Annotated in this window: 46 protein-coding genes (1 of these 46 running past the window's edge); 22 read left to right on the top strand and 24 right to left on the bottom strand. The window is 71.0% G+C overall.

What is annotated here, in order from left to right; all coding sequences use genetic code 11:
- Nucleotides 1-890, top strand: partial view of a hypothetical protein gene (locus tag ACH34T_RS15500; RefSeq protein WP_395992801.1) — the 3' portion only. Its footprint begins 514 nt before the window's first position; only the last 890 of its 1404 coding nucleotides appear in the window; the start codon falls outside the window, past its left edge; the stop codon is at nucleotides 888-890.
- Nucleotides 891-1127: 237 nt separating this feature from the next.
- Nucleotides 1128-1628 (top strand): DUF4870 domain-containing protein, encoded by a 501-nt coding sequence (locus tag ACH34T_RS15495; protein WP_395992800.1) that lies wholly within the window; start codon nucleotides 1128-1130, stop codon nucleotides 1626-1628.
- A 20-nt stretch (nucleotides 1629-1648) separates the two neighbouring features.
- Here ACH34T_RS15495 and lepA read toward each other — a convergent pair whose 3' ends face one another.
- Nucleotides 1649-3493 (bottom strand): translation elongation factor 4, encoded by a 1845-nt coding sequence (gene lepA / locus ACH34T_RS15490; RefSeq protein ID WP_395992799.1) that lies wholly within the window; start codon nucleotides 3491-3493, stop codon nucleotides 1649-1651.
- 236 nt (nucleotides 3494-3729) lie between these two features.
- Here lepA and rpsT point away from each other — a divergent pair, with 236 nt between their 5' ends.
- Both rpsT and ACH34T_RS15480 read left to right on the top strand, forming a co-directional pair.
- The gene (gene rpsT / locus ACH34T_RS15485) at nucleotides 3730-3999 is read left to right on the top strand and encodes a 30S ribosomal protein S20 (RefSeq protein ID WP_395992798.1); all 270 of its coding nucleotides are present in this window, start codon (nucleotides 3730-3732) and stop codon (nucleotides 3997-3999) included.
- Nucleotides 4000-4240: 241 nt separating this feature from the next.
- Nucleotides 4241-4777 (top strand): RNA 2'-phosphotransferase, encoded by a 537-nt coding sequence (locus ACH34T_RS15480; RefSeq protein ID WP_395992797.1) that lies wholly within the window; start codon nucleotides 4241-4243, stop codon nucleotides 4775-4777.
- Here ACH34T_RS15480 and ACH34T_RS15475 read toward each other — a convergent pair.
- A complete protein-coding gene (locus ACH34T_RS15475; RefSeq protein WP_395992796.1) occupies nucleotides 4719-5249 on the bottom strand; it encodes a hypothetical protein in 531 nt (176 codons plus the stop codon). The two genes, ACH34T_RS15480 and ACH34T_RS15475, sit on opposite strands and share 59 nt — an antisense overlap.
- 70 nt (nucleotides 5250-5319) lie before the next feature.
- Here ACH34T_RS15475 and ACH34T_RS15470 point away from each other — a divergent pair, with 70 nt between their 5' ends.
- Both ACH34T_RS15470 and ACH34T_RS15465 read left to right on the top strand, forming a co-directional pair.
- The gene (locus tag ACH34T_RS15470) at nucleotides 5320-6240 is read left to right on the top strand and encodes a LysR substrate-binding domain-containing protein (protein ID WP_395992795.1); all 921 of its coding nucleotides are present in this window, start codon (nucleotides 5320-5322) and stop codon (nucleotides 6238-6240) included.
- Complete coding sequence (locus ACH34T_RS15465; RefSeq protein ID WP_395992794.1) at nucleotides 6180-6599, top strand: SRPBCC family protein; 420 nt, start codon at nucleotides 6180-6182, stop codon at nucleotides 6597-6599. The genes ACH34T_RS15470 and ACH34T_RS15465 overlap by 61 nt, the downstream gene beginning before the upstream one ends.
- Nucleotides 6600-7757: 1158 nt before the next feature.
- On the opposite strand, the gene holA is transcribed toward ACH34T_RS15465, so the two are convergent.
- From holA to ACH34T_RS15445, 4 genes are all read right to left on the bottom strand, one after another.
- Nucleotides 7758-8726, bottom strand: a complete 969-nt coding sequence (gene holA / locus ACH34T_RS15460; protein WP_395992793.1) for a DNA polymerase III subunit delta — start codon at nucleotides 8724-8726, stop codon at nucleotides 7758-7760.
- Nucleotides 8727-8869: 143 nt separating this feature from the next.
- Entirely contained in the window at nucleotides 8870-10801 is a 1932-nt protein-coding gene (locus ACH34T_RS15455) for a ComEC/Rec2 family competence protein (protein WP_395992792.1), read from the bottom strand.
- An 875-nt stretch (nucleotides 10802-11676) separates the two neighbouring features.
- Nucleotides 11677-12360 carry a helix-hairpin-helix domain-containing protein gene (locus ACH34T_RS15450; RefSeq protein ID WP_395992791.1) on the bottom strand — a complete coding sequence of 228 codons (684 nt, stop codon included), beginning with the start codon at nucleotides 12358-12360 and terminating at the stop codon, nucleotides 11677-11679.
- Between the two features lie 67 nt (nucleotides 12361-12427).
- Nucleotides 12428-13732: an MFS transporter gene (locus ACH34T_RS15445; RefSeq protein WP_395992790.1), complete on the bottom strand. Its 1305-nt coding sequence runs from the start codon at nucleotides 13730-13732 to the stop codon at nucleotides 12428-12430.
- 67 nt (nucleotides 13733-13799) lie between these two features.
- On the opposite strand from ACH34T_RS15445, the gene ACH34T_RS15440 reads away from it, so the two are divergent.
- Nucleotides 13800-14588 carry a helix-turn-helix domain-containing protein gene (locus ACH34T_RS15440; protein WP_395992789.1) on the top strand — a complete coding sequence of 263 codons (789 nt, stop codon included), beginning with the start codon at nucleotides 13800-13802 and terminating at the stop codon, nucleotides 14586-14588.
- A gap of 6 nt (nucleotides 14589-14594) precedes the next feature.
- Here the strand turns inward: ACH34T_RS15440 and ACH34T_RS15435 are convergent, their stop codons facing one another.
- The 3 genes from ACH34T_RS15435 to hflX all read right to left on the bottom strand — a co-directional run bounded on the left by ACH34T_RS15435 (nucleotide 14595) and on the right by hflX (nucleotide 18699).
- Nucleotides 14595-15437, bottom strand: a complete 843-nt coding sequence (locus ACH34T_RS15435; protein ID WP_395992788.1) for a DegV family protein — start codon at nucleotides 15435-15437, stop codon at nucleotides 14595-14597.
- Between the two features lie 26 nt (nucleotides 15438-15463).
- Nucleotides 15464-16678, bottom strand: a complete 1215-nt coding sequence (gene hutI / locus ACH34T_RS15430) for an imidazolonepropionase (RefSeq protein WP_395992787.1) — start codon at nucleotides 16676-16678, stop codon at nucleotides 15464-15466.
- A gap of 578 nt (nucleotides 16679-17256) precedes the next feature.
- Complete coding sequence (gene hflX / locus ACH34T_RS15425; RefSeq protein WP_395992786.1) at nucleotides 17257-18699, bottom strand: GTPase HflX; 1443 nt, start codon at nucleotides 18697-18699, stop codon at nucleotides 17257-17259.
- A gap of 184 nt (nucleotides 18700-18883) precedes the next feature.
- Here hflX and aceB point away from each other — a divergent pair, with 184 nt between their 5' ends.
- The 5 genes from aceB to ACH34T_RS15400 all read left to right on the top strand — a co-directional run bounded on the left by aceB (nucleotide 18884) and on the right by ACH34T_RS15400 (nucleotide 25346).
- Nucleotides 18884-20491 (top strand): malate synthase A, encoded by a 1608-nt coding sequence (aceB, locus tag ACH34T_RS15420; RefSeq protein ID WP_395992785.1) that lies wholly within the window; start codon nucleotides 18884-18886, stop codon nucleotides 20489-20491.
- A 94-nt stretch (nucleotides 20492-20585) separates the two neighbouring features.
- Nucleotides 20586-22034: an FAD-linked oxidase C-terminal domain-containing protein gene (locus tag ACH34T_RS15415; RefSeq protein WP_395992784.1), complete on the top strand. Its 1449-nt coding sequence runs from the start codon at nucleotides 20586-20588 to the stop codon at nucleotides 22032-22034.
- Entirely contained in the window at nucleotides 22034-23230 is a 1197-nt protein-coding gene (locus ACH34T_RS15410) for an FAD-binding oxidoreductase (protein WP_395992783.1), read from the top strand. The genes ACH34T_RS15415 and ACH34T_RS15410 overlap by 1 nt, the downstream gene beginning before the upstream one ends.
- Nucleotides 23231-24517, top strand: a complete 1287-nt coding sequence (locus ACH34T_RS15405; RefSeq protein WP_395992782.1) for a (Fe-S)-binding protein — start codon at nucleotides 23231-23233, stop codon at nucleotides 24515-24517. It begins immediately after the preceding gene.
- A gap of 109 nt (nucleotides 24518-24626) precedes the next feature.
- Entirely contained in the window at nucleotides 24627-25346 is a 720-nt protein-coding gene (locus ACH34T_RS15400) for a hypothetical protein (protein WP_395992781.1), read from the top strand.
- 10 nt (nucleotides 25347-25356) lie between these two features.
- Here ACH34T_RS15400 and ACH34T_RS15395 read toward each other — a convergent pair whose 3' ends face one another.
- From ACH34T_RS15395 to ACH34T_RS15375, 5 genes are all read right to left on the bottom strand, one after another.
- Complete coding sequence (locus ACH34T_RS15395; protein ID WP_395992780.1) at nucleotides 25357-26712, bottom strand: ABC transporter family substrate-binding protein; 1356 nt, start codon at nucleotides 26710-26712, stop codon at nucleotides 25357-25359.
- A 311-nt stretch (nucleotides 26713-27023) separates the two neighbouring features.
- Nucleotides 27024-28856, bottom strand: a complete 1833-nt coding sequence (locus ACH34T_RS15390) for a dipeptide ABC transporter ATP-binding protein (RefSeq protein WP_395992779.1) — start codon at nucleotides 28854-28856, stop codon at nucleotides 27024-27026.
- The gene (locus ACH34T_RS15385) at nucleotides 28853-29674 is read right to left on the bottom strand and encodes an ABC transporter permease (RefSeq protein ID WP_395992778.1); all 822 of its coding nucleotides are present in this window, start codon (nucleotides 29672-29674) and stop codon (nucleotides 28853-28855) included. Before ACH34T_RS15385 ends, ACH34T_RS15390 begins: the two co-directional genes overlap by 4 nt.
- Nucleotides 29671-30657: an ABC transporter permease gene (locus tag ACH34T_RS15380; RefSeq protein WP_395992777.1), complete on the bottom strand. Its 987-nt coding sequence runs from the start codon at nucleotides 30655-30657 to the stop codon at nucleotides 29671-29673. Before ACH34T_RS15380 ends, ACH34T_RS15385 begins: the two co-directional genes overlap by 4 nt.
- A gap of 77 nt (nucleotides 30658-30734) precedes the next feature.
- Nucleotides 30735-31739 carry a hypothetical protein gene (locus ACH34T_RS15375; RefSeq protein ID WP_395992776.1) on the bottom strand — a complete coding sequence of 335 codons (1005 nt, stop codon included), beginning with the start codon at nucleotides 31737-31739 and terminating at the stop codon, nucleotides 30735-30737.
- 103 nt (nucleotides 31740-31842) lie between these two features.
- Here ACH34T_RS15375 and ACH34T_RS15370 point away from each other — a divergent pair, with 103 nt between their 5' ends.
- Nucleotides 31843-32454 (top strand): TetR/AcrR family transcriptional regulator, encoded by a 612-nt coding sequence (locus ACH34T_RS15370; RefSeq protein WP_395992775.1) that lies wholly within the window; start codon nucleotides 31843-31845, stop codon nucleotides 32452-32454.
- A 402-nt stretch (nucleotides 32455-32856) separates the two neighbouring features.
- Entirely contained in the window at nucleotides 32857-34821 is a 1965-nt protein-coding gene (locus ACH34T_RS15365; protein WP_395992774.1) for a sensor histidine kinase, read from the top strand.
- Nucleotides 34822-35130: 309 nt separating this feature from the next.
- Here ACH34T_RS15365 and dapF read toward each other — a convergent pair whose 3' ends face one another.
- Both dapF and miaA read right to left on the bottom strand, forming a co-directional pair.
- Entirely contained in the window at nucleotides 35131-36006 is an 876-nt protein-coding gene (dapF, locus tag ACH34T_RS15360; RefSeq protein WP_395992773.1) for a diaminopimelate epimerase, read from the bottom strand.
- A 30-nt stretch (nucleotides 36007-36036) separates the two neighbouring features.
- Nucleotides 36037-36927 (bottom strand): tRNA (adenosine(37)-N6)-dimethylallyltransferase MiaA, encoded by an 891-nt coding sequence (miaA, locus tag ACH34T_RS15355; protein ID WP_395993034.1) that lies wholly within the window; start codon nucleotides 36925-36927, stop codon nucleotides 36037-36039.
- Nucleotides 36928-37045: 118 nt separating this feature from the next.
- Here miaA and ACH34T_RS15350 point away from each other — a divergent pair, with 118 nt between their 5' ends.
- Entirely contained in the window at nucleotides 37046-37294 is a 249-nt protein-coding gene (locus ACH34T_RS15350) for an antitoxin (protein WP_395992772.1), read from the top strand.
- Here ACH34T_RS15350 and ACH34T_RS15345 read toward each other — a convergent pair.
- Both ACH34T_RS15345 and miaB read right to left on the bottom strand, forming a co-directional pair.
- Nucleotides 37282-38016 (bottom strand): hypothetical protein, encoded by a 735-nt coding sequence (locus ACH34T_RS15345; protein WP_395992771.1) that lies wholly within the window; start codon nucleotides 38014-38016, stop codon nucleotides 37282-37284. The genes ACH34T_RS15350 and ACH34T_RS15345 overlap by 13 nt on opposite strands.
- Nucleotides 38017-38075: 59 nt before the next feature.
- Entirely contained in the window at nucleotides 38076-39629 is a 1554-nt protein-coding gene (miaB, locus tag ACH34T_RS15340; protein ID WP_395992770.1) for a tRNA (N6-isopentenyl adenosine(37)-C2)-methylthiotransferase MiaB, read from the bottom strand.
- 283 nt (nucleotides 39630-39912) lie between these two features.
- Between miaB and ACH34T_RS15335 the strand changes: the two genes are divergently transcribed.
- The 5 genes from ACH34T_RS15335 (at nucleotide 39913) to ACH34T_RS15315 (ending at nucleotide 45847) form a co-directional block, all read left to right on the top strand.
- Entirely contained in the window at nucleotides 39913-40635 is a 723-nt protein-coding gene (locus tag ACH34T_RS15335) for an amino acid ABC transporter ATP-binding protein (RefSeq protein WP_395993033.1), read from the top strand.
- Nucleotides 40636-40744: 109 nt separating this feature from the next.
- Entirely contained in the window at nucleotides 40745-41614 is an 870-nt protein-coding gene (locus ACH34T_RS15330) for a glutamate ABC transporter substrate-binding protein (protein ID WP_395992769.1), read from the top strand.
- A 200-nt stretch (nucleotides 41615-41814) separates the two neighbouring features.
- Nucleotides 41815-42498 carry an amino acid ABC transporter permease gene (locus ACH34T_RS15325; protein ID WP_395992768.1) on the top strand — a complete coding sequence of 228 codons (684 nt, stop codon included), beginning with the start codon at nucleotides 41815-41817 and terminating at the stop codon, nucleotides 42496-42498.
- A complete protein-coding gene (locus ACH34T_RS15320; protein WP_395992767.1) occupies nucleotides 42495-43478 on the top strand; it encodes an amino acid ABC transporter permease in 984 nt (327 codons plus the stop codon). Before ACH34T_RS15325 ends, ACH34T_RS15320 begins: the two co-directional genes overlap by 4 nt.
- Nucleotides 43479-43726: 248 nt before the next feature.
- A complete protein-coding gene (locus tag ACH34T_RS15315) occupies nucleotides 43727-45847 on the top strand; it encodes a prolyl oligopeptidase family serine peptidase (protein WP_395992766.1) in 2121 nt (706 codons plus the stop codon).
- Nucleotides 45848-45890: 43 nt separating this feature from the next.
- Here the strand turns inward: ACH34T_RS15315 and ACH34T_RS15310 are convergent, their stop codons facing one another.
- The 4 genes from ACH34T_RS15310 to recA all read right to left on the bottom strand — a co-directional run bounded on the left by ACH34T_RS15310 (nucleotide 45891) and on the right by recA (nucleotide 50155).
- On the bottom strand, nucleotides 45891-46112 hold the full coding sequence (locus ACH34T_RS15310; RefSeq protein ID WP_395992765.1) for a hypothetical protein: 222 nt from the start codon (nucleotides 46110-46112) through the stop codon (nucleotides 45891-45893).
- Between the two features lie 58 nt (nucleotides 46113-46170).
- Nucleotides 46171-47742 (bottom strand): ribonuclease Y, encoded by a 1572-nt coding sequence (rny, locus tag ACH34T_RS15305; RefSeq protein WP_395992764.1) that lies wholly within the window; start codon nucleotides 47740-47742, stop codon nucleotides 46171-46173.
- Between the two features lie 380 nt (nucleotides 47743-48122).
- Nucleotides 48123-48590: a regulatory protein RecX gene (locus tag ACH34T_RS15300; protein ID WP_395992763.1), complete on the bottom strand. Its 468-nt coding sequence runs from the start codon at nucleotides 48588-48590 to the stop codon at nucleotides 48123-48125.
- A 428-nt stretch (nucleotides 48591-49018) separates the two neighbouring features.
- On the bottom strand, nucleotides 49019-50155 hold the full coding sequence (gene recA / locus ACH34T_RS15295; protein ID WP_395992762.1) for a recombinase RecA: 1137 nt from the start codon (nucleotides 50153-50155) through the stop codon (nucleotides 49019-49021).
- A 243-nt stretch (nucleotides 50156-50398) separates the two neighbouring features.
- Here recA and ACH34T_RS15290 point away from each other — a divergent pair, with 243 nt between their 5' ends.
- Nucleotides 50399-51268 (top strand): ATP-grasp domain-containing protein, encoded by an 870-nt coding sequence (locus tag ACH34T_RS15290; RefSeq protein WP_395992761.1) that lies wholly within the window; start codon nucleotides 50399-50401, stop codon nucleotides 51266-51268.
- Between the two features lie 43 nt (nucleotides 51269-51311).
- Here ACH34T_RS15290 and ACH34T_RS15285 read toward each other — a convergent pair whose 3' ends face one another.
- Together ACH34T_RS15285 and ACH34T_RS15280 are read right to left on the bottom strand one after the other, a co-directional pair.
- Nucleotides 51312-51506, bottom strand: a complete 195-nt coding sequence (locus ACH34T_RS15285) for a DUF3046 domain-containing protein (RefSeq protein WP_395992760.1) — start codon at nucleotides 51504-51506, stop codon at nucleotides 51312-51314.
- Nucleotides 51507-51515: 9 nt separating this feature from the next.
- The gene (locus tag ACH34T_RS15280) at nucleotides 51516-52790 is read right to left on the bottom strand and encodes an alpha/beta hydrolase fold domain-containing protein (protein WP_395992759.1); all 1275 of its coding nucleotides are present in this window, start codon (nucleotides 52788-52790) and stop codon (nucleotides 51516-51518) included.
- Between the two features lie 141 nt (nucleotides 52791-52931).
- Between ACH34T_RS15280 and ACH34T_RS15275 the strand changes: the two genes are divergently transcribed.
- Nucleotides 52932-57644, top strand: coding sequence for a DEAD/DEAH box helicase (locus ACH34T_RS15275; RefSeq protein ID WP_395992758.1), 4713 nt, complete (start codon nucleotides 52932-52934; stop codon nucleotides 57642-57644).
- Nucleotides 57645-57671: the final 27 nt, after the last annotated feature.

The raw sequence follows: 57671 nt of genomic DNA, 5'->3' as shown, positions 1-57671 counted from the left end.
CCGACACCCCGCTCGTCGCCTGGCACGAGACGCGGCCCGCCGCCGCGCCCGGCCACCGGATCATCGAGTACTCGGTGATCTGGAGCAACGAGGACGGCGGCACCGACTCGCCCGCGCTGATGGCCCGCTGGGGCCGGACGACCGACATCGAATGGATCTACCGCGTCGAGGTGGACGAGTCCGGGAAGCGCGTCGACGACACCGCCGTCTACCAGGCTCCGGCGCACATGACGCTCAAGTTCCGGGGACGCCACGAAGGCGACCATCCGGTGCTGCAGACCTGCACGTCCAACAACAACATGTGCGACGTGATCTCACCGGGCGCGCCGCTGCGCTTCCTCCTCGACGCCTCCAGGACGCGCCCGGACGGACGCGCCCGCGAGGTCGTCATGGACCGCGAGCCGTGGACGTACCGGATCGCGGCACAGGAGATGGCCCGCGAAGGGAAGATCGAGAAGCCGTCCGACCCGGCGACACGCGAGGTCGGCGACCAGCGCACCTACCTCTTCGTCGAGTTCGCCAAGAAGACGGGCGCCCCGACAGGGTCCGGTTCGGTTCCGGGCGTGGCGCTCGGCGTCCGGCTCAAGCGCGACCCGTCGACGCTCTACCGCTCCGACCACGACCAGCCGACCTGGTCGATCGACCGGGACGGCGCCGTCGCCACCACCGTCGAACTGCCGGAAGGGACGACGGTCTCCGATATCGCGTCGATCGAGGCTCTTCGCCGTCCGACCGGGGCCGGGGACAATGGCGCACCGGCCACGGTCACGTCCATCAACCGAGGGTTCTTCCTGGACGACGCATATCTGCCGCAGCCTTCGTCCGTCGAATGGAAGGGTTCGGTGACGGTCACGCGGGACGAGCCGTCCGCCGTGGTGTGGCGTCCCTGACCCTTCCCTCGGCATCCGGCCCGTGGCGTGAAACGGCTATGGGCCGGGTGTAGGCGGGAACCCTTGCGAACTCCGGGCGCGTCCAAGGAGTCATACACTTCTGCCAATAGGTCGCACAGCGAACGCGTAGCGAACTAGGAGAGGACGTCCGCCATGGCCTACGGGCCTCCCCCGTCGCCCGGCCACGGGCAGCAGCCCGAACGGCAACAGCAGGCCCCCTGGCAACAGCCCGGAAACATGTGGCAGCAACCTCAGCAGCCACAACATCAGCCCCCGCCGCAGCAGCCCCCGTACCAGCAGCCCGGAGGGGGCCAGCCCGGTGGCCCGGGCCCCTGGCAGCAGCAGCCCCAGCAACCTCAGCAGCCGCTGGGCGGTCACACCGCCCAGCTGCCCGGCCACTTCGGTCCCGTCACCGACGACGAGCGAACGTGGTCGCTCATGGCGTACGTGGGCCAGTTCCTCGTCAGCGCCATCGCACCGGCGGTCGTCTACGTCGGCAAGGCACGCTCGCCCTTCGCGCGCAAGCACGCGGTACAGGGCCTCAACATGAGCCTGGCCGCCATCGCCGTCTGGTTCGTCTTCGGACTGCTGTCGCTGGCCGTCGAGCTGCTCATCTGGGTGCCGCTGCTCTTCACGGCCGTCGTGATGTTCTTCCTCGTCTACGCCGGACGGGCCGCCAACCGCGGCGAGTTCCGCCGCGTCCCGTCCGCCGTGGCCTGGCCCCTGCTGAAGAAATAGACCCGACGCGGGGCGGGAGGCTACTTCCTGCCCTTGTCGGTGGGCTCGCCGCCACCGGTGGACAGCGCCGCGACGAAAGCCTCCTGCGGGACGTCCACCCGCCCGATGGTCTTCATCCGCTTCTTGCCCTCCTTCTGCTTCTCCAGCAGCTTGCGCTTGCGGGAGATGTCGCCGCCGTAGCACTTCGCGAGGACATCCTTGCGGATCGCGCGGATGTTCTCCCGGGCGATGATGCGCGCGCCGATCGCGGCCTGGATGGGCACCTCGTACTGCTGGCGCGGGATCAGCTCCTTGAGCTTGGACGTCATCATCAGCCCGTACTCACGCGCCTTGTCCCGGTGGACGATCTGGCTGAACGCGTCCACCGACTCGCCCTGCAACAGGATGTCGACCTTCACCAGCTCGGACTCCTGCTCCCCGCTCGGCTCGTAGTCCAGCGACGCGTACCCGCGGGTCTTCGACTTCAGCTGGTCGAAGAAGTCGAAGATGATCTCGGCGAGGGGCAGCGTGTAGCGGATCTCGACGCGGTCCTCCGACAGGTAGTCCATGCCGAGCAGCACCCCGCGCCGGCCCTGGCACAGCTCCATGATCGCGCCGATGTGCTCGGACGGGGACAGCAGCGTCGCCTTCACCACCGGCTCGTACACCGCGGCGATCTTGCCCTCGGGGAACTCGCTGGGGTTGGTGACGGTGTGCTCCGTCCCGTCCTCCATCGCCACGCGGTACACCACGTTCGGCGCGGTCGAGATCAGCGACAGGCCGGACTCGCGCTCCAGCCGCTCCCGGACGATCTCCATGTGCAGCAGCCCGAGGAACCCGCAGCGGAACCCGAACCCGAGCGCCGCCGACGTCTCCGGCTCGTACACGAGCGCGGCGTCGTTCAGCTGCAGCTTGTCGAGCGCGTCCCGCAGCTCGGGGTACTGGTCGCCGTCCACCGGGTACAGGCCGGAGAACACCATCGGCTTCGGGTCGCGGTAGCCGCCGAGCGCCTCGGGCGCCCGCCGGGACGCGCCGGTCACGGTGTCGCCGACCCTGGCCTGCCGGACGTCCTTCACCCCGGTGATCAGGTAGCCGACCTCGCCCACGCCGAGCCCCTGCACGGACACCGGCTCCGGGGAGATCACGCCGACCTCCAGGGTCTCGTGCGCCGTCCCGGTCGACATCATCAGGCTCTTCTCGCGCCGCGACAGATGCCCGTCGATGATCCGGACGTAGGTGACGACGCCGCGGTACGTGTCGTACACCGAGTCGAAGATGAGCGCACGGGCCGGGCCGTCGGGGTCGCCGACCGGCGCCGGCACCTCCTCGACGATCTTGTCGAGCAGCTCGCGGACGCCCTCGCCCGTCTTGCCCGACACGCGCAGCACGTCCGACGGGTCGCAGCCGATGATCCCGGCGAGCTCCTCGGCGTACTTGTCCGGCTGCGCCGCCGGCAGGTCGATCTTGTTGAGGACGGGGATCAGGTGCAGATCCGCCTCAAGGGCCAGGTACAGGTTCGCCAGCGTCTGCGCCTCGATGCCCTGCGCCGCGTCCACCAGCAGGACGGCGCCCTCGCACGCCGCGAGCGACCGCGACACCTCGTAGGAGAAGTCGACGTGCCCCGGCGTGTCGATCAGGTTGAGGACGTGGTCGACGCCGCCGGACGTCCACGGCAGCCGGACGGCCTGGCTCTTGATCGTGATGCCGCGCTCGCGCTCGATGTCCATCCGGTCGAGGTACTGGGCGCGCATCTGGCGCTCCTCGACCACGCCGGTCAGCTGCAGCATCCGGTCCGCCAGGGTCGACTTGCCATGGTCGATGTGCGCGATGATGCAGAAGTTGCGGATGATCGCGGGATCGGTCTTGTCAGGCTCAGGCGCTCGCACCGGGGTCCGTTCGCAAACTCAACTGGTGGACATGGATGTGTACCCCCATGGTCCCACGCCGGGCTTGATGCTCCGTGCACGGTCTGGTTTGGGCCGGGCCCCGGTGATTGGTAGGCTGTGCGACTGCGTGTGGCGTAGCGTCGTGCCTCGGGGCACCGTCCCGCCCCCGTTCAGACATTCGTCAGGGCCTGCGGACGAGCAGGCGACTTATCGCGACCAAGCTGAGGCACTACGACGTGGCAAACATCAAGTCCCAGATCAAGCGCAACAAGCAGAACGAGAAGGCGCGCCTGCGCAACAAGGCCGTCAAGTCGGAGCTGAAGACGGCGATCCGCAAGTTCCGCGAGGCCGCCGACGCCGGCAAGGTCGACGACGCCGTCGCCGCCCAGCGCCACGCCGCGCGCAAGCTGGACAAGGCCGTCAGCAAGGGCGTCATCCACAAGAACCAGGCCGCCAACCGCAAGTCGGCGATCGCCAAGCGCGCCGCCGCCCTCCAGGCCAAGTAGAGCCGGGCAGACGCCCGCGCCCGGCGCCGCCCAGGCCCGCACTCGGGCGACGGGCCGGCGCCCGCGACGCCGGGCCACGCTCGCGACGCCGGGTCGGCGCCACAGCGCCGGATCCGCGTTACAGCACCCACAGCGCACGCACGGGGCCGGCCACGGTTGCCGGCCCCGACGCATATCTCCGGCCGCGGGAGGCGGGCCCGACGCATCCCCGGTCACGGGAGCCGGCCCGGACACATATCCAATGGACGAACGCCGCGCGACGAGAATTTCCAAATACCTCGCCCTGCATCTGCGGCACCGCCCCGAGCGGATCGGCCTCACCCTCGACGCCGAAGGCTGGGCCGACGTCGCCGAACTGCTCGCGGCCGCCGCCCGCCACTCATTCCCGTTCACGCGCGCCGAACTCGAACACGTCGTCGCCGCCAACGACAAGAAACGCTACGAGCTGGACGGGAACCGGGTCAGGGCCGTCCAGGGGCATTCCATTCCGGTCGAACTGAACCTTCCGCCGACGCCCCCGCCGGAATTCCTCTACCACGGCACCGTGCGCCATTCGCTGGAAACGATCCTGCGCGAAGGGCTGCGGCCGATGCGTCGGCACGCCGTCCACCTGTCCCCCGACCGCGAAACGGCGCGGCGCGTCGGCGCCCGCCGCGGCAAGCCCGTCATCCTGACCGTCGACGCCGGGCGGATGGCCGCCGACGGGCACGAATTCCGCGTCAGCGCGAACGGCGTGTGGCTGATCGACTCCGTCCCGCCGGAATATCTCCGAGAATGACCTCGTCGGCCGCCTTCCAGTCCGGGAGGCAGCGCACCCATTCGGGCCCTTCCGCCGTCCCGAACAAATACCGGTGCGGGACGAGGTCCCGAATGGCCCGATGGACGTCCAGCCGGTCGTCGATCATGTGGGTGATCCCGAGTTCCTCGCAGTGCCGCGCCTTTTCCGGCCGCTTCCTGCAGAACCGGACGTTCTCCCTGGGCAGGCCCGTCCGTCCGTAGAAGTCGTGGTGGTCGAGCCAGGCCAGCGTCCGTTTCCGCACCCGGTCCCCGCATTTCGAGATGATCCAGGCCCGTCCTCCGAACGCCTCGATCAGCCCGGGCAGCACCTCGTACACGCCCGCGGTCGCGGGTGAGGCGAGCGCCTCCTCGAAACTCCCGCCGAGGAACGCGGTGTCGTCGTCGCCCGGGGCCAGCAGCCCGCCGTGAATGACCCGGCCGAAATCGACGCCGAGCCTCGGTTCGCCATCCATGCCCCAACTCTCCGGCACCACACCCCTAAAGCAGAACTATTAACGCCAACACCACCTATAGTTCTCAACTATGGACCTCGGTCGCCTCTCGACGGACGCGCTCGCCTCGTTCGCCGTCTTCGCCGACCACCTCAACTTCACCCGCGCCGCCGAGGAACTGCACATCTCCCAGCCCGCCCTCCACGTCAAGGTGCGCAAACTCGCCGACGCCCTCGGCCGCCCCCTCTACACCCGGCACGGACGCCGCCTCGCCCTGACCCCCGCCGGCGAACAGGTCGCCCGCTTCGCCCGCGACCTCGACGCCCGCATGACCGCCTTCCTCGCGGACGTCCACGGCACCGCCCCCACCCGCGTCCCGACCCTCGCCGCCGGCGAAGGCGCCTACCTCTACCTGCTCGGCGACGTCGTCCACCCCGGCCTCCGCCTCATCAACGGCGACCGCGCCCGGACCCTCGCCGCCGTCCGCACCGGCCGCGCCGACCTCGGCGTCGCCGTCCTGGACGTCCTGCCCGCCGACGTCGAGACGGTCCTCCTCGCCTCCTATCCGCAGGTCCTGGTCATGCCGGACGATCACCCGCTCGCCGGAAAGACCCCCCTCACCCTCTCCGACCTCGCGGGCGCGGCCCTCGTCGTCCCACCGCCCGCCGGCCCGCACCGCGTCACCCTCGAACGGGCCCTCCGCGCCGCCGACGTCCCCTGGTCACTCGCGGTCGAGGCCGAAGGCTGGCCGCTCATCCTGCACTTCGTGTCCCTGCGCGTCGGCCTCGCGGTCGTCAACGGCTGCGTCACCGCCCTTCCCGGCCTGGTCAAACGCGAGATCATCGACCTGCCCGCCGTCCCCTACCACGCTCTCCACCTCCCCGACCGCGCCGACGACCCCCTCGTCACCGGCCTGCTGTCCGCCATCCGAACCGCACTGAGGAGGACACCGTGCATTTCGAATTCTCCGTCGACATCGACGCGACCCCCGAAACCGTCTGGAACCTCTTGAAGGACGTCGAACGCTGGCCCGACATGACGGCCTCCATAAACCGCGTCGAACCCCTCGACAAGCCCATCGCCCTCTCCAGCCGAGCCCGCGTCCACCAACCCAAACTCCGCGCCGCCATCTGGACGGTCACCGAATTCGAAGAGAACAAGACGTTCACCTGGGAATCCCGCTCCGCCGGCGTCACCACCACGGCCGCCCACGAAATCGTCCCCAAACCCGACGGCACCGTCTCCGTCCACCTGACCCTCGACCAAAAGGGCCCCATGGCCCCCATCCTGTCCCTCTTCACAGGCCACCTAGCCCGCCGCTACGTCACCATGGAAGCCAACGGCCTGAAATCAAAAGCCGAACACCCCTAACCCACCACCACACGCCGCCCAGCCCCAATCAAGGGCCACCCCACGCACACCCCTCACAACCCACACGCCCCAACCCACATCTCACAAACCCCACATCACGACACACCCACGTCACACACAACCCCAACGTCAAACCCGCACGCCACAAACCCCACGCCACGAACCACCCGCGTCACACACGACCGCCCAAATCACAAACCACCCGCCACAAACCTCCCGTCACGCACGCACCGCCCGCCACAAATCACCCGCCACAAACCTCGCGTCACGCAACGCCCGCCACAAACCGGCCTGCCACAAACCGGCCTGCCCGCGCCGATGGCCACAAACCGCACGCCACGATCCATGCGTCACACACGATCCCACGTCGCGATCCCCACGTCGCGATCCCCACATCACGAACTCCCGCATAACGATCCGCAAGGCACGAATCCCGTCGTGATCCGCGCGTCACGTATGAACACACCCCCCGTCACGATCTTCCACGCCACGAGTCGCACGTCACGAAACCCACACATTACGATCCGCACGTCACGAACCACCCCGTCACGCACGAACCGCTCCCCGTCACGATCCCCATGTCCCCATCCACGCATCACAAACTCCGCGTCACAAACCCGCGTCGCAAACCCGCGTCACGAACCGCACATCACATACACGACCCGCCGCCGACACGGCCTTCACATCTCCACCCACGAACCCCCGCGTCTCCATCCGCACATCACGAACCCCGCGTCACGAACCGCACGCCACGCACGACCCGCCGCCGACACGATCCCCACGTTCCCATCCACACATCACAAACTCCGCCTCACGATCCGCACGTCACGGACGGACCACACGTCACGCACGAACTCCCGCCGTCACGATTCCGCGTTCGACCTACACACCACAAACACCCCGCGTCTCGAACCCCGCGTCATGATCCGCGCATCACGCACGAACCGCCGCCGTCACGATTGCGCGTCACGAACCGCACATCCCAAACTCTGCGCACGAGCCCCGCGTCACGTCACGAGCCGCAAGTTACACACGTACCGCCCGGCACGAGCCGCGCGTCATGTCGGCCTGGCTTGGGGGCGCCGCGGCCGCCACGGCCGCATCGGCCGCATCGGTGGCATCGGCCGCATCGGTGGCATCGGTGGTCGTTGGATCTCGTTAGGAAGCGCGCCGCTGGGAGCGGGCGGTGACGATGTCGGCGATGGTCTTCTCCAGCGCGTAGGCGGGGTCGGCGGCGCCGCCCTTGACCTGCTCGTCGGCCTCGGCGATCGCCGTGAGGGCCCGTGCGACGCCGTCTCCCGACCAGCCCCGCAGCTGCCTCTGCAGCTTGTCGATCTTCCAGGGCGGCATCCCCAGCTCCTTCGCCAGGGCCGCGCCTCGCGCGCCGCGCGGCGCACCGCCGACCTTCGCCAGCCCCCGGACGCCCTGGGCGAGCGCGCCGACGATCACCACCGGCGCCACGCCTGTCGCGAGGGCCCAGCGGAGCTGTTCCAGGGCATCGGCGAGCTGCCCCTCGATGGCCTTGTCCGCCACCGCGAACCCGGTGACCTCGGCGCGTCCCCGGTAGTACCGGGCCACCGCGGCGTCGTCGACCTTTCCGCCGGTGTCGGCGACCAGCTGGCTGCACGCCGCCGCCAGCTCCCGCAGGTCGTTCCCAACCGCCTCGACCAGGCCCCTCGCCGCGTCTGGCGAGATCTTCCCGCCCGCCCTGCGGATCTCGGCCCGGACGAAGTCGATCCGCTCACCCACCTTGGTGACCTTCGGGCAGGAGATCTTGCGCGCCTTGAGCTTCACCAGCCCGTCCAGCAGCGCCTTCCCCTTGGCCCCGCCTAGGTGGACGACCACGAGCACCACATCGTCCGCGGGCGTCTTGGCGTACTTCAGCAGCTCGGCGGTCAGGTCCTTCCCCAGGTCCTGTGCCGACCGCACCACGAGCACCTTCCCGCTGCCGAACAGCGACGGCGAGGTCAGCTCCGCGATCCGTCCCGGCTCCAGCCCACCTGGAGCAAGGTCGATCACCTCGGCCTCCGGGTCGTCCGCTCGCACCGACGCGGCGACATCGCCGATCGCCCGATCCACGAGCAGTTCTTCCTCACCGACGACCAGGACGACAGGCTCAAACGACACCCCTGCAGCATGCCATGCCCAGCCCCCGCCCCGCGCCGCCGATCCACTCGACCGTGCAGGCCGGAAGATCTGGCACCGGCCACTTGCGAGGCGGACCGGGCTGGTCCGGGTGGCGGTGCTCGCGGTCAGGTCACCCTTCTGGGTCAGCGGTTGGGGACGGTCGCTATGCCGGTTCTGGTGCGTACCACGGCGATGTCTCCTTCCTGATCGGTGCGATGGACCTGGGTGCGGAGATGGCGCAGGAGTCTGAGGGTTGTCGTGGACGGGTGGCCGTAGTCGTTGTGTTCGCCGACCGAGATCAGGGAGACGGACGCGTGGGCGGCGGCCAGGAAGCGCGGGTCCTGGCTGCGGGAGCCGTGGTGAGGGACCTTCAGGACGTGGACGGGAGGGACGACCGGCTCCAGGGCTCGTTGGCCGTCGGCTTCGATGTCACCCGCGAGGAGGGCGCTGAAGCCCGGCCTGCGGGCGACGAGGACCACGCTCGCGTTGTTGATCGTGGCGCCGTCGTCCTTGGGTGAGAGGGCCGGGCCGATGGCGGACGGAGCGAGGATCGAAAGTGTCAGGTCGCCGATGCGCCATACCTGGCCCGCCTGCGCGGGCCGGATGGGCAGGCCGCGGGCGAGGCGTGCTTCGCGGCCGGACGTGCGGGACGTCGTCAGGATCGCGTGGACGTCGCGGCCGTGCCGGACACCGGACGTCCCGTTGATGTGGTCGGCGTGCGGGTGGGTCAGGACGAGGAGCGGCACGTCCGAAATGTGGAGGCGGCGCAGGCATCGGTCGACCAGCGCGGGGTCGGGGCCGGTGTCCACGACGACGGCCTGGCCGGGGCCCGTGGAAAGGGCGAGGGCGTCGCCTTGGCCGACGTCGCAGGCGACCAGTTGCCAGCCTGGCGGTGGCCAGCCGGGGGCCGTCACGCGCATGGCGATGACGGCGATGAGAATGCCGGACATGGCGGCGGCCGCGATCAGGCGCAGCCGCCGACTGCGCAGGATCAGGACGGCGATCGCGGCGGTGACGAGCAGGGTGGCGGCGCCGAGCCCGCCGCCGGCCCAGGGGATCGTGGCGTAGGGCAGGTCGGCGGCGACGCGGGCGACGCGGATGATCCAGCCGACGGCCAGGCCGGCGGGCCACACGATCAGCCGCGCGAGAGGTAGCGAGAGAGGCGCGGTGGCGGCGGCGAGTGCGCCGAGGAGGGTGGCGGGGGCGACGGCGGGAGCGGCCAGCAGGTTCGCGAACACCGAGAGGACGCCCACCTCGCCGGACAGCATCACCAGGACCGGGGCCACCGCGACCTGGGCCGCGGCCGCGACGGCGAGGGCGTCGGCGAGAGGGCCGGGCAGCCGGCGCGCCAGCCGTTCGCGCCACGGCGGAGCCAGGACGAGCAGGCCCGCGGTCGCCAGGACCGACAGCGCGAACCCGTACGAGCGGGCGAGCCCTGGGTCGATCAGGACGAGGAGGAGAACGGCGGCGGCCAGCGCGGGCACACCGTGGCGCCGCCGCCCGGTGAACAGCGCCAGCATGCCGATGAGGCCCATGACGGCCGCTCTGAGGACGCTCGGCTCCGGGCGGGCGACGACGACGAACGCGAGCACCGCGAAGACGGCGATGGGAGGGGCGCGCCGCCGCCCCGCGCCGGCGAGGCGGCACAGTCCGAGGACGGCGCCGATGACGATCGCCAGGTTCGCGCCCGAGACGACCAGGAGGTGGGTGAGCCCGGCTGCTCGGAAGTCTTCGGCCAGGTCCGGGTCAAGGAGGGACGTGTCGCCGACGACCATGCCGGGCAGCACGCCGCGCTGGTCGGGCGGGAGCTGCGCCGAAGCGTCCCGCAGCCGCGCCCGCACATGCTCGGCGGCACGCTGGATCGTGGACGGCGGCCCGAGAACTGCGGGCGGCCCCCGGACGATCACCACCGCGGCGAGCAGGTCGGCGCCCCTGGGCGAGACGAACCGTCCGTGGAGGCGCACTCGCTGGCTGGGGACGAGGCGAAGCCACCGGTCATCGCCCGCGATCAGCAGCACTGGCACGCGCACCTTGGCCTTCGGGACCGCCTCCACCCGCGCTCGAATGATGATCATCCGTCGGCGGTCGCCGGGTTTCGCCTGTGGGTCGCCCGTCACCACGGCCTCCGCGGTGGCGGTCCGGCCATGACGGGCGAGCTCTCGCACCGGCCCCGTGTCGACGGCGGTGGCACGCAAGGCCACCCCCGCTGCCGATGCCGCGACGCACACAAGGATGACCCCGACCGACCCCCGCCGCGATGGCCTTCTCCGTAACCGCCCGCCCGCTGCCACCAAGGGCCGAGGGACATTAGCCTCAGGTGGCTCGTCCTCGGCGTCTGGATTGGGCTCCGTGACTGACCTGCGGCCGGCGTGGGAGGCAGACCCGCTGGAGAAAGGCTGAGCAGCGTTGGCCCCAGACCCAGTCGACTTCGGACGTGCGCCCGGGGCGGAGCTCGCGCCTGGGCTGGAGCTTGGGCCGGGCCGGGATCGAGCGCTGAACGGCCGAGCAGCGCCGGGAGCCGCAGCCCCCGGGCGAGCGCGTGAGGCAGAACCCGCGACGGAACTGCGGCTTGAACCAGACCGAGATCCCCAGGCGAACGACCGAGCAACGCCGCGGGCCGCAGATCGCGGGCGGGTGCGTGGGGCGGGACTCGCGGCTGAGCTGGGGCTTGAGCCGGGGCGGCGGCCGAGGGTGGCGGGGCGGGTGGCGTGGGGGTTCCGGGACTGCGAACTGGTGTGGGGGTTCGGGTTTGTGGGTGGTCTGGGGCTCTTGTTGGGTGAGGTGCAGACGGCGGGGGGTTGGGGCGGGCGGCGGTGGGTTGTCAGGAGGTAGAGGGCTGCAAGGGCTGTTGCGGCGGCGAGGGTGTAGGTGAGGGACGCGGGGAGGCCGATGGTCGCGGCGGCCGTGAGCCAGGTGGCGAGTGCGGGGGCGAGCAGGCGGAGGTCGTGGTTCATACGCGGACCATCGGCTTCAGGTCGGCGAAACGGCGGGCTCCTATGCCGCTGACGTCCTGGAGTTGCTCGACCGAGCGGAAGCCGCCGTGCTGGGTGCGGTAGTCGACGATCCGCTGGGCGAGGACTGGGCCGACGCCGGGGAGAGCGTCCAGCTGGTCGGCGGTGGCGGCGTTGAGGTCGAGAGGGGTGCCGGGCGCGGAGGAGGCGCCAGGCGGGGCCGGGGCCCCGGCGGCGGGTGCGGAGCCGCGGACGCCCACCGGGATCTGTTCGCCGTCCACCAGCTTCCGGGCGAGGTTGAGGGCGCCGGTCTTCGCGCCGGGGCGCACCCCGCCGGCCGCTTCGATCGCCTCGGCGACCCGCGAGCCGGACGGCAAGGTGATCACTCCGGGGTGCTTGACCTTGCCCAGGACGTGCACGACCACCGGGGCGGCCGCCGGGCTCGCGGAAACGGCGGGGCGGGTGTCGGCGAGGGTGGCGCTCGGGAGCGGGGCGGCGGGGGGCCGCGGCCGGGCCAGCCACAGGTACCCGGCGGCCACGACGGCGGCGACCACGCCGATGAGGACGAGGATGCGGACGTTCGACCGGTCGGGACCCGCTCGTAAGCGGCCCGACGGCGGTGTCTCGGGTGGACGCAGCCGGCCCATCAGGGAGTGCAGCCGGTCCCGGGTGTCGGTTCCCATAACGCCAGACCGTATGCCGCGCCAGCGGCCCGCCGCGCACGCTCCGGCAACTGTGGATAACTCTCGGTCAACGGCTCCTTGAGGCGGCCGCGGCAAAGATCAGCAAGGCGGCGAGAAGGGCCGTGACCTGCGTCAATGTGCCGGGATCGGAGAGGTAGACGCCGCCGAAGACGACGATGGACAAGACGTTGGACAGCAGCGCGCCGGTGTTCGCCAGCGCGGAGACCGACGACGCCTGAGCCGGGCCGGCCGCGTTCGTGACGCGCGCGATGAGCGGGCTGAACCCGAGAGCGTGGCCCACGCCGGCGGTGAACAGCAGCGGGATCGAAAGGAACGTCGGCCAGGCGTCCGTGCTGAGCAGGGTCAGGACGGAGGCGGCGACGGCGAAGATGAGCAGGCCGAGAGTGGGCAGGTGCGTCCGGGCCGGCAGACGCGTCCAGCCGAGCCCGGCGGCAGCGAAGCCGACCGTGTACGGGACGAACGTGAGCCCAGCCCGGAGTGGCGAGAAGTCCAGGACGTTCTGCAAGTACAGGGCCAGCGTGAACAAAAAGCCGGTGTAGGCGCCCATCACTGCGCAGGACGCGAACAATCCGGGCCGGACGGCCGGCTTACGCAGGACGGACAGGTCGAGGAGCGGCGAAGGCGTCCGCCGCTCATGCGCACCGAACACGACCAGGAGAATGCAGCCGACCGCCAGAGACGGCCACGTCCAGAACGGCCAGCCCTGTTCTCTGCCGAGCACGAGCGGCATCACGAGGGCGGCCATGCCGCATGAGAGCAGCGCCACCCCTGGCAGGTCCAATCGCGTGGGCTTGCTGTGGGCCGGCGGCATGAGCCGCGGGCCTACCAGGAGGAGCACGGCGCCGATGGGGACGTTGACCAGGAAGATGGGCCGCCAGGTACCGCCGAGGCTGACGATGACACCTCCGGCCACCTGCCCCAGGGCGACCCCCAGGGCCAGGATCATCGAGTACAGGCCGAGTGCACGCGCCCGCGCGATTCCGTCGAACGACAGTTGGATGAGCGAGAGAACCTGTGGCAGGAGAAGCGCGGCCGACGCGCCTTGACAGACCCTGGCGGCGACGAGCACGGCGCCTGTGGGCGCGAGACCGCAAGCCAGAGACGCGACGGTGAAGCCGAGTAGACCGAAGAAGAACATCGTCCGGTGGCCGTACTTGTCGCCTAGGCGCGCACCGGTGACGACGAGAACGGCCAAAGCGAAGATGTAGCCGCCCGTGACGAGTTGCAGGAGCGCCCCGGACGAGTGCAGTCCCGCCGCGATGTTCGGTAGTGCGACCGCCACGATGGACCCGTCCATCGAGACCATCGTCTGTCCCGTGAGCAGGACCACCAGCAGCCATCGTTTGACCATTCGGCGAGTGTGCGCCGCGGCAGAAAGGTGGCGCTTGAAGATTCTTGCCGTCCGTACCATGGCGGACATGCGCGAATCGACCGCGATAGCGGTGACGGACGAATTCGCCGTCCGCACGGTCCGCTGCGACGATCACCAGCCCGGCTGGTCGGAGCCGGAGCGGGCCACACGCCATCAGCTCATCCTGGTGCGGGACGGACGGTTCCGCATGCGCTCCCGTCAAGGACGCGCCGTCATCGACGCCACGACCGGATATGCGCAGGCGCCAGGTGACGAGGGTCAGTTCGCGCATCCGGCGGGCGGCGACGTGTGCACCGCCATCACGCTCTCCCCTGGTCTCTGGAAGGGCCCGTCCGGGATGGTCAGGGTCGGCGCGCGCGCGGACGTGGCGCACCGGCTCCTACTGCGAGCCGGCCCGGACGTGGCGTACGAGGCGGCCGAGCGGCTTCTCGGCCTTCTCGCCCGTCTGGCCCCGGACGAGGGCGGCCGTGCACGACGCGCCTTGGCCGATGAGGCCCGTGAGGCCATCACCGCCGGTCATCCGCATGCGTCCGGGCTGATGTCGCTGGCCCGCCTGCTTGAGGTGTCCCCGTCCCACCTCAGCCGGACGTTCCGCCAGGAGACCGGCATGTCCGTCACCCGCTACCGCAACCGGGTCCGGGTGGGCCGCGCGCTCGACCGCATCGAGCAGGGCGAACGGGACCTGGCGGGCCTCGCCGCCGATCTCGGGTTCGCCGACCACGCGCATCTGACCCGGACGGTGAAGGCGGAGACCGGGCACCCGCCCACGGCCCTCCGCCGCCTCCTCCACGGCCCGCGTCCCCACCAGGCGAACCAGCCGACAGGGCCCGCCTAGGGGCACTCAGAGTTGGGGGGCCACGACGACGCCGAGCATGCCGGGGCCCGCGTGGGCGCCGATGACCGGGCCGACCTCGCCCACGCAGACGTCCTGGACATGCGGGATGCGTTCGCGGAGCCGAGTGGCGAGCGACTCGGCGCGGGCGGGGGCACCGAGGTGCTGGACGCCGAGGTCGACCTGCCGGTCGCCGGCCTCGATGACCGCCAGTTCCTCTAGCCGCGCCAGAGCGCGCGCGGACGTTCGGACCTTCTCCAGTGGTGCGATGCAGCCGTCCCTGATGTCGAGCAGGAGCTTCACCATGAGCGCGGATCCGAGAAGGGTGGCGGCGCCGATCCGTCCACCGCGCCGCAGATGTTCAAGGGTGTCGACGTACAGGAGCGACCGGGTGAGTTCGGCCCGGCGCGCGGCGGCGTCCGCGGCCTGTTCTCCCGTCCCGCCGGACAGGACGGTGGCCGCCGCGGAGAGGACGGCGAACCCGAGACCCATCCCGGTGGTTCCGCTGTCGACGACCCTTACGTGGACGGGTGCGTCACCGGCGGCGAGCCGTGCCGCCTCTACTGTCCCCGACATGGCGGCGGACAGATGGACGGAAACGACCTCCCGGGCACCCGCGTCGGCGGCGGCCTTGTAGGCGTCCGCGAACCGTCCTCTAGAGGGACGGGACGTGGTGACGGTGTGCCAGTCCTTCAGCGCCAGGGCCGCCTCGCCGGCGGTGACGTCATCCTCGTCTCGGTTCGCGCCGCCTACGGCGATCTGCAAGGGCACGACGATCAGCCCGTGCTGCTCGGCGAGACCCGGCGCAAAGTAGGCGGTCGAATCGGTGACGACCGCTACGGCGGTACCCATGGCGGGACGCTACCCGGCGCGGACGGTCAGGGCTGAACGGGTACGCCGCCGCGCCAGATCCGCAGGGCGCGGAGGCCGAACGCCCAGGCGAACGCGCCCTCGTGGTCGGCGTCCCACAAGACGATGTCGGCGAGCATGCCGGGCGCGAGGGATCCGCGGTCGCCGACGCGGAGGGCAGCGGCCCCGCCGAGGGTGGCGGCGCGCAGCGCCTCGGTGACGCTGAGGCCGAACATGGCGACGGACAGCCCGATGACGAGCGGCATGGACGTGATCCCGCACTGCCCGGGATTGTGGTCGGTGCCGAGCGCGACGGTCACGCCGCGGTCGAGCATCTGCCGGACGGGCGCGGGCGCGCGGCTGCTGTTGAGGGCGCTGCCGGGGCAGACGGTGGCGGTGACGCCGGCGTGCGAGAGGGCCTTGATGTCGTCGTCGTTGGCCTGGGTGAGCAGGTCGGCGGACGCGCAGCCGACCTCGGCGGCGACCTGTGCCGCGCCGACGCGCTCGTTGGCGCAGGCGTGCATGCGGGCCTTCAGCCCGGCGCGCTTGCCGGTGAGCAGGAGCGCGCGGGCCTCTTCGGCGGTGAAGTGGCCTTCGTCGCAGTAGACGTCGATCGAGTCGGCGCCGGCCACGGCGGCGTCGCCCGCCCACAGGCGGACGGCCTCGATGTAGTCGCGGCGGCGTCCGAAGAACTCGGGCGGCAGGATGTGCGCGGCGAGGAACGTCGCGTGGATGCGCGGCATGGACGGCTCGCCCTCCAGCGACCGCAGCATGCGGATGTCGGCGAGTTCGCCGTCGCGGGTGAGGTGGTAGCCGGTCTTGGCCTCGACGGTGGTGGTTCCGGCGAGGATCCACTGGCGGAGCCGTTCGCGGACGCCGTTGCAGAGCGTCCATGGGTCGGTGCCCCGGGTGACGGTCACGGTGGAGTTGACGCCGCCGCCCGCCGCGGTGATGGCGGAGTGGGACGAACCGCTGGTGCGCATCGCGAGCTCGGCCCACCGGTTGCCCGCGTAGACGGGGTGGGAGTGCGCGTCGATGAGCCCTGGCGTGACCAGGCCGCCGCCGAGGTTCTCCACGTGGTCGACGTCGACGATGTCGTCGATGATGCCGGGGACGCGCTGCGGCAGGTCGGACGCGGGCCCGGCCCAGACGATGCGGTCGTCGTGGATGAGCACGGCCGCGTTGCTGCAGACGTCGGTGCCCGTCCAGAGCCTGCCGATGTTCGTCAACAGCCGTACGGTCATAGGGTCACCGACCTGGGTGGGGCATGGCGCGCTTCAGCGCGGTACCGGGCACCGTGTGGCGATGGTGCGGGCCGCCTGCCCTCGTGCGCGCCGCCCTCGTTCCAAAGGTCGGACCTGCCTTGCCTGTGTGGCGGGCCACTAGCTCTCGATCTCGCGCTGGACCTGTCATGCGTGGGCCACCTGCTCTCGTCCGAAACGCCGACTGGATGCCGGCGACTCACCGTCGGTGGGTCGGGTGGTCGGGCGACCACCACTGGCAACGAGACCGGAGATATCGGTTTCGTCACGGTAGTGCACTGAAGGCCCGCCCGACAACCTCTGATCGCAGCGCATCGACAGCCATCACCCCGCCCCTTAGCTCTACGACCGTACGGATTCCAAGCAGGCCGTCAAGCCGATTGGGGAAGCTGTCACCGTTCGGCGACCAGGATGAACCCGAGGCCTGTTTCCAGACGCGTCCGAACATCGTCCCGAGTAGGCCCGAAACCCCGAGCGCCCGCCCGGAACCCTCCCGGCCTCCTCATCTGCGGACGCCCCGCCGGGCCTTGGAAGGCCCGGCGGGGCGTCCGAAGAGGGCGTCAGGCTGTCGGCGCCACGGTTTCGTAGCGGGACAGCTCCGCGGCGAGGTCCACCGGCATCCTGGCGTGCAGCTGGGTGCCCTCGGCCAGGTGCTCCTGCTTGAGCACCTCGCCGCGCTCGTGCACCCGCGCGACGAGGTCGCCGCGGTCGTACGGCACCACGACGTGCAGTTCGCTCTCCAGCCCTGGCAGGTCGGCCTCGATGGCCGCGCGCAGGTCGTCGATGCCGAACCCGGTGCGGGCGGACACGACGACGCTGTGCGGCTCCCGGCGCTGGAGCCGGGCGATGGCGAGGTCGTCGGCGGCGTCGGCCTTGTTGATCACGACGATCTCGGGGATCTCGGCGGCGTCGATCTCGCGCAGCACCTCCCGGACGGCGTCGAGCTGCGCCTCGGGGGCCGGGTCCGAACCGTCCACGACGTGCAGGATCAGCCCGGCGTCCGTGACCTCCTCCAGCGTCGAGCGGAACGCCTCGACGAGCTGGTGCGGCAGGTGCCGGACGAACCCGACGGTGTCGGCGAGGGTGTAGGCGCGGCCGCCGGGCGTCTCGGCGCGCCTGACGGTCGGGTCGAGGGTGGCGAACAGCGCGTTCTCCACCAGCACCCCGGCGCCGGTGAGCCGGTTGAGCAGGGACGACTTGCCCGCGTTGGTGTAGCCGGCGATGGCGACGGCGGGCACCGCGTGGCGGCGCCGCTCGCCGCGCTTGGTGTCGCGCGACTTGGACATCTCGGCGATCTGCCGGCGCAGCTTGGCCATCCGGGTGCGGATCCGCCGCCGGTCCAGCTCGATCTTGGTCTCGCCCGGCCCGCGGCCGCCGATGCCGACGCCGCCCGCGGCGCGCCCGCCGACCTGCCGGGACAGGTTGCCGCCCCAGCCGCGCAGCCGCGGCAGCAGGTAGTCGAGCTGCGCGAGCTCGACCTGCGCCTTGCCCTCGCGGCTCTTGGCGTGCTGGGCGAAGATGTCCAGGATCAGCGCGGTCCGGTCGATCACCTTGACCTGGACGGTCTCCTCCAGGTGCCGCAGTTGGCTCGGGGCCAGCTCGCCGTCGCAGATGACGGTGTCGGCACCGGTGGCGATCACTATGTCGCGCAGCTCCGCGGCCTTGCCGGAGCCGATGTAGGTGGCCGGGTCGGGGCGGTGCCGCCGCTGGACGAGGCCCTCCAGCACCTCGGAGCCCGCGGTCTCGGCGAGGAGCGCAAGCTCGCGCATGGAGTTCTCGGCGGCCTCGGCGGTGCCGTCCGTCCACACGCCGACGAGGACGACCCGCTCCAGGCGGAGCGCGCGGTACTCGACTTCGGTGACGTCGGTCAGCTCGGTGGACAGGCCCGCGATGCGGCGCAGTGCCCGGCGGTCCTCAAGGTCGAGTTCGCCCGTCAGGGGCTCGTACTCGGCCGCGTCCGGAGTCTCGGGCTCGGTCTGGTCTGCAGAGAAAGGTTGAGTCATATGTCCTCTGTGCAACGCCGCCGTGCGGCTGTGTCTTCCCACGATCGTCTCACGCACCGTCCCCGGTGGTCACGCGGTTATCCCCGCCGTCTGAGGAGAGCACCGCTTTGACCGGGCTCGGCGTCGCCGAGTACCGTTCTCCACAGAACAGAAGTGGAATTTCACGATACGAAAGGGCAGGCAGATGGCTGGACTTGACGGCATCGAGGTCACCGGACCCCTCGGCGATCGGTACGAGGAAATCCTGACCCCGGAGGCGCTCGGCCTGCTCGCCGCCCTGCAGCGCGAGTTCGGCGCGCGGCGCGCGGAGCTGCTGGCGGCCCGCGCGGAGCGTCAGCGCGGGCTCTCCGCGGGCGGCACCCTCGACTTCCTGCCCGAGACCGCGAGCGTCCGGGAGGACGGCGCCTGGCGTGTCGCCGACCCGGCCCCCGGCCTGGAGGACCGCCGCGTCGAGATCACCGGCCCGACGGACCGGAAGATGACGATCAACGCGCTGAACTCCGGCGCCAAGGTGTGGCTGGCCGACTTCGAGGACGCCAACACCCCGCTCTGGGACAACATGATCGAGGGGCAGCTCAACCTGCGCGACGCCCTCGACCGCACCATCGACTTCACCGACGAGAAGAGCGGCAAGTCCTACGCGCTCGAAGACGACGCCGAACTCGCGACCATCGTCGTCCGGCCGCGTGGCTGGCACATGGACGAGAAGCACCTGCTCGTCGACGGCGAGCCCATATCCGGGTCGCTTTTCGACTTCGGCCTGTACTTCTTCCACAGCGCCCGCAGGCAGCTCGCCAAGGGCAAGGGCCCGTACTTCTACCTGCCGAAGATGGAGAGCCATCTTGAGGCGCGGCTCTGGAACGACGCGTTCAACCTCGCCCAGGACGCCCTGGACGTCCCGCGCGGCACGATCCGCGCGACCGTCCTGATCGAGACGATCCCGGCCGCGTTCGAGATGGAGGAGATCCTCTACGAGCTGCGCGACCACTCCGCCGGGCTGAACGCCGGCCGCTGGGACTACCTGTTCTCCGTGATCAAGAAGTTCCGGGACCGGGGCGCCGAGTTCATCCTCCCCGAGCGGAACGCGATCACAATGACCGCGCCGTTCATGCGGGCCTACACCGAGCTGCTCGTCCGGACGTGCCACAAGCGCGGCGCGCACGCGATCGGCGGGATGGCGGCGTTCATCCCGTCCCGCCGCGACGAGGAGGTCAACAAGGTCGCGCTGGAGAAGGTCAGGGCGGACAAGACCCGCGAGTCCGGCGACGGCTTCGACGGCTCCTGGGTCGCGCACCCCGACCTCGTCCCCGTCTGCCGGGAGGTGTTCGACGGCGTCCTCGGCGACCGGCCGAACCAGCGCGAGCGGCTGCGCGAGGACGTCCGCGTCTCCGCCGCCGACCTCCTCAACATCAAGGCCACGCCCGGCGACATCACCGAGGCGGGCCTGCGCAACAACATCGACGTGGCGCTGCGCTACCTCGCGACCTGGCTGGACGGCGCCGGCGCGGTCGCGATCCACAACCTGATGGAGGACGCCGCGACCGCCGAGATCTCCCGCTCCCAGGTGTGGCAGTGGATCTACAACGGCGTCGAGACCGCCGAGGGCAGGAAGATCACGAAGGAGTGGGTCGGGGAGCTTCTGGACGAGGAACTCGCAAAGATCAGGGAGGAGCTGGGGCAGGCGTACAACGAGCCCCGCTACGGCCAGGCCGTGGCCCTCTTCAAGGACGTCACCCTCGCCGACGAGTACTCCGAGTTCCTCACCACCCCCGCCTACCAGCGGTTCCCTTGATCGGAGACGCCGCGGCCCGCCGGTCCCTCCGGCGGGCCGCTCGCGTGGAAGACCGATCTTGCGGGGTTCGCGGGAGCGGAGGATCGTGGGAGTGATGGAAGCGTTGCTGGACGTGCTCGCGACCCGGCTGGACGGGCTGCTCGGAAGCGATCGGGTGATCACCGACCCGGTTCGGGTGCGCACGTATGAGTGCGACGGGCTGACCAACCACCGGTCGACGCCCGCGATCGTCGTGCTGCCCGACACCGCCGAGCAGGTCGCCGCGATCGTCCGCGAGTGCGCGGCGGCCGGGGTGCCGTACGTGGCGCGCGGCTCCGGGACGGGCCTGTCCGGCGGGGCGCTCCCCCGCGCGGACGGCGTGCTGATCGTCACGTCGCGGATGCGCCGGATCCTGGAGATCGACATTCCGGGGCAGCGGGCCGTCGTGGAGCCCGGGGTGATCAACCTGGACGTGACGCGGGCCGTCCGCCCGTACGGGTACTACTTCGCGCCCGACCCGTCCAGCCAGCAGATCTGCTCGGTCGGCGGGAACGTGGCGGAGAACTCCGGCGGGGCGCACTGCCTGAAGTACGGGTTCACCGCGCATCACGTGCTGGCCTGCGAGGTCGTCGCGCCGGACGGCGAGATCGTCGAGCTGGCGGCGGACGGTCCGGGCTACGACCTGCTGGGCGTGTTCGTCGGGGCCGAGGGCACGCTCGGCATCACCACCAAGATCACCGTGCGGCTGACGCGGGTGCCGGAGACGGTGCAGACGCTGCTGGCGGCGTTCGGGTCGATCGAGGCGGGCGGCGGCGCGGTGTCGGCGATCATCGGCGCGGGCGTCGTCCCGGCGGCGATCGAGATGATGGACGCGCTGTCGATCGAGGCGGCGGAGGCGGCGGTGCGCTGCGAGTACCCGCCGGGCGCGGGCGCGGTGCTGATCGTGGAGCTGGACGGCCCCGAGGCCGAGGTGGCCGCGCAGTTCGCCGAGGTGGAGCGGCTGTGCCGGGACGCGGGCGCGTTCGAGATCCGCATCGCGGCCGACGACGAGGAGCGGGCGCTGATCTGGAAGGGGCGCAAGTCGGCGTTCGCCGCGGTCGGCCGGATCAGCCCGGCCTACATCGTCCAGGACGGCGTGATCCCGCGGACGTCGCTGCCGCAGGTGCTGGCGAGCATCGACGCGCTGTCGGCGGAGTCGGGTGTGCGGGTCGCGAACGTGTTCCACGCGGGCGACGGCAACCTGCACCCGCTGGTGCTGTTCGACGACGCGGAGCCCGGCGCGGAGGAGCGCGCGGAGGCGGTGTCGGGCGCGATCCTCGATCTGTGCATCGAGCACGGCGGTTCCATCACGGGCGAGCACGGCGTCGGCGTGGACAAGTCGCGGTACATGCCGCGCATGTTCACCGACACCGATCTGGACACGATGCAGATGGTCCGCTGCGGCTTCGATCCCGATGGGCTGTGCAATCCGGGCAAGGTGTTCCCCACGCCGCGCCTGTGCGGCGAGGTGCCGGGAGTGCGCAGGGGCGCCCACCCGTACGAGGGAAAGGCGGACCTTTTCTGATGCGGCCCCTGGACGCTCTGGCGAAGGTCTGCGGCGATGTACGGCCCGGTGAGCCCGCTGAGGGCGTGCTCGGTGTGGAGCCCGCTCTGGTCGCCGCGCCGGAGAACGTGACCGAGGCCGCCGATGTCATGCGTGTGGCCGCCGAGAACGGGTTGGCGGTCGTCCCGCGTGGTGCCGAAACCCGCCTGGACTGGGGCGCGCCCCCGGAACGCTGCGATTTGCTGGTCGACACTCATCGCCTGGACGGTCTCGTCGAACACGCCGCAGGCGACCTTGTGGCGAAGGTGCAGGCGGGGCTGCCGATGGAGCGGCTCGCCGAGCACCTTGCAGAACGCGGTCAGCGGCTCGCGCTCGACGTCCCCCTGCCCGGTTCTACTGTCGGCGGCACGATCGCTACGGGCGCGGCGGGTCCGCTTCGTTCGCTGTACGGGACGCCCCGCAACCTGGTCATCGGGCTGACGATCGTCCGGGCGGACGGTCAGATAGCGCGTTCCGGCGGGAAGGTCGTCAAGAACGTCGCCGGGTACGACCTTGGACGGCTCTTCTCCGGCTCGTTCGGAACGCTCGGGCTCATCGTGGACGCCACATTCCGGCTGCATCCCGTGCCCGAAGCCACGGCCTACGTGGTCTGCGCTGTGAACGGCCCTGAGGATGCGCATGACGCCGTCCAGACCGTCCTTCACTGTGCGGTGGCGCCGAGTGCGGTGGAGTACATCGGCCCAGGGACGGTCGCGGTCCTGCTGGAGGGCGTCCCGGACGGTGTCGCCGCGCGCGCTCGGCAGACCGCAGACCTCCTCGGTGAGAACGCCGAGATCACGGAGACCGCACCGGACGGCTGGGGCCAGTACCCCGACGGCACCACGCTGATCGAAATCAGCGCCCCACCGCCCGCCCTCCGCGACCTCCTCACCCTGCTCAGCAGGGATATCGCCGTAACCTGGAGTGGTAGCGGGCACGGCCACGTGGGTCTGCCCGCAGAGTCCACACCGGACGAGGTAGCCGACGTCCTAGGACGCCTAAGGAACACGCTGGGCCGACACCACGGCGGTGCCGTCGTCCGCTACACACCGGAAGAGATACGCGACGAGATCGACCTGTGGGGGCCGGTTCCGGCGCTCGCGCTGATGCGGCGTGTGAAGGACCAGTTCGACCCGGATCACCGGCTGTCCCCGGGCCGTTTCGCGGGAGGAATCTGAATGAGCGCCGAGGACGACCTCCCAAATCTGCTGAGCGACTGCGTGCACTGCGGGTTCTGCCTCCCGACGTGCCCGACGTACGTCCTGTGGGGCGAGGAGATGGACTCGCCCAGAGGCCGCATCCACCTCATGCAGCAGCACGCGGACGGAACTCCGCTCAGCGACCCGATGGTGGAGCACTTCGACCGCTGCCTGGGCTGCATGGCTTGCGTGACGTCCTGCCCGTCCGGCGTGCAGTACGACCGGCTCATCGAGATGACCCGCGCCGACGTCGAACGCGAGCATCCACGGTCGTTGAAGGAACGTGCCATACGGGAGATGGTCTTCCAACTGTTCCCGTATAGGCGGCGGCTGCGCGCTCTACGCGGACCTTTGCGCGCTTACCAGAAATCGGGTCTGGAACGGCTCGTCCGCCGCAGCGGCCTCCTGGAACGCATCTCGCCGTCCATCGCCGCGATGGAACGCCTCGCCCCGCCCCTGGGCAAGGCGCCGAGCCTGCCCGAACGGGTCGCGGCGCGCGGTGAGCGCCGAGCCACGGTCGGGATGCTGACCGGCTGCGTGCAGGCCGAGTTCTTCCCGGGGGTCAACACGGCCACGGCCCGCGTCCTGGCGCTGGAGGGCTGCGACGTCGTCATCCCCCGCGACCAGGGCTGTTGCGGTGCGCTCTCCATGCACTCCGGCCGCGAGGACGAGGCCCGAGCCTTCGCCCGCCGCACGATCCGGATGTTCGAGGCCGTCGACGTCATCGTCGTCAACTCCGCGGGCTGCGGGTCGGCGATGAAGGAGTACCGGGCGCTGCTCGCCGACGACCCCGCCTGGGCGGGACGGGCGGACGCGCTGTCCGCCAAGACCCGCGATTTCGCGGAGTTCCTCGCGGCTCTCGGGCCCCGGGCGAAGCGCGAACCCGTCCCGGTCACCGTCGCCTACCACGACGCGTGCCACCTGGCCCACGCGCAGGGCATCCGCAGCCAGCCCCGTGCGCTGCTCGCGGCGATCCCCGAACTGACCGTCCACGAGATCGCCGAGCCGGACATCTGCTGCGGCTCCGCGGGCACCTACAACCTGTTCCAGCCGGAGGCCGCCGCGGAGCTCGGCGACCGCAAGGCGGTGAACGTGGACGCCACCAGGGCCGAACTACTGGTCGCCGCCAACCCCGGCTGCTCCATGCAGATCGCCACCGCGCTGCGGCGGCGCGGCGCGGGCATCGCCGTCGCGCACACCGCGCAGGTGCTGGACGCCTCCCTGCGGGGACTCGGTCGCGACGCCCTCGTCGCGCGCGATTCGTAGGCCCCTGACCTGGGACATCACCGATCCGGTCGTCCGGTATCCTGGCCGACTGCTTGAGAGAGGACGCGCTTACTGAGCCTGGAGTGGGCCCGAGGGAGCACGCAGAATCATGTCCACCAGCTATCGACCGCACCGTTCACACCGCCGGAGAAAGAAGAGCACCGCGGGGAGGATCGGGCTCGCCGGGGCCCTTACCGGAGCCGTCGGGATCGCCGCCGTGGCCGCCGGGATCGTCTTCCTCCGGCCTGGTTCGGACTCCGGCGAGGACCCTGCCCGGCAGACGTCCGTCAGCCAGGGCGTCGCGAGTACACGCGGACCGTCCGTGCCTGCCCCGAAGGCCGGTCCACCGATCGACTTCACGACACCGGAGGGCTACGGCTACAGCCTCGCCGCCGTCAAGGCAGGCACGGACAGGCAGCCGCTAGGCGCCACTGAGGCGCCGCCGTCCGGGACGACGTACGCCTACGCCGACTACATCCTCACCAACAGCCAGCGGCGGCCCGTGCTGCTGGACTATCCCGCCGATCTGTTCATGCCCAAGGCGCAGGTCCCGTCGTCCCTGCGTGAGCGGTGCATGCCGCAGCCCGGCATCCCCGACGACATGTGCACGCTCCCCAACCACAGCAAGATCACCGCTCGGGTCGGCGCGGCGAAGGCGCCCGTCGACGAGAACGGCAGCACGATGATCCCGGCGGGCGGCTCGTACGTGGTGCGGATCGCCACCGAACTCCCGGTCAACGACGACCTCTCCGCCGACGACCTGCGGCTGTACGTGTGGAACGCGCGGTTCACCAACGACCGCAAGGGGATCCAGCTCGCGTTCCCCTGAGGGCCGGGGCCTACCGAGGGCTGGTGAACCCGATGTCCTGGTAGGCGGGCTCGAAGAAGCCGCAAGCGCCCACGTTGGCCAAGCCCGCGCGGACGGCGACGAGCTGGGGACGCTGGTACAGCGGCAAGACCGACGCCTGGCGCCAGATGAGCCGGTCGGTTCTGTTCACAAGGACGTGAATTCTCGCCGGGTCGACCTCTGCGATGGCGCGATCCATGGCGGTGTCGATGGCCGCCGTTCCGATGCGGGAGTAATTCTGCTGGACGCGGCCGCCGTCCGGTCGCGCGAAGACCGACTGCATCGGCGACACAGGGAATGACGTGCCCAGCCAGGAGAACGGGACGATATCGAAGTTCCCGGGCGCGACGTACCGGTCGAAGGCGTCGTCGGCGGGCACGGGCACGATGTCCACTTGGACGCCGATGCGTTCGAGCAGGGCGCGGGTCAGTTCCCCTTCCCGCTTGCTGATCGGAACTCCGGACGGGACGACGAAGCGCAAGGTGAGCTTCCGTCCTGCCTTGGTCCGGTATTCACCGTGGAGCGTCCAGCCTGCCTCGTCCAGGAGTTCTCTGGCGCGGGCCGGGTCGTACCTCCCGAGGTCTCCTGAGTTGTCTTGGTAGCCGTCTTGGGTGTTGACGTAGAAATGGTTGCCCAGCGTCTGGACGGGCACCCCGAGGCCGGACAGGTCGGCTCTGGCGATAACACGCCGGTCGATGCCGAGCATGACGGCCCGGCGCACCCGCACGTCGGACAGGACAGGCCCGGCGGCATTGAGCGTAAAATGCCGCCAGTCGGGCCCGCCCGCACGGCGTACGGCGGCCTCAGGAACGCCCTGGACGCGTTTCAGCGCGCCCGCGTCAAGGCCGATGTCCATGAGGTCGATCTCGTCGTTGGCGAACGCGCCGGGCATCGCGCTGGTGTCCATGGCGCGGTAGACGATGCGGTCGAGTTTCGCCGGTGAACCCCACCAGGCGGGGTTGCGGGCAATGGTGACGGTCTTGGCCGTCCGGTCGATCCTCTGAAATGTGAAAGGCCCGGACGTGACGGGCAAGCGGTTCACCCAGCCGGTGTTGAACGCGCGTGGCGTGGCGTAGGCGGTGGCAGGGTAGAGCGGGCTGAACAGGCTGCGCCAGTCTGCGTACGGCCTGTCGAAAGTCACCTTGACGGTGTGCTCGCTGGTGTCTTGTTCGATGAGCTTGATACGGCGGTAGCCCGTGACGGTGGAGACCTCGTAGCGCGTGTCCCGTCCAGAGAGCGCGCGGGCCTGCGCTACGAAGTCGGCGTATCCGATGGGACGGCCGTCCGACCACTTCGCCCGTGGGTTGAGCCGATAGGTGACGGTCTGGCCGTGCTTCGTGCGCCTCACCCTCGCCGATCGGAGGAATTCGGGGACGGGACGCGGAACGGCTTTCTCGTCCGCCCGCATCAGATACGGCAAGACACCCTGAATGACGTGCTCCACTGCCCCTTTGGTGCCGTTGACATGGTTGAAATTCCACTGGGATGGAAATTCCGGCAGCGGCCAGCGCAGCGTTCCACCGTCAAGGACGCGATCACGCGGAGTCGGATTGACATCGGACGCTGGGAGCCGCCCAGACGCCGCACGGGTAGAAGGCTCCCCCGGCCCGCTGCAACCACCCACGGCCAGCAGCGCGACGCCGACGATTATGCGTTTCATTATCCGACCCTGGCTTCGACAAGAGGATGGTGGCAGGCGACCGACTGATCGGCGTCCTCCCCAGACCACAGCGGGCGCGACACCGGGTCGCGTTCCTCGCACAGGCGTCCGTCAACGGCGCTCAGTGTGGTGTAGCGCGGACACCGGGAACGGAAGCGGCATCCAATGGGCGGCGACAAGGAATCGGGTGGCTCCCCATGCAGAAGCACGCGTGGACGACGCCGTTCCAGCACCGGGTCCGGCAACGGCACAGCGTCGAGCAACGCACGCGTGTACGGATGGGCCGGGGCACCGTAGACGGCACTCACCGAACCGATCTCCACAATGCGGCCCGTGCACATAACGGCCACCCGGTCTGCGATGCGGTGGACGGCGGCCAAGTCGTGAGCCACGAACAGATAGGCCAGGCCGAGCCGATCGCGCAGTCGCTCCAAGAGGGCCATGACATCGGCCTGAGCAGAAACGTCCAGGGCCGCTACAGGCTCGTCCAAGAGCATTAGGCGCGGCTGCAGGGCCAACGCTCTGGCGATTCCCACACGCTGCGCCTCCCCGCCAGAGAGGGCGTAGGGAAATCGGCGGGCATGGCCTGGTTCCAATCCCACCAACTCCAGCAGTTCTTCAACACGCCCACCGACCCTGGACGACGCCGCACCGTGCGTGGTCAGCGGTTCGGCAAGGATGGCGGCCACACGCATCCGCGGATCAAGCGACGCGCACGGGTCCTGGAACACGACCTGGACATCCCGCCGCAGAGCCTTGCGGCGGGCGGCACCCAGCGCCGCCGTATCGTGTCCGAAGACGGCGATGCGTCCCCTCTGCGGGCGTGACAGCCGCAGGATCTCCATGAGGGTCGTGGTCTTGCCGCACCCCGATTCCCCCACGAGCGCGAGGGTTTCGCCTTCCCGAACGTCAAACTCGATTCCGTCCACGGCCCGCACCACCCCAGCCCTGCGGCGCGTCAACGAGCCCTTGTAGAGCGGATGGTGGCGGACCAATCCCTCCACCTCCAGCACAGCGGGACGCCTAGAACGCTCAACCACCGCCCCAGGGCCAGACGACTCTCCGATACGCGGAACCGACCGCAGCAACGCGGCCGTGTAGGGCGTGACCGGCCGCCGATAGATCTGGCCCACCAGCCCTTGTTCCACGGCACGGCCCGCTTGCATCACCATCACCCGGTCGGCGAATCCGGCGATGACGCCCATGTCATGGCTGATCAGCACGATCGCGGCGCCGGTGGTCTCCTTGGCGAGCCGCAGCACGTCCAGCACCTGCGCCTGGACGGTCACGTCCAGCGCGGTCGTCGGCTCGTCCGCGACGATGGCGACCGGGTCGTTGGCGATCGCCATGGCGATCATCACGCGCTGCCGCATCCCGCCGGACAGCTCGTGCGGGTACGCGCGCGCCCGCCGGGCCGCCCCCGGCATACCGACGAGATCCAGCAGCTCGACGGCCCGCGCACGCGCCGCCGCGCGCGTGGCCCGCGAGTGGATCAGGACGGTCTCCGCGATCTGGTCGCCGACCGTGTGGACGGGAGTGAGCGCCGACAGCGGATCCTGGAAGATCATCGACAGGTCGTTGCCGCGTATCCGGGAGAGCTCGGCGTCCGGCCGTCCGATCAGCTCCGCACCGCGCAGCCGCACCGACCCCGCCACACGAGCGTCCTCCGGCAGGAGCCCCATCAGCGCGAGCGCGAGCGCGGTCTTCCCCGAGCCCGATTCGCCGACGATCCCGAGCACCTCACCCGTTTCGACGGTGAAGCTCACTCCGCACACAGCGCACACGTCCGGCGCGTAGCAAACCGCCAGATCCTTAACCTCCAGGACGTTCAACGAGCACCTTCCGAGGCGGGATCGAGGACGTCCCGCAGCCCGTCGCCCAGCAGGTTCACCGCCAGCACGATGACGACCAGCAGTCCGGCGGCGAACCCGAACGGCCACGGGCACGCGGCCGCCGCCCCCTGACCGTCGGCGATCAGCGTGCCGAGCGACACGTCCGGCGGGCGGACGCCGAGCCCCAGATACGACAGCCCGCCCTCCGCGACGATCGCGACGCTCACGTTGAGGCCCGCGTCCACGACGAGCAGCGACGCGAGCTGCGGCAGCACATGCCGGACGATCACGCGCGGCGCGCCGACACCGAGGAACCGGGCGGCCAGCACATACTCCCGGCCGCGCAGCGAAGCGGTCATGGCCCGCACCGTCCGCGCCGTGATCATCCACATGAACGCGGCGAGCAGCGGCACGAGGACGGGCGCGCCGCCGTCCAGGCGAGGGGCCAGCAGGACGACGATCAGGAACGGCGGCAGGACCAGCAGCAAGTCGACGCCCCACATCAGGGCCCGGTCGAGACGTCCACCCGCGTACCCGGCCACGGTCCCCACAACGGCGGCGACGCCGGTGGAGATCACGGCGACCGCGAGGCCGATGAGCAGCGACGTCCGCGCTCCGCGCAGGGTGACGGCGAAGACGTCCCGCCCGCTCTGCGTCGTGCCGAGCCAGTGCCCCGCGGACGGCCCCGCGCCGAAGGCCGCGAAATCCGTCTCGTCCCACCTCCACGGCGACACGAGCGGCCCGGCCGACACCAGCAGGACCAACAGCGTGAGCAGGACGAGCCCGGCGGCACTCCGCCGGTTTCGCAGCACGATCACGCCGCGGCCCGGACGCGCGGGTCGAGGACGCCGTGCAGTACGTCCGAGACCAGCCTGGCCAGCACGACCCCGCACACCGCGACGCAGCCGATCGCGGCGACCGCGTTGACGTCGCCGCGCGCGGCGGAGTCGACGAGCCACTCCCCGATCCCGTGCCAGCCGAAGATCTTCTCGACGAAGACGCCGCCGAGGAGCAGCAGGCCGATCGTGTAGGCGAAGTACGTCGTCAACGGCGTCACGGCCGTGCGCAGCCCGTGCCGCAGGAGCGCGCTACGCCGCCGCAGGCCTCTGGCCCGGGCCGTCCGCACGTAGTCGGCGTGCAGGACGTCCAGCATCAAGGCGCGCTGGTAGCGGCAGTAGAGGCCGAATTGAGCGAGGGCGATCGTGACCGTCGGCAGAAGCAAATGCCTGGCCCGGTCAGCAAGCCCGCCAAGCGCCCCATAGGACGCACCAGGCGTGGACTCCCCGACCCACGCGAAGACCCGCACACCCACTACGCCGTTCACCTTGCTCGCAGCGATCTGGAGAAGCACCGCCAGGACGAACACCGGCACGGCCAACAGCAGACACGACCCGACACTGATGAACCGGTCGGCAACCCGTCCGCGACGTACCGCCGCGTAAGCGCCGAGAAGAACGCCCAGGACGCTCCCTGAGACCGCACCCAGGAGCAGCAGCCGCAGGCTCACCCCGACCCGTCGCCACAGCTCGGCGTTGACCGCTTCGCCGTCCCACGTGCGGCCGAAGTCACCGTGGACGACGCCCTCCGCCCAGACCAGGTACCGGTCGGTCAGAGGGGTGCGGTCGTTGAGGTTGAGTGCGCTGAGCCGGGCGTCGATGACGACCTCGGGTGGACGGGGCGCACGCCCTTCCAGGTTGGCACGCGGATCGAGCGCCACGGCGGCGAGCACATACGCGAGGCTCGTTGCCAGTACGGCCAGGACCAGCTGGCTCGCCAGCCGCCGCAGCAGGAACGCCGCCATGTCTTCCCTTCGGGCCGCCCAGAAGAATCACAGAATGCTACTGAGCGATCACACACCGCGTGGGAAAACGGCAGATGTCAGGCCATGGCGGGTTCGCGGTCCGGTGCGGTCTCGTCACGGGCGCGCCCGCGCAGGTCACCGACCGCCAGAAGGACGAACCCGGCGACAGCCCACGCGGCCAGGACGGCCACCGGTCCGGCGGCGTTCGCGCCGTCGAAGAACGCCGCCGACCGCAGCAGCGTCACCGCGGCCCCCGGCGGAAGGAGCTGGCCGATGTCGCCCCACGGTTGCGGAAGCAGCTCCGGGGCCGAGGTTGCGGCCGAAAGCGGATTGCCGAGCAGCAGCAGCGTGAGCGTGCCGACGCCGATCCCGGCCCGTCCGACGGCGGCGGCCAGGCCGACGACCGTGCCGGTCACGGCCAGGATGGACAGCGACATCACGCCGGCGACCGTGAGGTACGAACCGGGCAGCAGGGACAGCCAGCCCTGCGCGATCCCCGCGACGCCGAGCCCGCCCAGGAGCGCGAACAGGACCACGCCCGCGGCGCGCCACGCGGCCGCGCGGATCGCGAACGTCAGCAGCACCGAGGCGGCGAGCCCGGACATGATCAGCGGAAGCGCGAGCGCGCCGAACCCGGCCCCGCGCGGGTCGTCGGAGTCGGCGGCGACGACGTCCTCGACCGGCTGCCCGGCCGCACCCTGCCCGGGCGTGGGCGCACCTGCGGGCTGGGTGAGCCGCTGCGCCAGGGCGGCGAGTTGCTGGGCGACGACCGGCGAGGCGGCGGAGGCCGTGAGCACCTTCGGCCCGGACGCCGTCGCGACGACGGCGCCGTACGCCTCCCGGTCGGCGAGCGCGGTGCGCGCGGCGGTCTCGTCCCGTTCCGTCCGGACGTCGAACGCGCCGGGCCGTTCGCGGTCCAGGCGCTCCGCGACGGCGGCGGCCTGCGGGCCCGCCACGACGATCGGGACGTCGCGCGGCTCCGTCCGCGCGGCCGGCCAGGAGAACGCGGTGATCATGATGAGCTGCAGCAGCGCCGCGCCGACGGCGATGCCGACGGTGCGCACGGCGAGGGAGGACCGCATGGACGGCTCCTAAAACGAATGTCCGTTCTCTTATTTCTCCGGCCAGCGTCGCATCCGCCTTCCGGGCTTGTCAAGAAACGAACGTTCGTTTTAAATTGATCGCATGCCGCGAGTCAGCGAGGAGCACCTCGAACGCCGCCGCCGCCAGATCCTGGACGCGGCCCGCACCTGCTTCATCCGCAAGGGCATCCACGCGACGTCCATGCAGGACATCTTCGCGGAGGCCGGGCTCTCGGCGGGCGCCGTCTACCGCTACTACAAGAGCAAGAACGAGATCATCGAGGCCAACATCTCGACGGTCGTCGGCGACCTCCACGCCTTCTTCCGCGGCCTCGCCGACGGCGACCCGCTGCTGCCCGTGGACGAGATGATCGAGCGGCTCGCGTCCAAGATCGTCACGCTGTCCGGCGAGAACGGCCCGATCCGGCTCGCCCTCGACGCGTGGGCGCTCGCCATGCACGACCCGGAGATCGCCGCGCACATCGCCGGCACCATCACCGGCATCCGCGAGACCTGGACGCACTACCTGCGCCGGCTGGCCGGTGCCGGACATCTCCCGCCCGGCACCGACGTCGTGGCCGCGGGCAAGGTCATGTTCGCGATCCTGCCCGGGTTCGTCCTGCAGCGGCTCATCCTGAAGGACGTCTCGCCCGCGGAGCTGCGGCGCGGATTGCGGGCGGTCATCAGCGGCAGCATGTTGACTGAGACGGTCTGACCCGGACGCGGCCGGGGCCGCGAGGACGGGAATCCCCGCCAGGGGCGTCCGAATCATCCCTATTCGGCCGCCCGGATACACCCGTCCGGAGGCCGGCGGCAACGGCGATCCGGAACCCGCCCGGGTGGGATCCCAAAGCCGCCGCCTGCGCCGTGCCCGCCTGACACGGCCGAAACGGCGCTCGGAACGGCGTCCGGAACCACCGAACGGGCGACCCTGACCTGCGCCTTCCGTTCTCACCACCGGATTCCGCGGTTACCATCACGGCACGCGCCCGTGAACCGCGACGGGCCCCACTCCCGACCGGCCCCCGCCCCGGTGTCCTGAGGCGGACGCACCGACGACTGCAGGACCAGGAGCAGGACGTTTTAACATTCCATTACTTTTGGCCACGAGGAGCGCATGGTGGAGACGGCAGAACACGACCGCGGAGCGGGCCGTGTCGCGTTCGCGCTCGCGCTCGCCGCCGTCCTCATCGTCGGCGCGTCCCTCTACATCGGCACCCTGCTGCCCGCCGGGCGGCGGATGGTCTGGTGGCATCCGGAAATTCTCGTCGCGCTGGCCTGGACTCCGGTCGGCGCGGTCCTGCTCCGGCACCGGCGCGGGCTGACGGTCGCCTGGCTCATGCTCGGCTCCGGGTTCAGCGCCTCGCTGTACGTCCTGTCGCTCAATCTGGCCCCGTGGTTCGCGCTCCACGACTGGACCGGAACGGGGTTCCTCAAGTGGCTCGCCACCTGGCTCTGGGCCATTGACACCTACGCCCTTACGCTCGTCCTGCCGCTGATCTTCCCGGACGGACGGCTGGTCTCGCGCTGGTTCCGGCCCGTGCTCGTCCTCGCCTGCCTCGTCCCCGTCATCGTGTGCGTCCACCTGACCATCGACCCGGACGTGCGCCGCTGGCACAACGGCGTCTCGGTCTACCCGTTCGACGAGATCCCCGTGGCCATCACCGCGGTCATCGTCGCCACCCTCGCCGCCGCCCTGTTCTCGCTGGCGGTGCGGTTCGTCCAGGCGCCGCCGGACGTCCGGCGGCAGATCGTCTGGGTCGTGTACCCGGGCCTGATCGCCGAGGGGATCATCTACGCCGGCGAGAACGGCCCGATCGGGGACCCGGTGCGCAACCTCACGATCGTCGCCGTCCCGATCTGCGTCGCCATCGCGATCACCCGGTTCCGGCTCTACGATATCGATCTCGTGGTCAGCCGGACGCTCGTGTACGCGGGGCTCGTCGTCGTGATCACCGGTGTCTATTTCGCGCTCGTCGGCGGTGCGAGCCTGCTCGCGCACGGCGAGGGCACCATCGCCGGGCTGGCCGGCGCGATCGTCGCGGGCGCGGTGTTCGAGCCCGTCCGGCGGCGCCTGCAGCGCACGGTGGACGGCTTCATCCACGGCGAACGCGACCCGTACCGCATCGCCGACCGGCTCAACCGGCGGCTGCAGACCGCCGCCGACGCGGCCGCCGCGCTCGCCGCCGCCGCCGAGGTGGCGCGCTCGGCCCTGCACGCCACCGGCGTCGCGATCGAGGTCCTGGACCGCGACGGCCGGACGATCTCCGCCGAGGACGGCGTGCTCGGCGGCCGTCCGCAGCTCATCCCGCTCGTCTGGCACGGGGAGCCGGTGGGCCGGCTGCTGTTCGGCGTCACCCGCACGCCGGACGCCCGCCTGTCCGGCATCCTCGCCCGCAACCTCGCCGAGCTGGCGAACGCGGTGCGGCTGGCCGCGGACGTCCAGCGGTCCCGCGAGCACATCCTGCGCACGCGCGAGGAGGAGCGGCGGCGGCTGCGCCGCGACCTGCACGACGGGCTCGGCCCGACGCTGGCGAGCCTCGCGATGACCGTCGACGCCGCGCGCATCACGCTGAAGACCGACCCGCAGGCGGTCGACCCGCTGCTGGAGAACCTGCGCGCGACGATGGGCCGCACCATCGGCGACATCCGCGACCTGGTGTACGGGCTGCGTCCGCCCGCGCTGGACGATCTGGGCCTGGAGGGCGCGATCCAGGCGCTCGGCGGCGTCGTCGCCACCGGCGACGGCCCGAAGGTGGACGTCCAGGTGGACGGCGACCTGAAGGGCCTGCCGGCGGCCGCCGAGGTGGCCGCCTACCGGATCGTGCAGGAGGCGCTCACCAACGTGCACCGGCACGCCAAGGCGGGGTCCGCGGTGGTCCGGCTGCATCTGAACGGCGATCTGCACGTCACCGTCGACGACGACGGGGTGGGGTTGCCCACGCAGGTGCGTTCCGGGATCGGGATGTCGTCCATGCGGGAACGTGCGGTGGAACTCGGTGGATCGTGCACCGTCGGGCCCGGCCCCCAGGGCGGGACGCTCGTCCGCGCCAGACTCCCCGTCAACGGCGCTCATCCGTAGGCGCGCCACACAAATCCGTAGACGCGCCACACAGACCGGGAAAACGCTCTAGAAAACCCTCACCGCTGCCCTGCGCCTGACCGTCACCCGGTGGGAGGGCCGGTGACCGCCCCCCGCCAAGAAGGTCGCCACCGGCCCTCGGGCTCCGTACGGCACCGGGGCTCCCATCCCAGTCCGTACGGGCCATTCACCAGAGGGTGTGCAAGAAAGAAGTTATGCGGCGGAAGGTCCCGTTGGTGAGGGACACTTGTCCCGTTTGAGCCGGGACGGCGTCGGACTGCGTTCACCCCAGGTGGGAAGGGGATCGCGTCAGATCCAGCCGGGCCGCGTCTCGCCCTCGGCGACCAGGACCGCCGGACCAGTCAGGCGGGCGGCCTGCCCCTCGAACGCGACGTTGACCCGTCCTCCGGGAACGTCCACCGTCCAGTCAGACGACTCGGGCGGGCCGATCGTTCCCCGATCCGCGGCCGACCCCGCGAACGCCGCGAACGCCCCAGCCGACGCCACGCTTGCCGCTGCGGCCGCTGCGACGGCGACCGTCCCGGTCCCGCAGGAGCGGGTCTCGCCGGAGCCGCGCTCGTACACCCGCATCTCCACGTGCCGGTCTCCGACGACGCGGAAGAACTCGACGTTCACGCCGTCGGGGAAGACGGCGGGGTCGAAGCCGGGGGCGCGCGACAGGTCCAGCGCCGCGACCGGGCCGTCGACGCGGCACGCCAGGTGCGGGTTCCCCACGGAGACGCGCTCACCCTGGAACACCGTCCCGTCCAGGGACGCCTCGCCGGGGCCGAGGCAGCGGGCCGGCCCCATCTCGGCGCTCACATCCCCGGACGGGCCCAGCGTCACGCGCCGCAGACCCGCCCGGGTCGCCACGTCCCACTCGCCGGGCGCGGCTAGGCCGGAGTCGACCAGATAGCGGGCGAAGACGCGGAGCCCGTTGCCGCACATCTCGGCGACGCTCCCGTCGGAGTTGCGATAGTCCATGAACCATTCGGCGTCTCCGGACAACTCCACATCGGGCCCCGCGACCTTCGTCCGGACGACCCGCAGGACGCCGTCGGCGCCGATCCCCGCGCGCCGGTCGCACAGCCGCGCCACGGCGTCCGGGGTGAGGTCCAGGACGCCGTCCGGGTCGGGCAGGATGACGAAGTCGTTCTCGGTGCCGTGTCCCTTGACGAACCGCATCCTTCGATCATATGGCCCCGCGCCGATCTCTCAGCCGACCAGGGCGAGCGCGCGTTCGACGAGGTCAGAGGCGTCGTACGGAAGCCACTGGACGCGCGGGTCGCGGCGGAACCAGGACTCCTGGCGGCGGGCGAAACGCCGCGTCGTCCGGACGGTCTCCTCCTCCGCCTCCTCCTCCGTCCACTCCCCCGCCAGGAACCGGAGGACCTGCGCGTAGCCGAGGGCGCGTCCGGCGGTGCGGCCGTCGCGCAGGCCCCGCTTCTCCAGCTCCCGGACCTCGTCGACCAGGCCCGCGTCCCACATCCGCCGCACTCGCAGGGCGATGCGCTCGTCCAGCGCGTCGCGGGGGACGCTCAGCCCGATCTGGACGACGGAGTCGTACCGGTACCGGTGCTCGGGCAGGGTCGCGCTGAACGGACGGCCGGAGATCTCGATGACCTCCAGCGCCCGGACGATGCGGCGGCCGTTGCTCGGCAGGATCGCCTCCGCCGCGGCCGGGTCGAGCCCGCGCAGCCGCTCGTGCAGCGCACCGGGCCCAGCCTCCGCCAGTTCGTCCTCCAGGCGCGCCCGGACGGCCGGGTCCGTCCCCGGGAACTCCAGCTGGTCGAGCGCCGCCCGCACGTACAGGCCGGACCCGCCGACGAGCACCGGCGGCCGCCCCCGCTCCCGGATTCCCGCGATCGCGTCGGCGCTGAGCCGCTGGTACTCGGCGACGCTCGCCGTCACGGTCACGTCCCAGACGTCCAGCAGGTGGTGGGGGACGCCGCGCATCTCGTCCGGGGAGAGTTTGGCCGTGCCGACGTCCATGCCGCGGTAGAGCTGCATCGAGTCGGCGTTGACCGCCTCGCCGCCGAGCCGCAGGGCCAGCTCCACGGCGAGGTCGGACTTGCCGACGGCCGTCGCGCCCACGACGGCGATCACATCTGGTGAGGTCACAGGCTTAATTGTGGCAACAGAACGGGTATAGCCGGGTTGTACGGGTGTCGCGCGGAATCGCGCGCCGCCGCCGACGAGACGAGGGATCCGGGGGGATTTTCCAATGTCCATCGTCGACAAGGTCAAGCAGATGCTCGGGCAGCACCCCGACAAGGCCCGCGAGGGCACGGAGAAGGCCGGGGACAAGTTCGACGAGCACACGGGCGGCAAGTATTCCGACAAGGTCGACACGGCCCAGGACAAGGCCGGCGAGTACATCGACCGCGGCGGCGAAGGCGGCCAGGGCGGCGCCGGCGGCCCCGGCGGCCAGGACGAGCCGGGCGGCCAGCAGGGCGGCGGTCAGCCATCCTGACCCGCACGTGACCAGCCCGCCACGAAGTAGCCCACTCCGTACGGCGCCTCGTCGGCGAGGAGTCGCCCCGTGAACCGGCCCGCGCCGCCTTCATCGGCGCCGGCGCCCGCGCCCGACGCGCCGGCGAGCACCTGCCACGCCGCGCGCCCTGCCGCCTGGACCTCCAGGGACAGCCCCGGGTCCAGCGCGGCCAGGGCGGCGGCGGCGGCGTCTCCGAGCGCCCGCGCCACCGCGCCGTCGTAGGGGCCCGCACGCTCGTCGAGGTATCCGGGCGCCTTCTCCGAGCGGCACGCCGACCCGTCGCCCATCACCAGCAGCGCGACCCGTCCGGCGGACTCGGCGAGCTCGCGTCCGAGGGCCAGGCATTCCGCCGGCGAAGCACCGAACGCGACCGACAGGTAGCGCGCGGCCGCGCCGGTTTTGTGCTGGTCGAGGAGCCAGCGTCCGACGGTGAGGGAGAGCGGGAGCGCCTCCGCGCCGTTGTCGGGGTCGTCAGGGCTCGTCCAGGCGAGGCCGTACGGCTGGAGCGTCGCGTAGGCGTCCGGTCCGTAGGAGCGCGTCTCAGGCGCCCCGCCCACCACGATCAGCGCGTCCCCGCCCAGCAGCGGCCGGACGGCCTCGTCGCACGCGGCGCGCAGCGCGTCGAGCTCCGGCGCCGCCTCCCCCGCCATCGCGGGCACGAGGATGGGCGGATGCGGGCACACCGCGGCCGATACGAGCACGCTGCCTCCTGGAACCGGACGACGACGGGGAACACCCCCGATCATGCCGGAGCCGGAGTTCAGGAGTGCGCGGAGCAGCCCGTCACGGGCGCGTCGGCCCCGGACGAGGAGGCCGCCGGACGTCCGATGGACGGCATTCCCAGCGAAACGCCCTTCGGCGCCTCACCGTGCCCCTGGCGCGCCTCCCACGCGGCGCCGGCGCGCGTCCGGCGGACGTCCAGCACCGGCTTGTCGGCGACCAGGTGGTGCGGCGCGGCGTAGGTGACCTCGACGGTCACCGTGTCGCCTGGCCGGACGGGCTCGTCCGGCGCACCGAAGTGCACCAGCCGGTTGTCGCGGGCGCGGCCCGACAGGCGGCGCGTCGCCCGGTCCTTGCGGCCCTCGCCCTCGGCGACCAGGACCTCCAGGGTGCGGCCGAGCTGCCTCTTGTTCTCCGCCCACGAGATCTCCTCCTGGACGGCGACGAGCCGCTCGTACCGCTCCTGGACGACCTCCTTCGGCAGCTGGCCGTCCATGGTCGCGGCCGGGGTGCCGGGACGCTTGGAGTACTGGAACGTGAACGCCGACGCGAACCGCGCCTCCCGCACCACGTGCAGCGTCTCCTCGAAGTCGGCGTCGGTCTCGCCGGGGAAGCCCACGATGATGTCGGTGGTGATCGCCGCGTCCGGGATCGCGGCCCGGACCTTCTCGATGATGCCGAGGTAGCGCTCCTGCCGGTACGAGCGTCGCATCGCGCGCAGCACCGCGTCCGACCCGGACTGCAACGGCATGTGCAGCGACGGCATCACGTTCGGCGTCTCGGCCATGGCGGCGATGACGTCGTCGGTGAAGTCCTTGGGGTGCGGCGAGGTGAACCTGACCCGCTCCAGCCCCTCGACGCCCCCGCACGCCCGCAGCAGCCCCGCGAAAGCGGACTGCCCGCCGGACGTCATCGACCGCACCTCGTCCGGAGCGTCTCCCAACGCGCCGAACCCCGAGCCGTAGGCGTTGACGTTCTGGCCGAGCAGCGTGATCTCCAGGACGCCGTCGGCGACGAGCGCCCCGACCTCCGCGAGGACCTCGCCGGGACGGCGGTCCCGCTCCTTGCCGCGCAGCGACGGGACGATGCAGAACGTGCACGTGTTGTTGCACCCGACGGAGATCGACACCCACGCCGCGTACGGGGACTCCCGGCGCGTCGGCAGCGTCGACGGGAACGTCACCAGGGACTCTTCGATCTCGACCTGCGCCTCGTCCTGGACGCGGGCCCGCTCCAGCAGCGTGGGCAGCGAACCGATGTTGTGGGTGCCGAACACCACGTCCACCCAGGGGGCGCGCTTGACGATGGCGTCGCGGTCCTTCTGCGCGAGGCAGCCGCCGACGGCGATCTGCATCCCGGGACGGCCGTCCTTGACGGGCCGCAGATGCCCCAGGTTGCCGTACAGCCGGTTGTCGGCGTTCTCCCGCACCGCGCACGTGTTGAACACGACCACGTCGGGTTCGGCGTCCCCGGCGCGCACGTACCCGGCCGACTCAAGGAGCCCGGACAGCCGCTCCGAGTCGTGGACGTTCATCTGGCACCCGTAAGTGCGTATCTCATACGTACGGGCAGCCGTCTCCATTGGCGCACTCATGACGGTTACCAAGGGTACGGGCCTGACGCGACATCACGGAATCGGTCACCGCGCCGGTCATCCCGCATCGCCGTCCAGCCACGGATGATCACGCTCCGCCACGGCGGACCCCCGTCCGACATGGGTATTCGTGATCGTATCGGTACCGCGCGGCGACTTTCGCGGCGCTGCCGATGACGTAAAGTCCGGGCGCATGACGGACAGCGAAGGCGGGCCCGACCTCACCAAGGACGGGCCGGAGGACCCGATCGAGCCGGCCGCCGCGGACGGCCGTCCCCTCGTCGTGGTCGAGCACGTCAACAAGCACTTCGGCGAGCTGCACGTCCTCAAGGACATCAACCTCACCGTCGACCCGGGCGAGGTCGTCGTCGTCATCGGCCCGTCCGGCGGCGGGAAGTCGACCCTGTGCCGGGCGATCAACCGGCTGGAGCCCATCGACGACGGGACGATCCTCCTGGACGGCAAGGAGCTGCCGAAGGAGGGCAAGGAACTCGCGAAGCTCCGCGCCGACGTCGGCATGGTGTTCCAGTCGTTCAACCTGTTCGCCCACAAGACGATCCTGGACAACGTCACGCTCGGGCCGATCAAGGTCCGCAAGCAGGGCAAGCAGGAGTCCGAGAAGCACGCGATGGAGCTGCTGGACCGGGTCGGCATCGCCAACCAGGCCAACAAGTACCCCGCCCAGCTGTCGGGCGGCCAGCAGCAGCGGGCCGCGATCGCGCGCTCCCTGGCGATGCGGCCCAAGGTGATGCTCTTCGACGAGCCCACCTCGGCGCTCGACCCGGAGATGGTCAACGAGGTCCTCGACGTCATGACCGGCCTGGCCCGCGAGGGCATGACGATGATCGTCGTCACGCACGAGATGGGGTTCGCGCGGAGGGCGGCGCAGAAGGTCGTGTTCATGGCGGACGGCCAGATCGTGGAGGAAAACACCCCCGAGGAGTTCTTCACCAACGCGCGCACCGAACGCGCCAAGGACTTCCTTTCCAAGATCCTCACGCACTGAATCGGTTTCCGTTCCGGCGCGTCCGCACGGATCCGGATCATTCGTTCGGCAAGAGGGCGATGATGCACCGGCCGCGGGGCCCCGGCAGAGAGCAGAGGTAGGACGAGAAATGCGAGTACGTCGTTTCGGCGCCCTGATCGGGGCGGGGATGGCGCTGTCACTGGCGCTCAGTGCGTGTGGCAGCGACACGGAGAAGACCGAGGCCAAGACGGTCGTCCAGAAGGCCAAGGACGACAAGAAGCTCACCGTCGGCATCAAGTTCGACCAGCCCGCGCTCGGGCTGAAGAAGCCCGACGGCACCTACGACGGGTTCGACGTCGACGTCGCCAAGTACGTCGCGAAGGAGCTCGGCGTCCCCGAGAGCGGCATCACGTTCAAGGAGACGACGTCCGCGAACCGCGAGTCGTTCCTCGGCGGCGGGCAGGTCGACCTGATCTTCGCCACGTACTCCATCACGGAGGCGCGCAAGGCCCAGGTGACGTTCGGCGGCCCGTACTACGTGGCGCACCAGGACACGATGGTCATCGCCAACAACAGCGACATCAAGACCGCCAAGGACCTCAAGGGCAAGAAGCTGTGCAAGGCGGCCGGGTCCAACTCGTTCCGCCGCATCACCGAGCCGCCGCCGGACGGCAAGCTCAACATCAAGGGCGTCACGCTGGTCGAGGCCAGCAGCTACTCCGACTGCGTCGCCAAGCTCCAGTCGAGCGCGCTGGACGCGGTCAGCACCGACGACCTCATCCTGGCCGGCTTCGCCAACCAGCAGAAGGGCAAGTTCAAGGTCATCAACGACCCCTTCACCGACGAGAAGTACGGCATCGGCATCAAGAAGGGCGACAAGGAGACCTGCGAGGCCGTCAACCAGGCCGTCACCAAGATGTACTCCGACGGCACGGCCAAGACCCTGCTGGAGAAGCACTTCGCCGGCACCGGGCTGAAGCTCGTCGAGACCGTCCCGCAGATGGAGGGCTGCGCCTGATCCGAGGCCGCGCCTGATCGGAGGCCGCTCCTGATCCGCGTCCGATCGGCATCCGTGCCCGGGTCCGCGTCATCCGTGCCCGGTCCGCGTCCGATCCGAGGCTAGCCGTCGCGCCGGTGCGCTCGCCGGGAACCGCACGATCTTCCCGGCGAGGCACCGCCGTGGCCCGACCCGCTGGAACGCCATGGAACAGCTAAGCAATGTTTGACTTCGGCCCGTTCTTCGACAACTTCGACAAGATCCTCGACGGGTTCTGGGCGACCGTGCGGCTGGCCGGAGTCTCCGCGGTGCTCTCCCTCCTGATCGGCACGATCCTGGTGAGCTTCCGGGTCGCCCCGGTTCCCCTGCTGCGCGTCCTCGGCACCGCCTACGTCAACGTGGTGCGCAACACGCCCCTGACGCTGGTGCTGCTGATGTGCAGCCTCGGCCTGAACGACGTCTTGGCGCTGACCTTCTCCGACAAACCGGGCACCACCTACTACTGGTGGGCGGTCCTCGGCCTCTCCGGGTACACGGGGGCGTTCGTCGGCGAGTCGCTGCGCGCGGGGATCAACACGGTCCCGCTGGGACAGGCCGAGGCGGCCCGCTCGATCGGGCTGACCTTCAGCCAGTCGCTGCGGGTCATCATCCTGCCGCAGGCGTTCCGCGCGGTCATCGCGCCGCTCGGCAGCGTCTTCATCGCCATGATCAAGAACACGACGGTCGCCTCCGCCGCGGGCTACGGCGAGGTCGCGGCCGTCACGAAGGACCTGCTCGACCTGCCCTCGTTCACCAGCGGGGCGCTTCCGCTGTTCATGGGCGTGGCCGTCGGCTTCATGATCCTCACGCTGCCGACCGGCTTCTTCTTCGGGTGGCTGCACAAGCGGATGGCGGTGGCCCGATGAGCAAGGAAGCGACCGTCCTGTTCGACGTCCCGGGGCCGCGTGCGCGCGCGCGCAACATGGTCGTGGCCGTCGTCACGTCCGTCGTCCTGCTGGCCCTGCTCGCCGCGCTGATCTGGCGCTTCGACCAGAAGGGCCAGTTCGCGGGCGAGCTGTGGAGTCCGTTCACCGAATGGCAGGTGTGGGACAAGCTGATCCTGCCCGGCCTGTGGAACACGCTGAAGGCCGCGGCCGTCGCGTCGGTGCTGGCGATGCTGTTCGGCGTGGTGTTCGGCCTCGCCCGGCTGTCGGACCACTGGTGGATCCGGATCCCGGCGGGCGTCGTCGTGGAGTTCTTCCGCGCGATCCCGCTGCTGATCCTGATCTTCCTGGCGTTCTTCATCCCGAACAAGGTCAGCCCGACCATCGCCGAGTCGTCGTTCGGGACCTTCCAGCGCGTGCTGGTGGACAACTTCTTCTCGATCTTCGGCGTGGAGATCAACGCCGGGACGATCACCGTGCCGGCGTTCGCCGCGGTCGTGTTCGGCCTGACGATGTACAACGGCTCGGTGCTCGCCGAGGTGGTCCGCGCGGGCGTCCAGTCGATCCCGAAGGGCCAGTCGGAGGCCGCGTACTCCGTCGGCCTGCGCAAGAACGGCGTGATGCGGCTCGTCCTGCTGCCGCAGGCCGTCACGGTGATGATGCCGGCGATCGTGAGCCAGCTCGTCGTCCTGCTCAAGGACACCGCGCTCGGGTTCATCATCGCCTACTCCGAGCTGCTCTCCGCCGGGTTCCGGGAGGTGCCCGCCAACTTCCACAACAACAAGATCCAGGCGGGCATCGTGGTCGCGGTCGTCTACATCGCGATCAACATGGCGGTGAGCCGGCTCGCCACCTGGCTGGAGGGCCGCAGCCGTCGCAGCCGCAAGACGTCCGGCAAGATCCTCGGGGCGGGCGGCCCCGCCCCGGTGCCGGGGGTCGGGGTCACCCAGCAGACGATCTAGTCAGGGGCCCGGACCCGCCGGTCCGGACCGCGTGTCCGACGCGAGGGGCGCCGCCGATCCCGGCGGCGCCCCTCGCCGTTTCGGCGGCGTCCGCTCGCGGGTATACGGGCACCGGCGGACGTTCGGGACGAGCGAACCGCGGACACCGGTGTTCCCCATGGGTCGCCTGGTGGCCTGCAGGTATCTTTCCGAGTTCAAACGGCCCGTCATGTCCCCAACCCGTCCCCGTATGCGGGACGATTCCTGGTATGACCGCTCGTGCGACCCTCCCTTACGGCTCATGGCCTTCACCCATCTCTGCGGCCGATGTCGCCCGCGCCCGGCTGCGCCTCAGCTTTCCCACCGTCGCGGGCAACGACGTGTGGTGGCAGGAGACCCGGCCCGAGGAGGGCGGGCGGACCACGGTCATCCATCTCAAGGGCGGTCACCGCACCGAACTGCTGCAGGCGCCGTGGGACGCGCGTACCCGCGTCCACGAGTACGGCGGGCGGTCGTACCTGCCGGTCCGCGGCGAGGGCGGCGGCCTGTCGATCGTGTTCGCCAACTACGAGGACCAGCGGCTCCACCGGCTCGACGAACGCGACCCGAAGCCGTATCCGCTGACGCCCGAGCCGGCCGTCCCGGCGGGCCTGCGGTACGCCGACTACGTGCTGTCCCCTGACGGGACGGAGATCTGGTGCGTCTGCGAAGGCCACATCGCCGCCCCCCAGGAGGCGGCGGAGGGCTCAGGCGCGGACGGCGCCGCCACAGAGCACGCGAGCACGCCCGGCACGGGAAGTGCGGACGCGGGAAGCGCGGGAGCGGCGGGGACGGGGAGCGCGGGCGCGGGGAGCGGTGCGGACGACAAGCCCGCCATGGGCATCAGGCGCGCGATCGTCGCCATCCCCCTGGACGGCAGCGCCGCCGAAGACGCGGGCGCGATCCGCGAACTCGTCACCGGCGCCGACTTCTACGCCTCGCCCGTGCCGTCCCCGAGCGGCGGCCACCTGGCGTGGGTGCAGTGGAACCACCCGCGCATGCCGTGGGACGGCACCGAACTGCGCGTGGCGGCGATCGAGGACGGCGCGACGGTCGCGCCCCGCACCGTCAAGGGCGGGCTCACCGAGTCGGCGCTCGCGCCGGTGTGGCGCGACGACCAGTCCCTGTACGTCGTCTCCGACTGGCCTGGCTGGTGGAACATCTACCAGGTCGGCCTGCACGGCGAGTCGCCGCAGGCGCTGTACCCGGCGGAGGAGGAGTTCGCCGGCCCGCTGTGGCAGCTCGGCGGCATGCCGTACGCACTGCTCGGCGACGGGCGCCTCGCGGTCCTGCACGGCGAGGGGAACCTGCGGCTCGGCGTCTACGACCCCGAGACGCTGGAGCTCGTCGACCTGGAGGTCCCGTACGAGCACTGGCAGACGCAGCTGTCCACGGACGGGACGACGATCGTCGGCATCGCGGGCGGCCCCGACCTGCCGTCGTCCGTCGTCCGGGTCGACACCACGACCGGACGCGTCGAGGGGCTGCGCAAGGAACTGGCCGAGCTGCCGGACGTCGCGTACCTGTCCAAGCCGCGCGCCGAACGCCTGGACGGGCCGTTCGGACGTCCCGTCCACGCCTACGTCTACCCGCCGACCAACCCGGAGGCAGCGGCGCCGGAGGGCGAGCTGCCGCCGTACGTGGTGTTCGTGCACGGCGGGCCGACGGGCCGCGTCTCCACGGTGCTCGACCTGGAGCGGGCGTTCTTCACCAGCCGCGGCATCGGCGTCGTCGACGTCAACTACGGCGGGTCCACCGGCTACGGCCGCGCCTACCGCGAGCGGCTGCGCCGCCAGTGGGGCGTCGTGGACGTGGAGGACGCCGTCGCCGCCGCACAGGCCCTCGTGGACGGCGGCATCGCCGACCCGGCCCGCCTCGCGATCCGCGGCGGCTCAGCGGGCGGCTGGACGACGCTCGCCGCCATCACCCAGACGGACGTGTTCAAGGCCGCCACGTCCTACTACGGGATCAGCGACCTGCAGAGCTTCGTCGAGGCCACGCACGACTTCGAGTCGCAGTACCTGTTCGGCCTGATCGGCCCGCTGCCCGGCTTCGAGCGCGCCTACGAGGAGCGTTCGCCGCTGAACAGCGCCGACAGGACGGCGTGCCCCGTCCTGCTCCTGCAGGGCCTGAACGACCCGGTGGTGCCGCCCGACCAGTCCGAACGGTTCGCGGTGGCGCTGGCGGAGAAGAAGGTGCCGTACGCGTATCTGACGTTCGAGGGCGAGTCGCACGGGTTCCGGCGGGCCGGCACCGTCGTCCGCTGCCTGGAGGCCGAGCTGGCGTTCTACGGCCAGACCCTCGGCTTCGAACCGCGCGGCGTCGCCCCCATCGACCTGACCGTCGGCTGAACTCCCCCACCGCACCCCCGGCATACGCGTCGCGGGCGCGGGGTCAGGGGACGCTGTCGAGCAGGGAGTGGTCGGCCGCGAAGAACGACACCGTGTCGCCGGAGGTGTTGTTCAGGAACCCCGTCGTCAGGCCGTTGTGGCAGGCCTCCGGACGATTCGTCCCCGGGCCGACGTGGACGCGCAGCAGGCTGCCCGGCCCGACCACGTACCCGCGGCCGATCCTCATCAGGTTGCCCGCCTGGTCGCGCAGGTAGCCGCCGCCCACGTCGACCGGACGGACGCGAGCGTCTCCTCCGGCGCTGCGGGACGGCGGCGGGCGAAGGTCAGCGGGCGAACTCGATGGCGCGGGACTCGCGGACGACGGTGACGCGGATCTGCCCCGGGTACGTGAGCTCGTCCTCCACCTGCTTGGCGATGTCGCGGGCGATGACCTGCGCCTGGATGTCGTCGACGGAGTCGGGCTTGACCATCACGCGGATCTCCCGCCCGGCCTGCATGGCGAAGACCTTCTCCACGCCGTCGTGCTTCTCCCGCGCGATCTGCTCCAGCCGCTCCAGCCGCTTGACGTACGCCTCCAGGGACTCCCGGCGCGCGCCGGGACGGCTGCCGCTGATCGCGTCGGCGGCCTGGGTGAGGACGGCCTCGACCGTCCGGACCTCGACCTCGTTGTGGTGCGCCTCGATGGCGTGCACGACGTCCTCGTGCTCGCCGTACCGGCGCGCGATCTCGGCGCCGATCAGCGCGTGGCTGCCCTCCACCTCGTGGGTCAGCGCCTTGCCGATGTCGTGCAGCAGCGTGCACCGCTTCGCCGTCTCCACCGGCAGCCGCAGTTCGCTCGCCATGATCCCGGCGATGTGCGCGGACTCGATCAGGTGCTTGAGCACGTTCTGCCCGTACGACGTCCGGTAGCGGAGCTGGCCGAGCAGCGCGATCAGTTCCGGGTGCATGTCGGCGACGCCGACCTCGACGAGCGCGTCCTCGCCGGCCCGGACGCACAGCTGCTCCACGTCGCTCTTGCTGCGCTCGTAGATCTCCTCGATGCGCTGCGGGTGGATCCGGCCGTCCAGGACGAGCTTCTCCAGCGTCAGCCGCCCGACCTCGCGCCGCACCGGGTCGAAGCAGCTCAGCAGCACCGCCTCCGGCGTGTCGTCGATGATCAGGTTCACGCCCGTGGTCGTCTCGAACGCGCGGATGTTGCGGCCCTCGCGGCCGATGATGCGGCCCTTCATCTCGTCGCTCGGCAGGTGCAGCACCGAGACCACCGACTCGGCGGTCTGCTCGCTCGCGACCCGCTGGATCGCCAGCGTCACGATCTTGCGGGCGCGCTTGTCGCCCTCCGCGCGCGCCGTGTTCTCGATCTCCCGGACGATCGGGATGGACTCCCGCTTCGCCTGGTTCTCGACCGCCGCGACGAGCTCGCCCTTGGCCTGCTCGGCGGTGAGCCCCGCCGCCCGTTCCAGGACCCTGCGCCGCTCCTCCTCGACGCCGGCGAGCTCTTCCTTGCGGGTCTCCAGCGCCTTCTTCGCCTCGGCGAGCCGCCCCGACCACTCCTCAAGGCGCCGCACCTCGCCGTCCAGCCGCTGCTCCCGCTCCGCGAGCCGCGCCTCCCGGCGCTCCAGATCTTCCCGGACGGTCCGCAGGTCGTCGCGGAGGGACCGGCCCTCCTCCTCGGCCTCCGCACGCGCCTCCGACGCGATCCGCTGGGCCTCGAGCTCGGCCTTCTCCAGGACGGCCTTGGCGTTCTGCTCGGCCTTCGCCCTGATCTCGTCGCCTTCGCTCCGCGCCCGGGCCATCTCCGCCGCGGCCTTGCCCGGCATGCCCGGACGCCACAGCACGACGATGACGAGAGCGACCAGGGCCACCAGCAGTGCTGCACCCAGCAGGACGCTCTCCATGAGGCAGATCCTTCCTCGCCGCGGGTCCGTCCGGAGTCGGGACCCTGCCTAGCGAGGATTTACTCGCGTCCAGCGGACGTCCGGATACGCGCCATCGCCGGGCCGCGCACCGCGCGCCGCCGATGGCTCGGCCGAATCCGGTCGACGAACGTGTCCTGTATGCCTCTCAGCTGCTGGAACGTGCTCGGTCGTATGGCAATCCGCGAGACGCGGAGTAACTCCTCACTGCCGTAACGGTAAGCGGCATGGAGGTAATGAGCAAGCAAACGCAGGGCATTCCGGACTAACCGAACGTCAACGTGAGTCCTCCCTTACCACCACCTTCCCGACTCCGTTTCTCACGCGCACTCCTCCCCCGACCCGGCCCCAGGGTCAGGTGGTCAGTCGAGGGGCGGGGCGTCGGGGAAGGCTTCTACGTCGGTGCCTTCCTCGGCCAGGGCCTCGCGCACGATCCGGTAGGACAGGCCGGGTGAGTAGCCCTTGCGGGCGAGCATGCCCACCAGGCGGCGCATGCGTTTGGCGGGTTCGACGCCTGCCGTGGACCTCAGTCTGCGGACGACCAGGGCCCGGGCGGTCTGTTCTTCCTGGGCGGGGTCCAGCGTTTCGACCGCGTCGTTGACGGTCTCGTCCGCGACGCCGCGGCGTCGCAGTTCGGCCGCGAGGGCCCGTCTGGCGAGGCCGCGGCCGGTGTGCCTGGACTGGACCCACGCCTGCGCGAACACCTCGTCGTCGATGAGGCCGACGTCGCTGAAGCGCCCGAGCACCCGTTCGGCGACCTCGTCGGGGATGTTCTTGCGCCGTAACGCGTCGGCGAGCTGGGCCCGGGTCCGCGGGGACGCCGACAGCATGCGGAGGCACACCTCGCGGGCCTTGCCTTCGGGATCCGTATCGCGCCCGGCCCCGCCCTCCCCGGGACGCGGAGCGTCTTCCGGCCGGCCTCGCGCCGCCCCGCTCATACGGCCCTCCGCAGACGTCCCCGCTCACACACCGACATCGGTGGTGCGGGTCGGACGACGTTGGGCGGGTGGGCTCGTGGGGCGCGGGGAGGTGCGCTCGCATGGGAGGCGTCGCGCGGGGTACGGGCAGGGATGCTCTGCCGGAAGGGCGCCCGGGACGCCGAGCCGGGTGGGCTCGGCGCCCGGGTTCGTGGGAGCGGCGGCGCCATCGGGGAAGGTCCGTGCACCGGTGGCTCGGTGCCGGGTAAGGCGCCGCCGCCCTGCATACGAGATCATCGCCCACTCTTCGTCAGGAGTCACCCTTCTCACGGGATTCGCCGTCAGGAATCACCCGCTTTGGCCTTGGGGGACTTCTTCGCGGCGGGCTTGGCGGCGGCCGGGGCCACGGGGCCGGCGTCCGGGGCGGGGGCGGACGCGGACGCGGACGCGGACGCGGCGGGAGGCTCGGCCTCCTTGTCGACCTTCGGGCCGATGCCGAGCTTCTCCTTGATCTTCTTCTCGATGCCGTCGGCCAGGTCGGGGTTGGTCTTGAGGAAGTTGCGGGCGTTCTCCTTGCCCTGGCCGAGCTGGTCGCCGTCGTAGGTGTACCAGGCGCCGGACTTGCGGACGAAGCCGTGCTCCACGCCGAGGTCGATCAGGCCGCCCTCGCGGCTGATGCCCTGGCCGTAGAGCAGGTCGAAGTCGGCGAGGCGGAACGGCGGGGCCATCTTGTTCTTGACGACCTTGACGCGGACGCGGTTGCCGACGGCCTCGGTGCCGTCCTTGAGGGTCTCGATGCGGCGGACGTCCAGCCGGACGGAGGCGTAGAACTTCAGCGCCCGGCCGCCGGTGGTGGTCTCCGGCGAGCCGAACATGACGCCGACCTTCTCACGGAGCTGGTTGATGAAGATGACGGTGGTCTTGGTCTGGTTGATCGCGCCGGTGAGCTTGCGCAGGGCCTGCGACATGAGGCGGGCTTGGAGGCCGACGTGGCTGTCGCCCATCTCGCCCTCGATCTCGGCGCGGGGGACGAGCGCCGCGACGGAGTCGATGACGACGATGTCGATCGCGCCGGAGCGGATCAGCATGTCGGTGATCTCCAGGGCCTGCTCGCCGGTGTCGGGCTGGGAGACCAGGAGCGCGTCGATGTCGACGCCGAGCTTGGTGGCGTACTCGGGGTCGAGCGCGTGCTCGGCGTCGACGAACGCGGCGATGCCGCCCAGCTTCTGGACGCTGGCGACGGAGTGCAGCGCGATGGAGGTCTTGCCGGAGCCTTCGGGGCCGTACACCTCGACGACGCGGCCGCGGGGCAGGCCGCCGATGCCGAGCGCGATGTCGAGGGCGATCGCGCCGGTGGGGATCACTTCGACGGGCGCCCGGGCCTCCTCGCCCATCCGCATGACGGAGCCCTTGCCGAACTGCCGCTCGATCTGGGCGAGTGCGGTCTCGAGAGCCTTCTCCCGGTCGTTCGCTGCCATGTGAGATGTCCTTCTCGTCGTGACTGTCGGCTCTCGGCCGCTGCTTGCGATGTCGACGGCGACGTTACGGCGGGCCTCCGACACTTTCGAGACTCCGGTGGAATTGTGGATGACGCCGCGTGCCCGCCCCACCTTACCGAACATCCGTTCGATCATCGTCCGTTACGCCGATTCGGGCGGAATCTCCGTGCGTTCCATGGTTCGGACCACGTACGCTGGCGCCGTCCACGGAGGGCTCCAATCATGACGCTGACCGTTCTCTTCTGCGTCGATCCGCTCCACCCTCGGCGCGTTGACCCCCATTTCTCCCGCGAGGCCGCGGCCGTGCGGGACCACTACGGCGAGATCGCCCTGATCGACCATGACGCGCTGCGGCGCGGCGACGTGGACGACGCGGTGCGCGCGGTGCCGTCCGATCTGGGTCCCGTCTGGTACCGCGGCTGGATGCTCACGGGCGAGGAGTACGCCGCGGTGTCCGCGATGTTGAAGCAGCGGGGGACGATGCTGCTCACGCACCCGGACGACTATCGCCGCGCCCACGAACTGCCGGGCTGGCATGACACGTTCGCCGGGCTGACCCCGCACAGCGTGTGGCGGCCCCTCGGCGTCGGCCAGGACCCTGGCGATCTGAAGGAGCTGGGTGAGCTCGTCAAGCCGTTGAAGGGCGGGCCCGGCATCGTCAAGGACTATGTGAAGTCCTGCAAGCACGAGTGGGAGGAAGCGTGCTTCGTCCCCGATGTGAAGAACCTCGCTCAGCTGCATAACGTCGCGTCCAAGATGGTGGCGTTGCGGGACGACCATCTGGCGGGCGGGCTCGTCGTGCGCGAGTTCGAGGAGTACGACGGCGGTGGCGAGGCGCGAGTGTGGTGGGTGGACGGCGAGCCCGCCCTTGTGGGCCCGCACCCCGACAGTCCCGGCGTGGAACCCGATCCCGTCTTGGACGCGGTCGCTCCGGCAGTGCGCGCGCTGGGCTGCCGGTTCATCACGACCGATCTCGCGCGGCGGACGGACGGCGCGTGGCGTGTCGTGGAGGTCGGCGACGGCCAGGTCAGCGATCTGCCGTCGTCCGTGGACGCGATGGACCTCTACGCGCATCTGCCCGTCCCGGACTGACCCCGCACAGGGCTGACCCCGCACGGGCTGACGTCCGGGGCGCCTATTGGAGCGTCGAGGGGACGTTGAAGGTCGCGACGACGGCCTGCCAGACCCTCTTGGCGGGTTCGCCGTCGGCGAGGGCCTGTTCGATGGTGCGGCCGTCCAGTTCGGCCATCACGTAGTCCCTGGCCACGCTCTCGGCATAGGTCTCGCCGAACTGCTGTCTCATCCGAGACCAGAAGACTGTGAGCCGCACCCGCCCACGCTATCCGAACGAACGGTCCTCCAAGGACTGCGTGACCTCGCCCGGGACCACCGGTGGCGCGCCCTGGCGGTACTGGCGGTGAAGCCCTGTCAGGTAGCGCTCGACGGCTTCGATGACGCGGGCCGTCCGGTAGGAGGGGAAGACGTCGAACGCGTGCTGCGCGCCTTTCATCTCGGCGTAGACGACGGGTGTCGCGGAGACGTCCCGTAGCCGTTCGACGAATCGGCGTGCCTCGGCCACAGGGACGAGTGAGTCTCGGTCTCCATGGACGACGAAGAACGGCGGCGCGTCCTCGCGCAGGTACGAGACCGGCGACGCTTTGCCGTACGCGTCATGGTTCTCTGCGAACGGCAGCTTGACCACCATCCGCTCCAGAAGGGGCGTCGCGCCCATAGGGCGGCGGCCCCAGGGACCAGCGTCGACGAGGTTGTACACCCCGTAGAAGGGCACTGCGCCCTGCACGGTGGTGTCGACGTTCTCAATGCCGGGTTGGAATTCGGGCTCGTTCGCGGTCAGCGCGACCATCGCCGCGAGGTGCCCGCCCGCCGAGCCACCTGTCACGCACAGAAAATCGGGGTCGGCGCCGTACTCCTCTGCGTGCTCCCTGTACCAGGCGACGAAGTGTTTCAGATCGATCAGGTGTTCAGGCCAGGTGGCGCGCGGGCTGAGCCGGTAGTTGACGTTGAAGCCGACCCATCCCTGGACGGCCATGTGGTTGAGCAGGGGCAGTCCCTGCTCGCGTTTGTCGCCGATGACCCATCCGCCGCCGTGGATCTGCATGAGTCCCGGGCGTAGTTCGCCGCTGGTGCGGTCGCCTGCGTAGATGTCGAGTTTCAGGCGGAGCCGTCCGTCCTGCCGGTACACGACGTTGCGTCTTACGTGCACGCCCCTGCGCGGGATCAGGCACAGCGGCGGGACGAACAGGTGCGCGAGCGGGTAGCGGGGAGCGCCCTCCGGATCCAGGTCGAGGGGTGCTCCGCACTCGCGAAGGGTGACGACCGTACGGCGTGTTGCGAGGAGCGTGGCGGTGATGCCCGCCATGCCGAGGATCGTCAGCGCGAGGCCCGTCCAGCCGGCCCAGCCGTCCAGTCCGCCGAGGGTCGCCGTGAGCGCGGTGGCGGCGGCCCAGGTGACGAGCACTTGCGGTGCCAGTTCGATGGTCAGCCAGCCGTAGAGGAAGCTCGGCGCGAGGAGGACGGCGCCGCGCCGGGGAGCGTGCGCGTTCATGGCGAGAAGTGCGATCAGGAGGCCGAGGGCGAGGAGGACGTAGGGCATCGAAACTCCCGGTCAGGCGAGTGTCCTACCCGTAGACCCTGCCCGTACAAGTGCTTGCTTACAACGTGACGCACCTCACCCGCCGCATTCGGCGGACCCGCGAGGCGGTGTTTTGTCGGACCCGCGAGGCAGTATGGCCGCATGGGCGGTGACGTGCTCGAACGTTTCTCCCCGGCGACCCGTGCCTGGTTCGCCGGGGCCTTCGCCGCGCCGACCCCCGCCCAGGCCGGCGCGTGGGAGTCGATCTCCAGCGGCGACAACACGCTGGTCGTGGCGCCGACCGGGTCCGGCAAGACCCTGGCGGCGTTCCTGTGGTCCCTCGACCGGCTCGCCACGGCGCCCGCCGACGAGGATCCGCTGCGCCGTTGCCGCGTCCTGTACGTGTCGCCGCTGAAGGCCCTCGCCGTGGACGTGGAGCGCAACCTGCGCGCCCCGCTGACGGGCATCCGGCACGCGGCGCGTAGGCTCGGCCTGGCCGAACCCGGCGTCCGCGTCGGGATGCGGTCCGGCGACACCCCGGCCGACGAGCGCAGGCGCCTTGCGGTCAAGCCGCCCGACATCCTCATCACGACGCCGGAGTCGCTGTTCCTGATCCTCACCTCGCGGGCGCGCGAGTCGCTGCGCGGCGTCGAGACGGTCATCGTCGACGAGGTGCACGCCGTGGCGGGCACCAAGCGCGGCGCGCATTTGGCGTTGTCCCTCGAACGTCTCGACGCGCTCCTCGAACGGCCCGCGCAGCGGATCGGGCTGTCCGCGACCGTCCGCCCGGCGGACGAGGTGGCGGCGTTCCTCGGCGGTGCGCGGCCCGCGACGGTCGTCCAGCCGCGCTCCGACAAGGTGTTCGCCCTCGACATCGTCGTCCCCGTGGAGGACATGGGCGAGGTCAGCCAGTTCGTTGACGACTCCGGTACGGCCGACCCGCGCCAGCGCAGCATCTGGCCGCACGTCGAAGACCGCCTTCTCGACCTCATCGAGGCGCACCGCTCGACGCTCGTGTTCGCCAACTCGCGGCGGCTGGCCGAGAGGCTCTGCGGACGGCTGAACGAGCTCGCCTACGAACGCGCCACAGGCGCTCCCCTGCCCGAGAACCACTCGCCCGCGGAAATGATGGCGGAGGCGGGGTCGTCCAGAGGCGCGCCACAGGAAATCGCCCGCGCGCATCATGGTTCCGTCTCGAAGGAAGAGCGGGCGGGTATCGAGAACGCCCTGAAGGAGGGGCGCCTACCGGCGGTTGTGGCGACGTCCAGCCTGGAGCTGGGCATCGACATGGGCGCCGTCGATCTGGTCGTCCAGGTGGAGTCGCCGCCGTCGGTGGCCAACGGGCTTCAGCGGGTCGGGCGCGCGGGCCACCAGGTCGGCGCCGTGTCCAAGGGCGTCATCTTCCCCAAGTACCGGGGCGACCTCGTGCAGACGGCCGTCGTGGCCGAACGCATGCGAGGCGGCGAAATCGAGGAAATGCGCTACCCGCGCAATCCCCTGGACGTCCTCGCCCAGCAGATCGTCGCGATGGTCTCCATGGACGAATGGACCGTCGACGACCTGGACACGACGGTCAAACGAGCCGCCCCCTACGCGACGCTGCCCCGTTCCGCGCTTGAGGCGACGCTGGACATGCTCGCCGGGCGCTATCCCAGCGACGAGTTCGGCGAACTGCGTCCGCGCCTTGTCTGGGACCGGGTGACGGGTGTGCTGCGTGAACGTCCAGGGGCGCAGCGCCTCGCGGTGACCAGCGGCGGCACGATCCCAGACCGCGGCCTGTTCGGAGTGTTCCTCGTCGGCGAAAAGGCTTCGCGGGTGGGGGAACTCGACGAGGAGATGGTGTACGAGTCGCGCGTCGGCGACGTGTTCGTCCTCGGGGCAAGCTCGTGGCGCATCGAGGACATCACGCCCGACCGCGTACTCGTCTCGCCCGCGCCGGGCCAGCCGGGCAAGCTGCCGTTCTGGCACGGCGACACTCTCGGGCGTCCCGCCGAGCTGGGCCGGGCGCTCGGCTCGTTCACCCGCGAGCTGGCCGGGCTGCCCGCGGAAGACGCCCGCGAGCGCGTGTCCGCCGCCGGGCTGGACGACTGGGCGTCCGCCAACCTCGTCTCGTACGTGAACGAGCAGCGGGAGGCCACCGGGCACATTCCCGATGACCGCACCATGGTCGTCGAACGGTTCCGCGACGAACTCGGTGACTGGCGCATGGTCGTCCACTCGCCGCTGGGCGCGCGTGTGCACGCGCCGTGGGCGCTCGCCATTGCGGGACGTCTGCGCGAGCGGTACGGCGTCGACGCGCAGGCCATGCACGCCGACGACGGCATCGTCATCCGCATCCCCGACATGGACGAGCCGCCGGGGCTAGATCTGGCCGTCTTCGACGCCGACGACATCGAACGCGTCGTCGTGGACGAGCTGGGCGGCTCGGCGCTGTTCGCGGCCCGGTTCCGCGAGTGCGCGGCGCGTTCGCTGCTCCTCCCCCGCCGCCGTCCTGACAAGCGCATGCCGCTCTGGCAGCAGCGCCAGCGCGCCGCGCAACTCCTGGCGGTCGCCAGCAAGTACCCGTCGTTCCCGATCGTGCTGGAGACGATGCGGGAGTGCCTGCAGGACGTGTTCGACGTCCCCGGCCTTGTGCAACTGATGCGCGACGTGTCGGGACGCAAGGTCCGCATGGTCGAGGTGGAGACGCCCGAGCCGTCGCCCTACGCGCGCTCCCTGCTGTTCCACTACATCGGCGCGTTCATGTACGAGGGCGATTCGCCGCTCGCCGAACGCCGCGCCCAGGCGCTCGCGCTCGACTCCGCGCTGCTCGCGGAGCTGCTCGGCCAGGCCGACCTCCGCGAGCTGCTCGACCCCGACGCGGTCTCCGAGATCGAACGCGAGCTCCAGCGCCTCGCCGCCGATCGCCGAGCCCGCGACCTGGAGGGCGTGGCCGACCTCCTCCGCGCCCTCGGCCCGCTCACCACGGCCGAGGTCGCCGAACGAACGCTCCCCACGGTCGCCGCCCCTGAGGCCGGTGGAAGCGCCCTCACCGCCGGCGACGACGGCGACACGGCCAAACAGGGCCAGGGCGCGGCACAGGACGCCGACGAACCCGCCGTCCCGGAAGCCGCCGGCCGAGCGCCGGACGTGGCCGATGGCGTGCTCGTGCAGGTGGCGCGGTGGCTGGCGGAGCTGGAGGCGTCGCGGCGCGCGATCCGCGTCCGGATCGCCGGTGCGGAGCGCTGGACCGCCATCGAGGACGCCGGACGGCTCCGCGACGCGCTCGGCGCGCCGCTGCCGGTGGGCGTCCCGGAGGCGTTCCTCGAACCGGTCGACGATCCGCTCGGCGACCTCATCTCCCGGTACGCGCGCACGCACGGCCCGTTCCGCCCTGGCGACCCCGCCGTGCGCTTCGGCCTCGGCGCCGCCGTGGTCGTGGAGACGCTGCGGCGGCTCGCGGGCGCGGGACGGGTCGTCGAGGGCGAGTTCCTGCCCGTCGAGTCCGTGACCGGCCCGCTCACCAGCGAGTGGTGCGACACCGGCGTGCTGCGGACGCTGCGGCGCCGCTCCCTCGCCCGGCTGCGGGCCGAGGTCGAGCCGTCGCCGCCGGAGTCGCTCGGCCGCTTCCTGCCCGCCTGGCACGGCATCTCCGGCGGTTCCCGGCTGCGCGGCGTGGACGCGCTCGTCCAGGCGATCGAGCAGCTCCAGGGCGCGGCCGTGCCCGCGTCGGCGCTGGAGTCGCTGATCCTGCCGTCGCGGGTGCCCGGCTACACCCCGGCGATGCTGGACGAGCTGACGTCCGCGGGCGAGGTCGTGTGGGCGGGCCAGGGCGGGCTGCCGGGCGGCGACGGCTGGGTGTCGCTGTACCTGGCCGACACCGCGCCGCTGCTCATGCCGGAACCCGCCGAGATCACCCTCACGCCCGCGCACCAGGCCGTCCTGGACGCGCTCGGCGACGGCGGCGCGCTGTTCTTCCGGACGCTGTCCGACCGGGTGAACGAGCAGCACACCGCCAATGACGCCGACCTCGTCACCGCCGTGTGGGACCTGGTCTGGGCCGGGCATCTCACCAACGACACCATGGCGCCCTTGCGGGCGGCGCTCGGTTCGGGCCGTCCTACACATCGGTCTAGGACGACCCGTCGTGGGCGTCCGGTTCTGCCGTCCAGGACGGGTCCGCCCACGGTCGCCGGACGCTGGTGGCCGCTCCCCGAACGCGAGTCCGGTGCGACCTTGCGTTCGCATGCGCTCGCTGAGGCGCTGCTGGAGCGGTACGGCATCGTCATACGCGGGGCGGTCGCGGCCGAGCACACCCCTGGCGGGTTCTCCGCCGTCTACCCGGTGCTGCGCGCGTTCGAGGAGACCGGCCGTTGCCGCCGCGGCTACTTCGTGGAGGGCTTGGGCGCGGCGCAGTTCGCGCTGCCGGGCGCCGTCGACCGGCTCCGCGCGCTCCGTCCGGCGACGGCCGCTCCCCCGGACGACATCTCGGCGCTGTGGGAGAGCCCTCGCAAACCCGACAACCGGGCCCTCGTCCTGGCCGCCGCCGATCCCGCCAACCCGTACGGCGCGGCGCTGCCCTGGCCGGGGCGCGACGACGAGGTGGCCAGCGGCCACAAGCCGGGCCGCAAGGCGGGCGCGCTGGTCGCGCTGGTCGAGGGACGGCTCGTCCTGTACGTCGAGCGCGGCGGCCGGACGCTCCTCACCTGGGACGACGACCCCGGCTTCCTGCAACCGGCCGTCGACGCGCTCGCGCTCGCCGTCCGGGAGGGCGTGCTCGGCAAGCTCACCGTCGAACGCGCCGACGGCGCGGCGATCAACGATTCGCCGCTTGCGGCGGCGCTGGAGTCCGCCGGGTTCCATCCGACGCCGCGCGGCCTGCGCCTCCGCGCCTGACCCCGTCCGCCCGGCGGACTCCAGCGC

Source organism: Actinomadura sp. 9N215 (assembly GCF_044326345.1).
Lineage (GTDB): Bacteria > Actinomycetota > Actinomycetes > Streptosporangiales > Streptosporangiaceae > Spirillospora.
Note: the sequence above shows the minus strand (reverse complement) of the source record. Positions and strands in the feature narration are given on the sequence as shown.

Bases quoted from the DNA above. Each gene is read 5' to 3' on its own strand.
- ACH34T_RS15495 (WP_395992800.1), top strand. From the start codon at position 1,128: ATGTGGCAGCAACCTCAGCAGCCACAACATCAGCCCCCGCCGCAGCAG.
- ACH34T_RS15480 (WP_395992797.1), top strand. From the start codon at position 4,241: ATGGACGAACGCCGCGCGACGAGAATTTCCAAATACCTCGCCCTGCAT.
- ACH34T_RS15475 (WP_395992796.1), bottom strand. From the start codon at position 5,249: ATGGATGGCGAACCGAGGCTCGGCGTCGATTTCGGCCGGGTCATTCAC.
- ACH34T_RS15470 (WP_395992795.1), top strand. From the start codon at position 5,320: ATGGACCTCGGTCGCCTCTCGACGGACGCGCTCGCCTCGTTCGCCGTC.
- ACH34T_RS15455 (WP_395992792.1), bottom strand. From the start codon at position 10,801: ATGATCATCATTCGAGCGCGGGTGGAGGCGGTCCCGAAGGCCAAGGTG.
- ACH34T_RS15450 (WP_395992791.1), bottom strand. From the start codon at position 12,360: ATGGGAACCGACACCCGGGACCGGCTGCACTCCCTGATGGGCCGGCTG.
- ACH34T_RS15445 (WP_395992790.1), bottom strand. From the start codon at position 13,732: ATGGTCAAACGATGGCTGCTGGTGGTCCTGCTCACGGGACAGACGATG.
- ACH34T_RS15440 (WP_395992789.1), top strand. From the start codon at position 13,800: ATGCGCGAATCGACCGCGATAGCGGTGACGGACGAATTCGCCGTCCGC.
- ACH34T_RS15435 (WP_395992788.1), bottom strand. From the start codon at position 15,437: ATGGGTACCGCCGTAGCGGTCGTCACCGATTCGACCGCCTACTTTGCG.
- hutI (WP_395992787.1), bottom strand. From the start codon at position 16,678: ATGACCGTACGGCTGTTGACGAACATCGGCAGGCTCTGGACGGGCACC.
- hflX (WP_395992786.1), bottom strand. From the start codon at position 18,699: ATGACTCAACCTTTCTCTGCAGACCAGACCGAGCCCGAGACTCCGGAC.
- aceB (WP_395992785.1), top strand. From the start codon at position 18,884: ATGGCTGGACTTGACGGCATCGAGGTCACCGGACCCCTCGGCGATCGG.
- ACH34T_RS15415 (WP_395992784.1), top strand. From the start codon at position 20,586: ATGGAAGCGTTGCTGGACGTGCTCGCGACCCGGCTGGACGGGCTGCTC.
- ACH34T_RS15410 (WP_395992783.1), top strand. From the start codon at position 22,034: ATGCGGCCCCTGGACGCTCTGGCGAAGGTCTGCGGCGATGTACGGCCC.
- ACH34T_RS15405 (WP_395992782.1), top strand. From the start codon at position 23,231: ATGAGCGCCGAGGACGACCTCCCAAATCTGCTGAGCGACTGCGTGCAC.
- ACH34T_RS15400 (WP_395992781.1), top strand. From the start codon at position 24,627: ATGTCCACCAGCTATCGACCGCACCGTTCACACCGCCGGAGAAAGAAG.
- ACH34T_RS15380 (WP_395992777.1), bottom strand. From the start codon at position 30,657: ATGGCGGCGTTCCTGCTGCGGCGGCTGGCGAGCCAGCTGGTCCTGGCC.
- ACH34T_RS15375 (WP_395992776.1), bottom strand. From the start codon at position 31,739: ATGCGGTCCTCCCTCGCCGTGCGCACCGTCGGCATCGCCGTCGGCGCG.
- ACH34T_RS15370 (WP_395992775.1), top strand. From the start codon at position 31,843: ATGCCGCGAGTCAGCGAGGAGCACCTCGAACGCCGCCGCCGCCAGATC.
- ACH34T_RS15365 (WP_395992774.1), top strand. From the start codon at position 32,857: ATGGTGGAGACGGCAGAACACGACCGCGGAGCGGGCCGTGTCGCGTTC.
- dapF (WP_395992773.1), bottom strand. From the start codon at position 36,006: ATGCGGTTCGTCAAGGGACACGGCACCGAGAACGACTTCGTCATCCTG.
- ACH34T_RS15350 (WP_395992772.1), top strand. From the start codon at position 37,046: ATGTCCATCGTCGACAAGGTCAAGCAGATGCTCGGGCAGCACCCCGAC.
- miaB (WP_395992770.1), bottom strand. From the start codon at position 39,629: ATGAGTGCGCCAATGGAGACGGCTGCCCGTACGTATGAGATACGCACT.
- ACH34T_RS15330 (WP_395992769.1), top strand. From the start codon at position 40,745: ATGCGAGTACGTCGTTTCGGCGCCCTGATCGGGGCGGGGATGGCGCTG.
- ACH34T_RS15325 (WP_395992768.1), top strand. From the start codon at position 41,815: ATGTTTGACTTCGGCCCGTTCTTCGACAACTTCGACAAGATCCTCGAC.
- ACH34T_RS15320 (WP_395992767.1), top strand. From the start codon at position 42,495: ATGAGCAAGGAAGCGACCGTCCTGTTCGACGTCCCGGGGCCGCGTGCG.
- ACH34T_RS15315 (WP_395992766.1), top strand. From the start codon at position 43,727: ATGACCGCTCGTGCGACCCTCCCTTACGGCTCATGGCCTTCACCCATC.
- rny (WP_395992764.1), bottom strand. From the start codon at position 47,742: ATGGAGAGCGTCCTGCTGGGTGCAGCACTGCTGGTGGCCCTGGTCGCT.
- ACH34T_RS15300 (WP_395992763.1), bottom strand. From the start codon at position 48,590: ATGCTGTCGGCGTCCCCGCGGACCCGGGCCCAGCTCGCCGACGCGTTA.
- recA (WP_395992762.1), bottom strand. From the start codon at position 50,155: ATGGCAGCGAACGACCGGGAGAAGGCTCTCGAGACCGCACTCGCCCAG.
- ACH34T_RS15290 (WP_395992761.1), top strand. From the start codon at position 50,399: ATGACGCTGACCGTTCTCTTCTGCGTCGATCCGCTCCACCCTCGGCGC.
- ACH34T_RS15280 (WP_395992759.1), bottom strand. From the start codon at position 52,790: ATGCCCTACGTCCTCCTCGCCCTCGGCCTCCTGATCGCACTTCTCGCC.
- ACH34T_RS15275 (WP_395992758.1), top strand. From the start codon at position 52,932: ATGGGCGGTGACGTGCTCGAACGTTTCTCCCCGGCGACCCGTGCCTGG.